At 69.9% G+C, this 56,682-nt stretch carries 57 protein-coding genes, 1 tRNA gene and 2 pseudogenes (2 of these 60 cut by a window edge); 38 read left to right on the plus strand and 22 right to left on the minus strand.

The genetic code is table 11. The annotated features are described in order from the left end of the window. The 3 genes from QQG74_RS03020 to QQG74_RS03030 all read left to right on the plus strand — a co-directional run. Nucleotides 1-1,005: the 3' portion of a beta-ketoacyl-ACP synthase II gene (locus QQG74_RS03020; RefSeq protein WP_341718765.1), read on the plus strand. 216 nt of this gene lie to the left of the window's left edge; only the last 1,005 of its 1,221 coding nucleotides appear in the window; the start codon falls outside the window, past its left edge; the stop codon is at nt 1,003-1,005. Nucleotides 1,006-1,032: 27 nt separating this feature from the next. Beyond that, nucleotides 1,033-1,476, plus strand: a complete 444-nt coding sequence (locus QQG74_RS03025; protein WP_341718766.1) for a hypothetical protein — start codon at nt 1,033-1,035, stop codon at nt 1,474-1,476. A 158-nt stretch (nt 1,477-1,634) separates the two neighbouring features. Next, a complete protein-coding gene (locus tag QQG74_RS03030) occupies nt 1,635-2,369 on the plus strand; it encodes a serine/threonine protein kinase (RefSeq protein WP_341718767.1) in 735 nt (244 codons plus the stop codon). A gap of 84 nt (nt 2,370-2,453) precedes the next feature. On the opposite strand, the gene QQG74_RS03035 is transcribed toward QQG74_RS03030, so the two are convergent. Next, nucleotides 2,454-3,122, minus strand: coding sequence for a response regulator transcription factor (locus QQG74_RS03035; RefSeq protein ID WP_341718768.1), 669 nt, complete (start codon nt 3,120-3,122; stop codon nt 2,454-2,456). Beyond that, entirely contained in the window at nt 3,119-4,276 is a 1,158-nt protein-coding gene (locus QQG74_RS03040; RefSeq protein WP_341718769.1) for a sensor histidine kinase, read from the minus strand. Before QQG74_RS03040 ends, QQG74_RS03035 begins: the two co-directional genes overlap by 4 nt. Nucleotides 4,277-4,444: 168 nt before the next feature. On the opposite strand from QQG74_RS03040, the gene QQG74_RS03045 reads away from it, so the two are divergent. Next, nucleotides 4,445-5,209, plus strand: coding sequence for an ABC transporter ATP-binding protein (locus tag QQG74_RS03045; RefSeq protein WP_341718770.1), 765 nt, complete (start codon nt 4,445-4,447; stop codon nt 5,207-5,209). Next, nucleotides 5,203-7,620, plus strand: coding sequence for an FtsX-like permease family protein (locus tag QQG74_RS03050; protein ID WP_341718771.1), 2,418 nt, complete (start codon nt 5,203-5,205; stop codon nt 7,618-7,620). Before QQG74_RS03045 ends, QQG74_RS03050 begins: the two co-directional genes overlap by 7 nt. 88 nt (nt 7,621-7,708) lie before the next feature. Here the strand turns inward: QQG74_RS03050 and QQG74_RS03055 are convergent, their stop codons facing one another. Next, entirely contained in the window at nt 7,709-8,119 is a 411-nt protein-coding gene (locus QQG74_RS03055) for an ATP-binding protein (RefSeq protein ID WP_341718772.1), read from the minus strand. A gap of 229 nt (nt 8,120-8,348) precedes the next feature. Here QQG74_RS03055 and QQG74_RS03060 point away from each other — a divergent pair, with 229 nt between their 5' ends. Continuing rightward, entirely contained in the window at nt 8,349-8,711 is a 363-nt protein-coding gene (locus QQG74_RS03060) for an STAS domain-containing protein (RefSeq protein ID WP_341718773.1), read from the plus strand. Here QQG74_RS03060 and QQG74_RS03065 read toward each other — a convergent pair whose 3' ends face one another. After that, nucleotides 8,712-9,968 (minus strand): PP2C family protein-serine/threonine phosphatase, encoded by a 1,257-nt coding sequence (locus QQG74_RS03065; protein WP_341718774.1) that lies wholly within the window; start codon nt 9,966-9,968, stop codon nt 8,712-8,714. It lies immediately after the preceding gene. Between the two features lie 652 nt (nt 9,969-10,620). Between QQG74_RS03065 and QQG74_RS03070 the strand changes: the two genes are divergently transcribed. The 4 genes and pseudogenes from QQG74_RS03070 (at nt 10,621) to QQG74_RS03085 (ending at nt 12,654) form a co-directional block, all read left to right on the plus strand. Continuing rightward, nucleotides 10,621-10,917 carry a helix-turn-helix domain-containing protein gene (locus QQG74_RS03070; protein WP_341718775.1) on the plus strand — a complete coding sequence of 99 codons (297 nt, stop codon included), beginning with the start codon at nt 10,621-10,623 and terminating at the stop codon, nt 10,915-10,917. Nucleotides 10,918-11,240: 323 nt separating this feature from the next. Beyond that, nucleotides 11,241-11,444 carry a cold-shock protein gene (locus QQG74_RS03075; RefSeq protein ID WP_013283833.1) on the plus strand — a complete coding sequence of 68 codons (204 nt, stop codon included), beginning with the start codon at nt 11,241-11,243 and terminating at the stop codon, nt 11,442-11,444. A 494-nt stretch (nt 11,445-11,938) separates the two neighbouring features. After that, nucleotides 11,939-12,388 (plus strand): annotated as a pseudogene (locus tag QQG74_RS03080) (Fe-Mn family superoxide dismutase). 5 nt (nt 12,389-12,393) lie between these two features. Beyond that, on the plus strand, nt 12,394-12,654 hold the full coding sequence (locus tag QQG74_RS03085) for a superoxide dismutase (RefSeq protein WP_341718777.1): 261 nt from the start codon (nt 12,394-12,396) through the stop codon (nt 12,652-12,654). A 47-nt stretch (nt 12,655-12,701) separates the two neighbouring features. Here QQG74_RS03085 and QQG74_RS03090 read toward each other — a convergent pair whose 3' ends face one another. From QQG74_RS03090 to QQG74_RS03100, 3 genes are read right to left on the minus strand one after another with little or no spacing between them, the layout of a single operon-like run. Further along, the gene (locus tag QQG74_RS03090) at nt 12,702-13,964 is read right to left on the minus strand and encodes an ATP-binding protein (RefSeq protein ID WP_341718778.1); all 1,263 of its coding nucleotides are present in this window, start codon (nt 13,962-13,964) and stop codon (nt 12,702-12,704) included. Nucleotides 13,965-13,971: 7 nt separating this feature from the next. Beyond that, nucleotides 13,972-14,616, minus strand: coding sequence for a hypothetical protein (locus QQG74_RS03095; protein WP_341718779.1), 645 nt, complete (start codon nt 14,614-14,616; stop codon nt 13,972-13,974). After that, nucleotides 14,546-15,154 carry a hypothetical protein gene (locus tag QQG74_RS03100; protein ID WP_341718780.1) on the minus strand — a complete coding sequence of 203 codons (609 nt, stop codon included), beginning with the start codon at nt 15,152-15,154 and terminating at the stop codon, nt 14,546-14,548. Before QQG74_RS03100 ends, QQG74_RS03095 begins: the two co-directional genes overlap by 71 nt. Before the next feature lie 60 nt (nt 15,155-15,214). Here QQG74_RS03100 and QQG74_RS03105 point away from each other — a divergent pair, with 60 nt between their 5' ends. The 5 genes from QQG74_RS03105 to QQG74_RS03125 all read left to right on the plus strand — a co-directional run bounded on the left by QQG74_RS03105 (nt 15,215) and on the right by QQG74_RS03125 (nt 18,426). Then, nucleotides 15,215-15,526, plus strand: a complete 312-nt coding sequence (locus QQG74_RS03105) for a hypothetical protein (RefSeq protein WP_341718781.1) — start codon at nt 15,215-15,217, stop codon at nt 15,524-15,526. A gap of 6 nt (nt 15,527-15,532) precedes the next feature. Then, on the plus strand, nt 15,533-16,684 hold the full coding sequence (locus QQG74_RS03110) for a hypothetical protein (RefSeq protein ID WP_341718782.1): 1,152 nt from the start codon (nt 15,533-15,535) through the stop codon (nt 16,682-16,684). 356 nt (nt 16,685-17,040) lie between these two features. Beyond that, nucleotides 17,041-17,613, plus strand: a complete 573-nt coding sequence (locus QQG74_RS03115; protein ID WP_341718783.1) for an IS110 family transposase — start codon at nt 17,041-17,043, stop codon at nt 17,611-17,613. After that, the gene (locus QQG74_RS03120; protein ID WP_341718784.1) at nt 17,510-18,247 is read left to right on the plus strand and encodes a transposase; all 738 of its coding nucleotides are present in this window, start codon (nt 17,510-17,512) and stop codon (nt 18,245-18,247) included. The genes QQG74_RS03115 and QQG74_RS03120 overlap by 104 nt, the downstream gene beginning before the upstream one ends. Before the next feature lie 103 nt (nt 18,248-18,350). Beyond that, nucleotides 18,351-18,426: transfer RNA gene (locus tag QQG74_RS03125), tRNA-Arg, on the plus strand. Between the two features lie 877 nt (nt 18,427-19,303). On the opposite strand, the gene QQG74_RS03130 is transcribed toward QQG74_RS03125, so the two are convergent. Further along, on the minus strand, nt 19,304-19,660 hold the full coding sequence (locus QQG74_RS03130) for a hypothetical protein (RefSeq protein WP_341718785.1): 357 nt from the start codon (nt 19,658-19,660) through the stop codon (nt 19,304-19,306). A 140-nt stretch (nt 19,661-19,800) separates the two neighbouring features. Between QQG74_RS03130 and QQG74_RS03135 the strand changes: the two genes are divergently transcribed. Next, on the plus strand, nt 19,801-20,541 hold the full coding sequence (locus QQG74_RS03135; RefSeq protein ID WP_341718786.1) for a hypothetical protein: 741 nt from the start codon (nt 19,801-19,803) through the stop codon (nt 20,539-20,541). Beyond that, a complete protein-coding gene (locus QQG74_RS03140; protein WP_341718787.1) occupies nt 20,538-21,080 on the plus strand; it encodes a hypothetical protein in 543 nt (180 codons plus the stop codon). The genes QQG74_RS03135 and QQG74_RS03140 overlap by 4 nt, the downstream gene beginning before the upstream one ends. Nucleotides 21,081-21,179: 99 nt before the next feature. Here the strand turns inward: QQG74_RS03140 and QQG74_RS03145 are convergent, their stop codons facing one another. The 5 genes from QQG74_RS03145 to QQG74_RS03165 form a co-directional block, all read right to left on the minus strand. Next, on the minus strand, nt 21,180-21,941 hold the full coding sequence (locus QQG74_RS03145; protein ID WP_341718788.1) for a hypothetical protein: 762 nt from the start codon (nt 21,939-21,941) through the stop codon (nt 21,180-21,182). Between the two features lie 341 nt (nt 21,942-22,282). Further along, entirely contained in the window at nt 22,283-23,503 is a 1,221-nt protein-coding gene (locus QQG74_RS03150; protein WP_341718789.1) for a site-specific integrase, read from the minus strand. 3 nt (nt 23,504-23,506) lie between these two features. After that, a complete protein-coding gene (locus QQG74_RS03155) occupies nt 23,507-23,716 on the minus strand; it encodes a helix-turn-helix domain-containing protein (RefSeq protein ID WP_341718790.1) in 210 nt (69 codons plus the stop codon). Beyond that, nucleotides 23,713-24,930: a DNA methyltransferase gene (locus QQG74_RS03160; RefSeq protein ID WP_341721115.1), complete on the minus strand. Its 1,218-nt coding sequence runs from the start codon at nt 24,928-24,930 to the stop codon at nt 23,713-23,715. Before QQG74_RS03160 ends, QQG74_RS03155 begins: the two co-directional genes overlap by 4 nt. Nucleotides 24,931-24,949: 19 nt before the next feature. Continuing rightward, on the minus strand, nt 24,950-25,672 hold the full coding sequence (locus QQG74_RS03165) for a hypothetical protein (RefSeq protein WP_341718791.1): 723 nt from the start codon (nt 25,670-25,672) through the stop codon (nt 24,950-24,952). 64 nt (nt 25,673-25,736) lie between these two features. Here QQG74_RS03165 and QQG74_RS03170 point away from each other — a divergent pair, with 64 nt between their 5' ends. The 6 genes from QQG74_RS03170 (at nt 25,737) to QQG74_RS03195 (ending at nt 32,571) form a co-directional block, all read left to right on the plus strand. After that, nucleotides 25,737-25,859, plus strand: coding sequence for a hypothetical protein (locus QQG74_RS03170; protein ID WP_341718792.1), 123 nt, complete (start codon nt 25,737-25,739; stop codon nt 25,857-25,859). A gap of 440 nt (nt 25,860-26,299) precedes the next feature. Then, nucleotides 26,300-27,121, plus strand: a complete 822-nt coding sequence (locus QQG74_RS03175) for a hypothetical protein (protein WP_341718793.1) — start codon at nt 26,300-26,302, stop codon at nt 27,119-27,121. A gap of 287 nt (nt 27,122-27,408) precedes the next feature. After that, the gene (locus tag QQG74_RS03180; protein ID WP_341718794.1) at nt 27,409-27,855 is read left to right on the plus strand and encodes a pilin; all 447 of its coding nucleotides are present in this window, start codon (nt 27,409-27,411) and stop codon (nt 27,853-27,855) included. Beyond that, nucleotides 27,855-29,861, plus strand: coding sequence for a conjugal transfer protein TrbL family protein (locus QQG74_RS03185; RefSeq protein WP_341718795.1), 2,007 nt, complete (start codon nt 27,855-27,857; stop codon nt 29,859-29,861). The genes QQG74_RS03180 and QQG74_RS03185 overlap by 1 nt, the downstream gene beginning before the upstream one ends. Then, nucleotides 29,858-30,781, plus strand: coding sequence for a PrgI family protein (locus QQG74_RS03190; protein ID WP_341718796.1), 924 nt, complete (start codon nt 29,858-29,860; stop codon nt 30,779-30,781). Before QQG74_RS03185 ends, QQG74_RS03190 begins: the two co-directional genes overlap by 4 nt. Continuing rightward, nucleotides 30,778-32,571, plus strand: coding sequence for a DUF87 domain-containing protein (locus tag QQG74_RS03195; RefSeq protein WP_341718797.1), 1,794 nt, complete (start codon nt 30,778-30,780; stop codon nt 32,569-32,571). The genes QQG74_RS03190 and QQG74_RS03195 overlap by 4 nt, the downstream gene beginning before the upstream one ends. 42 nt (nt 32,572-32,613) lie before the next feature. Here QQG74_RS03195 and QQG74_RS03200 read toward each other — a convergent pair whose 3' ends face one another. From QQG74_RS03200 to QQG74_RS03210, 3 genes and pseudogenes are all read right to left on the minus strand, one after another. After that, nucleotides 32,614-34,152, minus strand: coding sequence for a hypothetical protein (locus QQG74_RS03200; RefSeq protein ID WP_341718798.1), 1,539 nt, complete (start codon nt 34,150-34,152; stop codon nt 32,614-32,616). A 229-nt stretch (nt 34,153-34,381) separates the two neighbouring features. After that, nucleotides 34,382-34,698: pseudogene (locus QQG74_RS03205) on the minus strand (helix-turn-helix transcriptional regulator). A 4-nt stretch (nt 34,699-34,702) separates the two neighbouring features. Next, the gene (locus QQG74_RS03210; RefSeq protein WP_341721116.1) at nt 34,703-35,788 is read right to left on the minus strand and encodes a tyrosine-type recombinase/integrase; all 1,086 of its coding nucleotides are present in this window, start codon (nt 35,786-35,788) and stop codon (nt 34,703-34,705) included. Nucleotides 35,789-36,106: 318 nt separating this feature from the next. Here QQG74_RS03210 and QQG74_RS03215 point away from each other — a divergent pair, with 318 nt between their 5' ends. From QQG74_RS03215 to QQG74_RS03285, 15 genes are all read left to right on the plus strand, one after another. After that, a complete protein-coding gene (locus QQG74_RS03215; protein WP_341718799.1) occupies nt 36,107-37,387 on the plus strand; it encodes a hypothetical protein in 1,281 nt (426 codons plus the stop codon). Next, nucleotides 37,384-38,982, plus strand: a complete 1,599-nt coding sequence (locus QQG74_RS03220; protein WP_341718800.1) for a type IV secretory system conjugative DNA transfer family protein — start codon at nt 37,384-37,386, stop codon at nt 38,980-38,982. Before QQG74_RS03215 ends, QQG74_RS03220 begins: the two co-directional genes overlap by 4 nt. A 62-nt stretch (nt 38,983-39,044) precedes the next feature. After that, the gene (locus tag QQG74_RS03225; RefSeq protein ID WP_341718801.1) at nt 39,045-39,860 is read left to right on the plus strand and encodes a replication-relaxation family protein; all 816 of its coding nucleotides are present in this window, start codon (nt 39,045-39,047) and stop codon (nt 39,858-39,860) included. Continuing rightward, a complete protein-coding gene (locus QQG74_RS03230) occupies nt 39,848-40,888 on the plus strand; it encodes a M23 family metallopeptidase (RefSeq protein WP_341718802.1) in 1,041 nt (346 codons plus the stop codon). Before QQG74_RS03225 ends, QQG74_RS03230 begins: the two co-directional genes overlap by 13 nt. A 431-nt stretch (nt 40,889-41,319) precedes the next feature. After that, the gene (locus QQG74_RS03235) at nt 41,320-42,459 is read left to right on the plus strand and encodes a hypothetical protein (RefSeq protein ID WP_341718803.1); all 1,140 of its coding nucleotides are present in this window, start codon (nt 41,320-41,322) and stop codon (nt 42,457-42,459) included. 85 nt (nt 42,460-42,544) lie between these two features. After that, a complete protein-coding gene (locus QQG74_RS03240) occupies nt 42,545-43,186 on the plus strand; it encodes a hypothetical protein (protein WP_341718804.1) in 642 nt (213 codons plus the stop codon). Continuing rightward, nucleotides 43,183-43,755 (plus strand): hypothetical protein, encoded by a 573-nt coding sequence (locus tag QQG74_RS03245; RefSeq protein ID WP_341718805.1) that lies wholly within the window; start codon nt 43,183-43,185, stop codon nt 43,753-43,755. The genes QQG74_RS03240 and QQG74_RS03245 overlap by 4 nt, the downstream gene beginning before the upstream one ends. Nucleotides 43,756-43,926: 171 nt before the next feature. Continuing rightward, nucleotides 43,927-44,913: a DUF932 domain-containing protein gene (locus QQG74_RS03250; RefSeq protein WP_341718806.1), complete on the plus strand. Its 987-nt coding sequence runs from the start codon at nt 43,927-43,929 to the stop codon at nt 44,911-44,913. Between the two features lie 160 nt (nt 44,914-45,073). Next, on the plus strand, nt 45,074-45,556 hold the full coding sequence (locus QQG74_RS03255; protein ID WP_341718807.1) for a hypothetical protein: 483 nt from the start codon (nt 45,074-45,076) through the stop codon (nt 45,554-45,556). A 95-nt stretch (nt 45,557-45,651) separates the two neighbouring features. Then, a complete protein-coding gene (locus QQG74_RS03260; protein WP_341718808.1) occupies nt 45,652-46,131 on the plus strand; it encodes a hypothetical protein in 480 nt (159 codons plus the stop codon). Then, nucleotides 46,128-46,460 carry a hypothetical protein gene (locus QQG74_RS03265; protein ID WP_341718809.1) on the plus strand — a complete coding sequence of 111 codons (333 nt, stop codon included), beginning with the start codon at nt 46,128-46,130 and terminating at the stop codon, nt 46,458-46,460. The genes QQG74_RS03260 and QQG74_RS03265 overlap by 4 nt, the downstream gene beginning before the upstream one ends. Before the next feature lie 24 nt (nt 46,461-46,484). Beyond that, the gene (locus tag QQG74_RS03270) at nt 46,485-46,904 is read left to right on the plus strand and encodes a hypothetical protein (RefSeq protein WP_341718810.1); all 420 of its coding nucleotides are present in this window, start codon (nt 46,485-46,487) and stop codon (nt 46,902-46,904) included. Beyond that, entirely contained in the window at nt 46,904-47,569 is a 666-nt protein-coding gene (locus tag QQG74_RS03275) for a hypothetical protein (RefSeq protein ID WP_341718811.1), read from the plus strand. The genes QQG74_RS03270 and QQG74_RS03275 overlap by 1 nt, the downstream gene beginning before the upstream one ends. Next, nucleotides 47,566-47,961, plus strand: coding sequence for a hypothetical protein (locus tag QQG74_RS03280; RefSeq protein ID WP_341718812.1), 396 nt, complete (start codon nt 47,566-47,568; stop codon nt 47,959-47,961). Before QQG74_RS03275 ends, QQG74_RS03280 begins: the two co-directional genes overlap by 4 nt. 192 nt (nt 47,962-48,153) lie before the next feature. After that, nucleotides 48,154-48,810 carry a hypothetical protein gene (locus QQG74_RS03285; protein ID WP_341718813.1) on the plus strand — a complete coding sequence of 219 codons (657 nt, stop codon included), beginning with the start codon at nt 48,154-48,156 and terminating at the stop codon, nt 48,808-48,810. A gap of 62 nt (nt 48,811-48,872) precedes the next feature. Here QQG74_RS03285 and QQG74_RS03290 read toward each other — a convergent pair whose 3' ends face one another. The 6 genes from QQG74_RS03290 to QQG74_RS03315 all read right to left on the minus strand — a co-directional run. Beyond that, a complete protein-coding gene (locus tag QQG74_RS03290; protein WP_341718814.1) occupies nt 48,873-49,040 on the minus strand; it encodes a hypothetical protein in 168 nt (55 codons plus the stop codon). Nucleotides 49,041-49,205: 165 nt separating this feature from the next. Then, on the minus strand, nt 49,206-49,595 hold the full coding sequence (locus QQG74_RS03295; RefSeq protein ID WP_341718815.1) for a hypothetical protein: 390 nt from the start codon (nt 49,593-49,595) through the stop codon (nt 49,206-49,208). 51 nt (nt 49,596-49,646) lie between these two features. Beyond that, entirely contained in the window at nt 49,647-50,570 is a 924-nt protein-coding gene (locus tag QQG74_RS03300) for a DUF2637 domain-containing protein (protein WP_341718816.1), read from the minus strand. After that, nucleotides 50,567-53,359 carry a BTAD domain-containing putative transcriptional regulator gene (locus tag QQG74_RS03305; protein WP_341718817.1) on the minus strand — a complete coding sequence of 931 codons (2,793 nt, stop codon included), beginning with the start codon at nt 53,357-53,359 and terminating at the stop codon, nt 50,567-50,569. Before QQG74_RS03305 ends, QQG74_RS03300 begins: the two co-directional genes overlap by 4 nt. Nucleotides 53,360-53,651: 292 nt before the next feature. Beyond that, nucleotides 53,652-55,700 carry a hypothetical protein gene (locus QQG74_RS03310; protein ID WP_341718818.1) on the minus strand — a complete coding sequence of 683 codons (2,049 nt, stop codon included), beginning with the start codon at nt 55,698-55,700 and terminating at the stop codon, nt 53,652-53,654. A gap of 1 nt (nt 55,701) precedes the next feature. Further along, a protein-coding gene (locus tag QQG74_RS03315; RefSeq protein ID WP_341718819.1) for an Hsp70 family protein crosses the window boundary here: on the minus strand, nt 55,702-56,682 show its 3' portion. Its footprint extends 906 nt past the window's final position; the window shows 981 of its 1,887 coding nt (coding positions 907-1,887); its start codon lies off the right edge, out of view — the gene reads right to left on this strand; it ends in the stop codon at nt 55,702-55,704.

Here is a 56,682-nt window from a genome sequence, read left to right on the forward strand (position 1 = left end):
CTGCTCGCCCACGAGGCGGCCCGGTTGGCGCTCGCCGACGCCCGGCTCGCCCCGGCCGACGTGGACGGCGACCGCGCCGCCGTCGTCCTCGGTAGCGCGTACGGAGGTCTGAGCCGGGTAGAGACCGATGCGGTGGCCCTGCGGACCCGTGGCGCCGGTGCCGTACTGCCCCACCTGAGCAGCTCCGGTTCCCTCAGCGCCGCCGCTGCCCTGGTGTCGATGGCGTTCGGTTTCACCGGCCCGGTCGAGTGCCCGGCCGGTGCCTGCGCCACTGGTGCCCAGGCGGTGGCACGCGGTCTCGACCTGATCCGGCTCGATGCAGCCGACGTCGTGGTGGCCGGCGGCACCGACGCCGCCCTGTCCCCGTTGTTCATGGCGTCGTTCTGCGCCGCCCGGGCGCTCTCCCGCCGCAACGACGACCCGGCGGCGGCGTCCCGGCCGTTCGACCGTGACCGGGATGGTTTCGTCTTCAGCGAAGGGGCGGTGGTCCTGGTGCTTGAGGAGTACGAGTTCGCGCGGGCCCGTGGTGCACCGGTGCTTGCCGAGGTCCTCGGCCACGGGGAGGCCGGGGACGCCTACAGCCCGGTGGCGCCCCACCCGCAGGGAGCGGGGATTCTGCGGGCCATGCAACGGGCGGTGCGGGCCGCCGGAGTCACCCCGGCCGAGATCGGCTACGTCAACGCGCACGCCGCCTCGACCCCGGTCGGGGACGTGGCCGAGGTCCACGCGATCCGGACGTTGTTCGGCGGCGCTCCGCCACCTGTCTCGTCGACCAAGTCCATGACCGGGCACCTGTTGGGGGCCGCCGGTGCGCTGGCGGCTGCGGTGGCGGTGCTCACCGTCGCCACCGGCTGGATCACCCCGACGATCAACCTTGAATCGCCCGATCCGCGCTGCGACATCGACGGTGTTCCACACCGGGCGCGTGAAAAGAAGACCGAGGTCGCGATGTCGAACGCGATCGGACTCGGCGGCATCAACTGCGCCCTGGTGTTCGGCCGGTAGGACGACAACTTTTTCCGGAGGAGAGACATGACGAAGAACCAACGCCGCTTCGGCCCCAGCGCACTCGTGGTGGAACTGAACGATCTCGCTGTTCAGGCCGCCCATCCGGAGCGCGGTGACCTGCTCGACGGTGACCTGACCTCGCTTATCGAACGGAACTTCACCCTGACCTCGGATCAGCAAGCCGGGGTCGAGCGGCTCCGCGCCGACGAGGACGGGGTGGAGCTGCTCCGACGACTGATCCTCGAGGCGGCCCAGGACGGCGCGAACGGGCAGTTCGTGGTGGTCCACCAACCAGCGCCGAACAGTCGGCTCGGCTACGTCCACACCCTGCGCTACGAGCGGACGAACGCCGCTGCACCCGACGCCGACCGCCCGAGTCGCGAGCTGTCGGCGACCGAGGTCTCCACGATCGGCATCGCCCACTGCGACGCCGACTGCCGCAACTGGGGGTGGGGTCTACAGCGCTGACGGCGTACCTGGGCCGGTCAACCGGCGGAAAGCGTTGCGGCCCTGACCACCGCCATCGCCTGCGCGGCCACCGGCGCTGCCGGTTATGCGTTGCGCGGCACCCGCCGGAACAGCTGACCCGACGCCCCTGCCGTGCCTTCGCGGCCTACTCTGCCCGGGTGGAACTACGCCTGGAATCCGCGTTCGTGGTCTTCGACGCCCAGGACTCCGGATGCGTCTCATACGGCGTCGAGGCGGCCGGGCGTCGCTGGTTCGTCAAGACAGCAACCACCGAGCCCGGCCGCCGTTCATTGCTGCGGGCCGCGACGTTCCACGCCGTGGTCCGGCATCCGGCCATCGTGCGCCCCGAGCACGTCCTCGACGGGCCGACGCTCGTCTACCCGTGGCATGCCGGCAAGGTGTTGAACCACGCCACCGTCCACGGCTCGGACCGCAGCGCACTGGCTCGGTTTCAGCAACTGCCGTTGCCTGAGGTCGACCTGGCCATCGACACCATCCTCGACGCTCACCTGACTGTCACCGCTGCCGGCTACGTGGCGGTCGACCTCTACGACGGCTGCTTCCTCTACGACTTCCGGGCCCGCCAGCTGCGCCTGATCGACCTCGACGAGTACCGTCCCGGCCCGTTCACCCTCGACACCGACCGCCTCCCCGGATCCCGCCGCTACATGGCCCCCGAGGAGTTCGTCCGCGGCGCGGTCATCGACAAGCGCACCACCGTCTACACCCTCGGCCGCATCATTCACCACCTTTTGGACTCCCCACTCGGCTGGCGCGGCTCCCGCCACCAACACCAGGTCGCCGTACGCGCCACCGCCACGACACCCGCCGACCGATACCCCGACGTGGCGGCACTCACCGCCGCCTGGCGTACCACCCGGCCGAACCCGTAAGGCGCCAGAACCCGCCGCGCACCTCGACCATCCGCGCCTGACGCCGGTCGGTACCGACCCGGGTGTTCGGTCTGCGGCGGCGGCTCAGCCCAGGCTGCCCGGCCCGACCAGGCCGGTTTCGTAGGCGACGATCACCAGCTGCGCCCGATCCCGTACCGCCAGCTTGGTCAGCAACCGCCCGACGTGCGTCTTCACGGTGGCAAGGCTGAGACCGAGGTGCTCGGCCAGTTCCGCGTTGGACAGGCCGCGGCCGATGAGCGTGAGCACCTCCCGTTCCCGCTCGGTCACCCCCGCCAGCCGTCGCGGCAGCGGCCGGGCCGGCGCGGGCCGACGCGCGAACTCGTCGATCAGCCGGCGGGTCACCGTCGGCGCGAGCAACCCCTCTCCGGCGGCCACCACCCGGATGCCGGTCAGCAGGTCCGCTGGCGGGGTGTCCTTGAGCAGGAATCCGCTGGCTCCGGCGCGCAGTGCCCCGTAAACGTATTCGTCCAGGTCGAACGTGGTCAGGATGACGACCCGGGTGCGGGTTGTGGCCGGGGCGGCGCAAATCTGTCGGGTCGCCTCGATGCCGTCCATCTCCGGCATCCGCACGTCCATCAGCACCACGTCCGGCCGGTGCTGCGCGGTAAGCGCGACGGCCTGCACGCCGGTGCCCGCCTCACCGACCGTGGTGAGATCTTCGGCCGAATCGACAAGCAGCCGGAAACTGCCGCGCAGCAGCGCCTGGTCGTCAGCGATCAACACCCGGATCACGCGGCCACCCGGTAGGGCAGGCTGGCGGTCACCGCGAAGCCGCCACCGGAGCGTGGCCCGGCGTGGAACTCGCCCCCGTGCAACGCCACCCGCTCCCGCATGCCGATCAGCCCATGCCCCTGCCCGCCGGTCAGGACCGGACGGCGGCCATCGTCGGTCACCTCGACCCTGACCTCGTACGGCGTGACGGTCACCGTCGTCTCGCAGGCGGCCGGCGCCGCGTGCTTCACCACGTTCGTCACCGCTTCCTGCACGATCCGGTAGACCGCCTGGCCCACCGACTCCGGCACCGCTGCGGCCGGTTCCTCCCGCCGCACGTCCAACCGGATGTCGACACCGCCGATCGCCGCCTGTCGGGCGAGCACGGGCAGCTCGTCCAGCCCGGGCGTCGGGGCGTACGGAGTGTCCTCGCGCAGTGCGCCGAGCACCCGGCGGATGTCGGTGAGCGCGGTGCGGCCAGTCCGCTCGATCACCCGTAGGGCGTCCCCCGCCTGACGCGGGTCGGCCTCGGCGACGTGGTTGGCGACGGCCGCTTTGACCACGATGAGGCTCAGCGTGTGCGCGACGACGTCGTGCAGTTCCCGCGCCACCCGTAACCGCTCCTCGGCGGCGGCCTGGTGGACCAGGTGCTCGCTCTGACGGGCGGCGAGGGCGCGGCGCTCGCGGACCAACCAGCCGATCATCCAGGCCGGCGCGATCATGACGGCGGCGTAGCCGACCGCGCCGGTCCCCGACCAGAGATCACTCTCGGTGAACACCAGGGCGACGCTCACCAGAGCGAGACAACCGGCGCCGCAGAGCAGTGACCGGCGCATCGCCGTCGACACCGCCACCGTGTAGACGGACAGGCCGATGGCGAGCCCGGGCGCGGCGGCGGCATAGTTGGGAATCACGCCGGTGATCAGGGCGACGGTGGCGACGCAGCTGATCACGACCGCGACGGTGATCGGCCACCGCCGCCGGACAGCCAACGGCAGCCCGAGGGCCATCCCGACGAGCACCGACACCCAGAGCGGCTCGCGTACGCCACCATGCAGCGGCGATTCCAGTGCCGCGTACGGGCCGAGCAGCCCGCCGACCGCCACCGAGAGCACGGCGTCCACGATGGCCAGCTCCGCTGGCCGCAGCCGCCGAGTCAGCAGAAGGGCGGTCACCTGTCGAAGCGTATCGGCCGGCCGGGCCGACCGCGTCCACCTGCGGGCGGTCATCCTCGGGCATGACGTCCGCAGCGATCCGGCCCCGGGATCCGCCCAGAGTCGGGCCGGCAAATGTCCACACCGGCACGACGCGCCGCACCTGCCGGAACCGGCACCCTGGCGGTCATGACTACCCAGACGGTGGCCCTGACCGGGCTGCGGGCGGTGTACGGCACCGGAGCACGGCAGTTGACGGCGCTCGACGGCGTGACGACCAGCTTCGCGAGCGGCACGTTCACGGCGGTGATGGGCCCGTCGGGCTCGGGAAAGTCCACCCTGCTGCACTGCGCGGCCGGGCTGGACCGGCCGGTCGAGGGGACCGTCACGATCGACGGCAGACGCCTCGACGACCTGAACGAGGACCAGCTGACCCGGCTGCGCCGCGAGCGGATCGGCTTCGTCTTCCAGGCGTTCAACCTGGTGTCCACGCTGACCGCGGCGCAGAACGTCGAGTTGCCGCTGCGCCTGGCAGGGCGTCGTCCCCCGGCCCGGGACGTCGCCGCCGCGCTCGACGCGGTGGGACTGGCAGACCGGGCCGGGCACCGACCGAGCGAACTGTCCGGCGGTGAGCAGCAACGCGTCGCCGTGGCCCGAGCGTTGATCACCCGCCCGGCGGTGGTCTTCGCCGACGAACCGACCGGGGCCTTGGACAGCGCGGCATCCCGGCAGGTCCTCCGGCTGCTCCGGGCACTCGTCGACGACCACCGGCAGACGGTCGTGATGGTGACCCACGATCCGGCCGCCGCCGCGTACGCCGATCGGGTCCTGCTGCTCGCCGACGGTCGCGTGGTGGACGAGCTGACCGGTGGGATCACCGCCGCGGTCGTCGCCGCGCGGATCGCCGACCGGGAGACGGTCCCGGCGGGAAGCGCCGTGGAGCCGTCGTGCTGAGCCTCCGGCGGTCGGCCGGCGCGTTCGTGGCCGTCGCCGTCGGCGTCACGCTTGTCACGGCGGCTACCCTGCTGCTCGCCTCCGGCCGTCCGCAGGTGCCCAACCGGCTGGCGTACGCGGCAGTCGTGGTGCAGAGCCCCGAGGCCGGTGCGCCGGCCGACACGTTCGCGCCGACCCGGCCCTGGTCCGCCGCCAGGACTGCGGAACTCACCAGCAGGCTGGCCGAGCTGCCGGGTGTCACGGCGGCGGTGCCGGACCGCACCTTCTACGCCCAGGCGCTCGTCAACGGCCGCCCTGCGGGCACCGGTGCGCAGCGGGAGGAGGCCCAGCAGGGACACGGCTGGTCCAGCGCCCGGTTGGGTGGATTCCGTCTCACGGCCGGAGAGCCGCCCCGGCAGGCCGGCGAGGTGGTCGTCGACCGTACGCTCGGGCTGCGTCCCGGCGGGGTGGTCACCCTGCTCACGGCGGCGGGCCCGCAGCCGTACCTTGTCACCGGTCTGGTCGACGCGCCCGGCGTCTACGTCGCGGACGAGGTTGCCGCCGCGCTCGCACCCGGCGTCCGGGCCATCGGTCTGCTTCTCGCGTCGGGCGCTGACGTCGAGGAAGTCGCCGAGACAGCTCGCGGTGTCGTCGGCGGCGACGGACAGACGCTTACCGGTGACGGCCGCGGCGCGTTGGAGCCTCGGGGTGACGCCCGAACCCGCTGGATCGGCATGCAGGTACTCACCGCCACGGCGGCTCTCGCCGGCTTCGTCACGGTCTTCGTGGTCGCCTCCACCTTCGCGTTCACCGTCGCGCAGCGCCGTCGCGAGCTGGGACTGCTGCGCGCTGTCGGCGCCACCGGCCGTCAGGTCCGCCGCATGGTCCACGCCGAGGCGCTCGTCGTCGGCGCCACGGCCGGGCTGGTCGGCGTCCTGGCCGGCGCGGCGCTCGCCCCGGGCCTGGGTCGGCTGCTTGTCGACGTCGGCTTTGAGCCGGCGACCTTCCACGTCCGGTACGAACCCTGGCCGGTCGCGGTCTCCTTCATCACCGGCCCGGTGATCGCGCTGCTGGCCGTCTGGTCGGCGTCGCGCCGGGCGGCACGCGTCCGCCCGCTTGAGGCGTTGCGCGAGGCGGCGGTGGAGCAGCGGCCGATCGGACGGCTGAGGATCGCCACCGGGGTGCTCCTCGTCGCGGCTGGGGTCGCTCTCAGCCTCGGCACCGCGACGTCCGACGAGGCCCGCGACGCCGCCACGTTCGCCCTCTACGCGGTGATGGCGCTGGTGGCCGGTGCCACCGTGCTGGCTCCGACGGCCATCGGCCCGCTGCTGCGGCTGCTGCGGTGGCCGGTGCGTCGAAAGGGCGGCGCGATCGGGATGCTGGTCCGGGCCGGGGCGTCGACCGCGACCCGGCGGACGGCTTCGATCGCCGCACCGGTGCTGCTCACTGTCGCGTTCGCGGTGCTGATCTCCGGGATGGTACGCACGACCACGGCTGCCTACGCGGCGGCCCGGGCCGACAACGTAAACGCCGGCTGGGTCGTCGTACCCGACCGCGCACCGGGCCTGTCGGACCAGGCCGTCGCGGCGACCGGGGGCACCGCCCTGCTGCCGACGACGGTCTTCGAAGGCGACCCGGACTCCTCGCCGGAGAACCGGCCACTCACCGCGCTCGGCGTGGATCCGGCGGGCTTCGCCGCCGCGAACCGGGCGCTCACCGTCGTCGCCGGCTCGCTCGACGAGTTGCGCGGCGACGACACGGTGGTCCTGCCCGCCTCGGCGAACAGACAACCGACCGAACCGTACGCGCTTGTCTTCGCTGACGGTGAGGTGGTGTCGCTGCGCGTCGTCGCGGTCGTCACCGACGACTCGATCCCCGGCGACCTGCTCCTGCCCCGATCGGTGGTGCGGGCGCACGACCCCTCGGCGCTCACCTCCGCGGTGTACGTCTCCGACCGGATCGATCCGCCAACCGGAGCGCGGATCGTTGACGTATCCGGGTGGGCGGCCGAGGCGGACCGCGCCGAGGATCGCCTTGTCTGGCTCACCACGCTGCTGCTGATCGGAGTCTCGGCCGGCTACGGGGCTGTCGCGGTGGCGAACACGTTGCTGATGGCCGCCGCCGGCCGGGTGGCCGACCTGCGGCTGATCCGGCTGGCCGGTGCGACCCGCAGGCAGGTCATCTGGCTGGTCACGGCCGAGTCCGCCCTGGTCGTGCTGATCGGCGCACTGCTCGGAGGGGCTGTCGCGTTCGTCGGTCTGCTGAGTATCCGTGCCGGCCTCGCCGAGCAGGCTGGCGTACCGGTCGACCTGGTGCTGCCATGGTCCGTGGTCGGCGGGGTCGTGGGGCTCTGCCTGCTGCTGGCGGTGCTGGCCAGCGCGCTGCCCACCTGGCGGTCCCTACGCCACCGTCCCGCGCGGTCTGCGGGGTGAACCCGTGCCACCGCACGGCGGCAGCGTGGAGTGGCCCCGCTTACCTCGCCGTGGTGCGGATGACTGGAAGCCGGCGTGGCATGTCCGGTCAGCGGGTCGGTGGTGTTCGTTCGTCGGCGAGGTGTTTGGTGATGCGTAGCAGCACCTGGCCCGGTGGCCCGGTGACGAAGGTGGCCGTGTCGGCGAGTGCGGTGATCAAGGGCAGTCCACGACCACCGATGGTGAGCGGGGCGGGCAGGTCGGCGTCGAGGCCAGCGCCGTCGGGGGTGCGGCCGTGGTTGCCGACCTCGAGCAGGCAGACGTCGTCGTCGATGCTGATGGTGATGTCGACGTCGCTGTCGGCGTCGGCGTGTATCACCGCGTTGGCGCAGGCCTCGCTCATCAGCACGGCGAGGTGGCCCCCGATGTCCTCGTGGGCGTCGGTGAGGCTCAGCAGGGTGGCCAGGACATGGCGGGCACGGGTCACCGAGGACGGTTGGCGTGGGAGGGACAGCGTCATGCTCACCCGCACCGCGCGACTCCTCCCGACCCGTACCTGGCCCGCCGGACCACCGCTGACACCCTGAGGCGGGATGCTCCGGTTCTGATTAGCGCTACCCGCGGTCGCTGAGGTGAAACGGTTTGGGAGCGGCTGGGCGGGCACCGGCCGGCGGTGGTTTGCCGGCCGGCGGTGGTTCGCTGGCCGGCAAAATAGGATAAGCGGGGATCATCGGCGTCGGGAGGTTGTGGTGGATCTGCAGTTGTCGGTCCGGCCGGGCCGTGGTTGCACCGTTCTCGAGGTGCACGGTGAGCTGGACATGGCGACGTCCCCGCAGTTGCGCGAGGGTCTGCAACGGGTGGCCGACGCCGGTGACCGCCGGGTGGTGGTGGATCTGGCCGGGGTGGGATTCATGGACTCCAGCGGGCTGGGCGCGCTGGTGGTGATGTTCAAGGCGTTGCGCGAGGCCGGGGGGCGGTTGTGCCTGGCCGCGGTGCAGCCTGCCGTGCACAGCGTCCTGATGGTCACGTCGGTGGACCAGGTGATTGACGTCTATGGCAGCGTGCAGGCGGCCGAAGCGGACATGTCGTCGAGGGACGCGACAGCCAGCTAGTCAGCCGGGCAGCGCGGCGCTGGCGCGCGTCTGGTCTGCGCCGGCGCTGGTACTCCGGTCCTCGCTGTGCCTGCCGTGCCAGTCGACGATGAACAGGGTGGCGTCGTCGGCCAGTGTCGGTCCGCTGACCTCGAGCACGGCGTCGGCCAGCGCCCGGACCGCCTCGCGCGGGTGCAGGCCAGCGATCGACCGCAGCATGGCCGGCAGATCCAGACTGGCGGCGTTGCGTTCCCGCACGCCGTCGGTGACGACCACCAGGCGGTCGCCGGGTCGCAGCGTGACCTCACCGGCGCGGAAACCGGACTCGGCGAACATGCCCAGGGGGAGATTGCCCGGCAGGGGCAGCGCCCGGGTGTCCCCGTCGCGTACCAGCATCGGCGGCACGTGCCCGGCGTTGAGCAGCGCGCACACCCCGCTACGCAGATCGAGCCGGCCCAGCACCGCGGTGATGAAACTGCCACGCACCGTGCTGTGTGCGGCCACGTCGGCGTTCGCGGCCTCGGCCTGCGCCACCAGGCCCACCGCGCGGCGGCGGTTGTTGCGCAAGCTGCCCACACCCAGGGTGGCCGTCAGCGCGCTGGCCACCCCGTGGCCCATCGCGTCGGTGACGCTGAAGTGCAGCACGTCCCGGGCGAGGCTGTAGTCGAAGGTGTCCCCGCCGACGCTCGCGGCGGGCTCCAACCAGCCGGACAGCGTGAACGCGCTCGCCTCACACGTGAACGAACCCGGCAGCAGGCGCCGCTGGATTTCCCCGGACAGGGTGAACGGGGTCGTGCGCTGCCCCCACTCGAACAGGTCGGTGTGCCGCCGGTTGGCGATCACCACGAACGCCAACACGTGCGCCGTGCGGGAAATCTCCTCCAGATCACGGGCATCCGGCTCGCCCGGCAGGACCATCTCCAACAGGCCGATCGCCTCATCGCGGCCGGTCACCGGCGCCCACACCGTCCACCCGTCGGGCTGCGCGACGACCTGCACCGTCTGGGTGCGCAGCGCCTGTTCGGCGGGGCCGCCGTCGAACGGCAGCACCGTGGCGACCTCGTCACCGTTCCGGCGTCCCTCATCGGCACCGTGGAGCGGCAGGTGGGCCAACCGGACCAGCGCCCGGCCGCTGAGGTCCGCGATCAGGAACGCGACGGCACGTGCCCTCAGCGCCGCACCGAGTTCCCGGGTGACCGCCTCGACCGCCTCGACCGGCGAGGCGTTCTCCGCCGCACCCAACATGTCAGCCATTGTCTGGCCCCGACTGCTCTCCACTGTCGGAGCCTACGAGACCCGGCCGGTCACCGCCGAGCACCACCACCGTCACCGCAGCGTCGACAACCCCGATGACCGGCGGCCAGGAAATCTAGGTTGGAACGGCTAGACATCTTCTGCGGCATGGCATAGTCTTCTTCGAGTCGAGAGGAAAGGACCGTCAAGACGCAGACGGGCCGTCCGGCCGTGAGGACATGACGGGCGGCGAGGAGAGGAACATGCTTCACCGTTCCTCCCGAGAGGCAGTAAGAGCACGTCAGTTCCGGCGTGACACACGCCGGGTGCAGGTGGGGCCAAGGCTCTTTCAGGGCTCCAGCTGATGTTCGCCGCACGTGTCGGGGCTGTGAAGTCGCGTGGGTTCCGGCACCGGCGGACCGTACGACCGCAAGGGAAAGAAGTAGCAGAGGGAAAGGGAGGGCCGTACACCGTTGGATCGCCCGCCGTCGGCCGTCATGTCAGGCCGGGCGGACACCGCAGTTTCCATCGAACGAGAGGTGGTCTCCGGTCACGCATATGCGATCCTCGCACCCGAAGCCGTCAATGACGGCTGGTGCGGATACGACAAGCCGACGTTCCTGTCGGTAGATGGTGTTCTGACCCGTAACCCTGGGCCCCGGCGCTTACGCGCCGGGGCCCTCGACGTGGAGGTGACATGGGGCAAAACCCCGACGACATGTTCGGCGATGAGAACTACCCGGCCTACACCATTGGCCAGGCCGCGGAGATGCTCAACACCACGCAGGACTTCCTGCGCCGCCTGGACGAGGCGAAATTGATCAACCCGCACCGCTCCAGCGGCGGGCACCGCCGCTACTCCCGCTACCAGCTGCGCCTGGCCGCCCGGGCCCGCCAAATGGTCGACGACGGCACCGCCCTGGAGGCCGCCTGCCGGATCATCGTGCTGGAAGACCAACTCGAGGAAGCCCTCCGGCAGAACGAGAAGCAGTAGCGAGGGCCGCGGCGACAGGACCGACCAGCCCCACCCCTCGCACCTCTTCCCATCCCGACCGACGACCGGGACGCTGTGCGTGGCTGCCGGTCCGCGGCGTCGCGGTCTTACGCCGGCCGGCGTGCCCAGGACCGACGACGGATCATGTGCTACGGTAGCCGGGTTGCAGTTTTGATTTCCGTAGACGTCTTCCGGCGCCTGATGGGGCATCTGAAACCCATTCAGGCGCTTTTCGTTTTTCGTGTCGTTTCGACGCGGGTAATCAACGCGGCGGCGTAAGGGTCCGCACAGTGCGGTCTCTAACAGCCTGCGAAGGAGCAGACATGACTACAGGTACCGTGAAGTGGTTCAACGCCGACAAGGGCTTCGGCTTCATCAGCCCGGACGACGGCGGCGCCGACGTCTTCGCCCACTTCTCCGCGATCTCGGCGAGCGGCTTCCGCAGCCTCGACGAGAACCAGAAGGTGGAGTTCGACATCACCCAGGGCCAGAAGGGCCCGCAGGCGGAGAACATCCGCCCGCTCTGATCCACATGCTGTGAACGGCGGCCCGACTGGTTCAGCGGGCCGCCCTTCGGCGTCTCATGCGCTCACCACGACATCGCAAACTCGTCCGATCGGCAGAAGGCCAGCCATCTCGGTGTGGAGCCAGCCCAGCATTGCCCCCGTGTCCTCCTCCTGGATCGATTCGGGCCTCGGCCGCCCCGGCCGGCCGGGACGGCGCAGGCCAACGCGGGCCACTCCCTGCCACCCCGGGCAACGCACAGGTCGCTAGACTGGGCCCTCGCGCCCTCGTAGCTCAGGGGATAGAGCATCGGTTTCCTAACCCGCCGCTCCATTTGTGTCCGCAGGCTGATGACCTGCGGCTTTTCTCTTTCCAGGGGTTCTGCGCCGGTCGCACGCGCGCCGCTGTGATCGCCTGCGGAAGCTCAGCGAAGTGCGTAAGTGCTGGTCAGCTCTACTTTTCCATCGACCGCTGTGGCGGTCTCCTGCGACGTGCTGCCCCGAGGCCCGGGACAAGGGTGACTTCGCGGGGCTGGTCGGGTTGGAGAAGACGTTCGCGTTCAACCTCTCCGGGCACGTGCTGCACTCGATGGAACAACCTGTCCCCGCACGGCGGCGACCGCCCCGACGGTGAGCTGGCTGCCGCGATCGACGAGCACTTCGGTTCCTTCGACGGCTTCGCCGGGCAGCTGTCGGTGGCGACGAAGAGCGTGCAGGGCTCCGGCTGGGGCGGCCTCGGCTGGGAGCCGCTGGGGCAGCGGCTGATCGTGGAGCAGGTCTACGACCACCACGGCAACGTCGGGCAGGGCTCCACCCCGCTGCTGGTCTTCGACGCCTGGGAGCACGCCTACTAACTGCAGTACCGCAACGTACGCCCGGACTACGTCGACTGGTTGTGGAATCTCGTCGACTGGGCCGACGTGACCGCCCGCTTCGACGCCGCCCGCGCCGCCGCGCCGAAGCTCTGACCGGCGTGACCGGCCCGGTTCCGGTCGCCGCCGACCTCGTGCAGCGCGCGGCCGGGGTCATCGCAGCCTGCCACCGCGGTGACCTCGCCGGTGCGGAGGCGCTGCTGGCCTCGTTCGACACCGACCAGGCCCGCACGCTCGGCTTCTACCTTCTCGCCGACCTCGCCCTCGGACTGGTCCGCGCGCAGACCGGTCAGTCCCTGGACGACCTGGTGCGGGAACTCGCCCTGCTCGTGGCCGCCACACCACCGCCCCCGCCCGGCTGAGGGCATGCCCACTCTCATGGCGGCTGGGGAGCGGCTTGCGAGCGAGGTCAGTCTGCTGTCGAGGCGGAAACCTGCCATAGGGCGCTGACCGGCATGGCGCGGAGTCTGTCGCCGAACGGCAGCGTGGAGGTTCCGGTATAGAGGACGATGCCGACGATGAAGTCGTCGCCGAGGCGGTCGGCGAGTCGGCGTAGGCCGCGGAAGTCGTCGGGTCCGACGGTGCTGGCTGCTTTGACCTCGATCCCGACCACCTGACCAGCTCGGTTCTCGAGCACCGCGTCGACTTCGTACCTGCTCTGGTCGCGGTAGTGAGACAGGTCGACGAACTGCTCGGACCAGGTGAGCTGCCGGGACAGCTCGGACAGCACAAATGACTCGAGCAGCGGCCCGAACGGTGCGCCCGGCCGGAGCAGTGCCCGGGCGTCGGTCGCGATTTCGTTGGCGGCGATGCCCGAGTCGACGAAGATCAGCTTTGGCGCGGCGGTGGCACGGGTGCCGAGGTTGCGGGACCAGCCGGGAATCCGTTTGATCAGGAAGATCTCTTCCAGGGCTTGGAGGTAGCGGACGATCGTCGGCCGGCTCAGTCCGAGGGCGGATTCGAGGGAGTTCGCGGCGATGATGGTCGCGGACCTGGCCGCGAGGAGGCGTACCAGCCTGCGTAGCTCGCCCTTGTGCTGGATGTCGGACAGCTGCCGGACGTCGCGGTCGATGAGCGCCTGGACATAGGCGTCGAGGAACCGTTGGCGGCGGCGCGGGTCGGTGCGGGCGGTGGCCTCGGGTAGGCCGCCTCGCACGATCCTGGCCGCGTAGTCGGCGCGGGTCACGTCCGACTCGTGTCGCAGGTTCGGGCCGAGCGCGAAGACGGCGTCGATGAATCCGTCCAGGGCTCCGTCGAGTTCGCCTTGGGAAAATGGCCAGAGCTCGACGGTTTCCATCCGACCGGGCAGCGCGTCCGGCGCAGCCACCATGCCGAACAGCCGAGACGATCCGGTGAGCAGGTACCGGCCAGGACGGGGATCCTCGTCGACGGCAGCCTTGATGGCCAACAGGAGCTCCGGAGCGCGCTGGATCTCGTCGATGACCAGGAGTTCGGAGGAGTCCACGAACCCGACCGGATCGGCGATCGCCGCTGCCCGGTCCTGAGCCCGATCAAGATCGCGGCGCTCGGCCAGACGATCGCCGGCAACGAGGCGGACCAGGGTGCTCTTGCCCGCCTGGCGTGCCCCGCTGATCAAGACGACGCGGGTGTCCGCCAGAGCAGCGTTGACCTGCGCGGCAGCGTGGCGGGGGACTAGATGCGGTGTGGGCACGGCGTCATCATAACCGCCGCATTTCCGATCTGCGAGGCCCCTTGCTTTCGATTTGCGGCACCCGAATCGTTCGATACGCGGTCATTTGATGTTCGATCTGCGGGCCAGGCGAACGGGGCGGTTCGTGGAAGGGGCCCACCGCTACGTCGCGTTGCTGCGGGTCGCGGCGAGTTCGGGGAAGGCGTCCTCCCAGTGCGGCGGGGGTGAGTTGTCTGGCGTCGATGCTCAGCCCGGCACCGGCCTGCGCGTGGACCACCGGAGGGAGCGGAGGATGGACCTGGGTCGCGGCGGACCGGTTCATCGTGGCGATGTCGGCACCGGTGACTGCTTGTTTGGCCTGCCGGGCGACGTGATCGGCGTCGCCGGGGCTGAGGCGGTCCAGCGTCGACAGGAATGCCCACTGGTCGGCGTACGGCTCGAGGGTGCCGAGGTCGAGGAAGGTGGTCAGTCCGTCCTTGCGGCGGCGTCCCTGCAGGGGTGCGGCGATGAGGTTGCCGAAGCCGCCCTCGGGCAGCACGTCCTGGTTGGGGAACAATCGGTCGTACGAGCGCAGGTCCATCGATCCGCGTAGCACCATCGCCTCACGCAGCAGGACCGTGCCCACGGCCCGCGCGGTGGCTGCGAAAACGGCGCCGGTGAAGAAGATCCACACGTGGGCGCCGCGGCCTGACTGGGAGATCTCCAACGCGGCCGGCACCGCGTTGACTCGTGCCCTTCACGTACGCGAGGGCGTCGAGCATCGCCGTCGGCCCGTCGAAGTCGGCCACGAGGAAGTGGCAGGTGTTGCCGGGCATCAGCGGGTACAGGCCCATGAACACGTCGCCGACCAGATGCGCCGCGACGACCTCCGCCGTGCGTGGCAGGTGGGTGGCACCCCGCCGGTCCATACCCTTACGCCAACCCCCGGCGACCGCGGGCATCCACCCGGCAGCGCCGGTACGGGCGTTCTCCCACCGCACGGCGTACACGTCAGCCCGGGCCCGGAACCGGTCGGCGAACAACGCCAGCTTGTCCCGGGTCGGCGAGGCCATGGTGACCAGCCCCGGCGGCTCCACCGGCGCGGACAACTGCTCCGGCGCCGCAGACGTGTCCGCACCGCGCAGCTGCAGCAGACGCGCCAGCCGGGCGTTCTCCGCCCGTAACCGCTCCACCTCCCGCCGAAGATCGACGAACTCCGCCACCGAACCCATGCGACCATCCTCGCGCATCGGGCTTCAAAGGCCGCGACACCGGTCCGCTATCCTCCGCCGATGGCATCGAAGGGGACCGCCGCGCTGGAGGCGATGATCGAGGAAGCCACCGTCGACGCGTACGGCGACGACGAACAGCTCACCGGCCTGTTCACCATGATCGAGGAACATCTCGCGGTGCCGTTCACCACCACCGTCCTCGGCGTCGAGGTCACCGTGCGGACGATCGACCTGACCGCGAACACCATCGTCGCGCTCTGCGCCCGAGGCCACCACCGGCAGCGGATCGGCCTACTCGACCTGCCGCTCCCCACCCCGCCACCCGACGGCGCCGGATGGATCGACGCTTACCGGCACTGGGCCGGAAGGTAGGCCACGATGAGCGAGTACCAGCACTACGAGTTCACCGCCGTCGACCGGCCTCTCACCGGCCGGGAGCGGGCCGAGTTGCGGTCGCTGTCGACCCGGGCCGACATCACCGCCACCAGCTTCGTCAACACCTACGAGTGGGGCGACTTCAAGGGCGACCCGCGAAAGCTGATGGAACGGTACTTCGACGCGCACCTGTACCTGGCGAACTGGGGCACCCGCCAGCTCATGCTGCGGCTACCGAAACACGTGCTCGACCCCGCCACGGTGGCCCGGTACTGCCAGGGTGACAGCGCGGCCATGTGGACCGCTGGCACGCACGTCATCATCGACCTGCATGACGAGGACGAGGACGGCTTCGACGAGTGGGAGCTCGACGGCCACGGTCTGCTCACCTCCATCATCCCGGTCCGGGCCAGCCTCGCCGCGGGCGACCTGCGCCTGCTCTACCTGGCCTGGCTGCGCTGCGTACAGTCCGAGGACATCGCCGACGACGAGCCCGAACCACCCGTCCCGGCCGGACTGGGCGCCCTCGACGCGCCGCTCACCGCCGCCGCCGAATTCCTGCGCATCGACCCCGACCTGATCGCGGCCGCAGCGGCCGGGTCGACGCCGGACGCCTCCGGCGAACCGACCGCCGCGCAACTACGCACCTGGGTCATCGGACTGCCCGCAAGGGACAAGGACACCATCCTGACCGACCTGATCACCAGCGGAGACAGCCACCTACGCAACCGACTGCTGCGCCGCTACCGCGACGCACACCTCACCGATACCCCGGCACCGGCAGCCCTCCGCACCGCCGGGAACCTGCTCGCCACCGCTGCGGACCTGCGCGCCGAAAGGGAACGACGGGACGCCGAGCAGCGCGAACGCGACCGGATTCGCCGGGAACGGTCCGCCGCAACCGCCCGGCAACGGCACCTCGACACCCTCGCAGTCGACCAACCCGCCGCCTGGCAGCGGGTCGACGAACTCATCGCCACGAAGAGACCCCGCGAGTACGACAGCGCCGTTCAACTCCTCGTCGACCTGCGCGACCTCGCCGAACGCGACGGAGACAGCGGGCTGTTCCAACAGCGGCTGACCGAGCTACGGGCAGTGCACGCCCGCAAGCCCAGCCTGCTCGAACGCCTCAACCTCGCAGGCCTCGACACCTGACGCATGGTTCGCCACCCGGTGACCATCACCGAGGCGCGCAAGATCGTAGGCCGCTCGGCGTCCCCGGCGCGACGTCCCTGACAGGGGCGGCTTGGGCTCCGGGTGTCCGTCGGGACCTGCAACCGGACATAGAACCGTGTCGTTTGGCGGGGTGGACCCGGAGGGTCGGGTGACTGTCTGGGTGTGTGCTGCCGATGTCATGGCCAGCTAGGAGTAGGACGCCCCGACCCTCGCTGACGACCGCTGTATCAGCACTGGATGGAGACTTGCGACCGATCGCCCTTTCCGAAGTTGTGGCTACTGAACCGCGGCGGGTCCACGCCCCTTGACCAGACAACCGAAGAGGGTGATGCCCGATGGGCAGCCTGTGGGCCGGCGTCGACGTCGGCAAGACCCACCACCACGTGTGCGTCATTGACGACGACGGCACCGTGGTGGTGTCCGAGAAGATTCCGAACGACCAGCAGGCCATCTCCGGCATCGCCGGGCGGCTCGGCAAACGCCGCAAGCCGATCCGCTGGGCCGTCGACCTGCGCGGCGGACCAGCGGCGCTGCTGTTGGCGGTCCTGTTCGACCGGAATGCGGACGTGCGCTACGTCAGCGGCACGGTCACCTCACGGATGGCGGAGGCGTTCCACGGCGAACGCAAGACCGACGCCCACGACGCCTACGTCATCGCCCAGACCCTGCGCATGCGCGGCGACCTACCGACCCTCACCCTCGCCGACGGGGTTGCAGCAGCAGTTGAAGCTGCTCGTCTCCCGCCGCCTCGACCTGGTCGCCGACCGGGTCCGCCTTACCGCCCGCATCCAGGACCTGCTGGCCATGATCAGCCCAGCGCTCGAGAAGACGCTGAACCTGCGCAGCAAGGGCGCGCTGCGGCTCCTCGCGCAGTGGCAGACACCCGCCGGACTGCGCCGCGCCGGTGAAGCCCGCATCCTGGACTACCTGCGCCAGCACGGCGTCCGGGCCGCCAGGGCACTCACCGCCAAGGTTCTCACCGCCGCACGGACGCAGACCATCGCCGTCGCCGGAGAGGCCACCGTGGCCGGGATCGTGGCGCAGATGGCCACCGACCTGGAAGCGGTCAACGACCGCATCACCGCCATCGAAGAAACCATCGCCGTGATTGTCGCCGAGCACGAGCTGGGAGAGATCGTCACCAGCCTGCCCGGCATCGGCACCACCCTCGCCGCCGAGTTCCTCGCCCACGCAGGCACCCTCACCACCTACCCGAGCGCCGCCGCACTCGCCGCGCACGCCGGGCTCGCGCCGATCTCCCGCGACTCCGGCCGCAGGCAGGGTCACCAGGTCCGGCCCCACCGCTACCACCGCGGGCTACGCCGGGTGTTCAGCATGTCCAGCTTCACCGCCCTGACCCACTGCCCACGATCCCGCGCCTACTACGACAAGAAGAGAGCTGAGGGTAAGACCCACCGCCAAGCCACCGCCGCCCTGTCCAGACAACGCCTCAACGTCCTCTGGGCCTGCATCCGCGACAAGACCCCCTACCAGCCCAAACAACCAAGATCAGCAGAGGTGGCGCTGCGCGAACTCGCGTAGAGACTCCCTGGGCTGCGACAACAGCGGTCCGGGGAACGTGGGTGAACGTGGGCCACTCCCTGCCACCCCAGAGGAACCCCAGGTCGCTAGACTGGGCCCTCGCGCCCTCGTAGCTCAGGGGATAGAGCATCGGTTTCCTAAACCGTGTGTCGCAGGTTCGAATCCTGCCGGGGGCACCAACGTTATGCTTTGAGCAGCCAAAACACGGCAAGTTCATTGATGCCCATCGGTGTTATTTTGAATCGTCCCCCGAAAACCCCTCGGTAACGCGTGTGGGCGATCAGGTTGCGGCAGGTGTCGTTGCAGGACATCAGTGGCTGCGTCATCACGACACGGCGCGCACAGCCGTGGAGGCTTATCGAGCTGTTGCATGGGCGATTCGGCCACGGGCTATACCGCCGTGCCTGACTGACTGTGTCTGCCAGGGGGCCCTGCTCGTGCTGCAACAAGTCTCGGCTGGCAAGATAGAAATCCTGCGATGGCTCGGGCCGGGGCGGGTGTGGCCCGCCCAGGTCGCATTCTCCCATTCAAGTGCTGACCTAAATCAGCCCAGGCGACTGCTCTCGGCCGTCGCGCTTGAGGGTGAGTAGTGGATAATTCGGTAAATATGCGCGAACCACTAGAACTCGACCGCTACGGCAAAGAGGCACCACGAAGGCCAGCCGCAAAACTTTGGCGAGTCGTGCCCGTATGGCAAAATCACCTAGGGTGGCGGCTCTGTAACGGCACGGTTCTTTGGGCCCGCAAGGGGGACGCATGGCAGGAAGCGGGCCGAACTGGTATGCACCTACCGACAACTGGCCTCAGCACCCTTACCCATGGTTCCGCAGCGCCCTCAACAAGGCCCGCACGGCTGGGTGGTGGTACCGGAAGGGAGCCAACGCCAGTCACATCCACGGCACTGCCTACTGTCAGGGGCCTGAGAAACGAGTGGGAGCCTGCAAGTTCCCGATCTACTCGACGGGCAAGGCCGGCGAGACGGCCGCGATGGAGTTTGAGCGGCTAATACGCCGCTGCCCCCACGAGAAGGCTGAGGCCGGCCCTCTGGCCGCGGCGTCAGTCCACATGGACAAGGTCGACCTGCTTTGCAGCGGTGCCGAAGCCCTCCTTGATCAGCACGACTACGACCAGGGCTCCGCGAGCTTCTTCGACCAAGCAGAGCAACTGCTCGACGAGGCTGGAGAGGGTACTGGTGTGGTCGACGACCTGCTGCAGTCGGCCATAGATCGAGAGATGGAGGCCCGAGCTGCCGGCGATGAGGCCGAACGGGCGCTGGCTCTGGCAGGTACCGATCTTCGTGATCCAGGGCAGGTCTTGGACGTCGCGGAAGAGGCCAGCAGTCAGGTCAGGGCTGTCCTCATCGAAGAGGAGCCATCCCCGGATGTTCGAAACCTCAAAGCTCGGGTACGTCACGCACGTATAAAGATTAAGTCGCTTCGGTCCCGTTTGCCCCAAAGGTGACACACCGGAGCGGTTGGTTGACCTAGAGTGTTGGCAAGTGCCAACACTACCACTATGCTGGAGTCTCAGATGACGTATGGCGGGAGAGGCCGATGATCCGCATCCCCCTTCGTGTCAGCGGTGTGGACCTTGACGACGACGTCACCCTTGAGGTGCTGGGTGAGCATCTCTCCGACTTGGCATGGTCCGAATTTGACGGTGCTGTTATAGCAACGCTATACACAGCGGCCAAAGATCCTGTAGCCACAGCTCTAGAGGCCGCTCGGCGAATTTGCCACGTTCTCCCGGACGCCAAAGTTATTGAGGTTGACCCAGAAGTAGTTTCCATTTCGGACATCGCCTTCCGCCTTGGCGTCTCTCGTGAGGCCGTCAGGCTTTGGGTGGAGGGCCGGCGCGGGCCAGGGAACTTTCCGCTCCCAATGGGCACGGTTGGCGGCGGGAAGTCAAAGATCTGGCAATGGGCGCAGGTTCACCGCTGGGTTCGGCAGCACTACGGCATCGGCGAAAAAGAACGTCACCTGACCCCCGAGCAGGTCGCCGAGTTGAACGGGTGTTTGTTGCGTATCAAACATCCAATTGACAATGCGTGGGAGACGGTTTCCTCATTCGAACGGCGGGTTCGACCGCCAGCCGAAAATAGGGACGACCTGCATGAACTACTGGCGGAACTCACAGGGAAGATCCTCACCGCTAGCGCTAAACGACACATGGCTTTAGCGCTATACATGGTCGAGGGATCATCGTCCTGGGTTGCGCGTTATGGTCACCAGCAAGCCCCAGATGGATACATCGAGGTATCTCCGGAAGCTGCCCAGGTTGAGGAACTAGCGTGAGCGATACGGTTGAGGCTGGTAGGGGGGCCAAGAGCGGTGGCCAGGCAGGCGACCGGGATGATGCCCTCAAAGCCTTGGTCGCTCAAGCTGATCTTACTGACATTCGCGTGACGAAGTGGCATGCAGAGCTTCTGTCTGATACTCCCGCAGAAGTCGGCGAACTTGATCTGAAGGTTGCGAGTGCCTTCAGATTGAGTGATGAGGGCTTCGACACCCGGTTCAGTGTAGACGCGCCATTGGTTTCCCGGGGCGGTGGCGAGAGGGTTGCGAGTGTGCAGGTGGTGATCGTCGCGTCGTTCACGCTTGCGAATCAAGAGAAACCCGACAAGGAGCTTTTAAGTGCCTTTATGGATCAAGTGGCCTTCTTCGTGGTAATGCCGTTCATTCGGGAGGGCTTACACTCGCTTTCTATGCGAATCGGCCTTGAGCCCATCACGATCGGCCTCCTGCACCAGGGGAAGGCTACGCCCACGACAGCTTGGACGAGCACTCGCCAGTTTCATGGCGTGTCGGCGCGGGACGAGCCAGCCGGAAGATGACAGCTGTTAGTAACCAAAGGGGCTGGTCAATCAGTAATTAATCGGGGCGTGGCCTAGTGCCACGCCCCGTTTCGATCGGGAGAAACTGCAGCCCGCTTCCTATCCTCGCCGCTCAATAACCTGCCAGCTCCGGTTGACGTATCCTTTGCTTTCGATCGGCTGCCGACGGTTGGAGGCGCCTCCGTCGAAGTCTATGCATAAGGCGTGAGATGCGACTCTCTTGAACGGGGCTCGATAGAAGTCCGCTGCGAAGCGGTTCAGGGCCTCATCCTTGGAAAAAAGGCTTGCCCGCCCTTCTAGTGCTGTCGAGAGAACCAGCATGTCGTTAATCGTGTTGCGGAAATTCTTCTTCGGATTGTTGGTCCGCGAGAACTCGTTTAGCAGCGGAAACATGCTCTCAACTGTCTTAGGGGTGAGCGCCACGCATTTCACGCGGTTATGCACCAGGAACGTGAAGCGACCAAGCAAATCCCGCCGAAGTTGCCTGTCGAGATCGCGTATACAAGTTTCGTAGTATTGGATCTCTCCACCGTTGATCGCGCCGGCTAGCCTATTGTGACCATATTCGAAGATTGTTGGGTGGTCGCTGGCGAAATCGATGAACAACCGGTCGGTGTACTTCCTTCGGCGGGCGTGCTGCTGCGGACCGGACAAGCCCTTCTCGCCGACCCTCAGCAGGCTGGGCCCCTGAGACCTCAAGTGAGGGGGCCGTGGCATGTAATAACGAGGCGTCTTAAGGTCCTTGGTATGAACTAGGAGGAACTCCTGTGCCGCAACGGAGCTTAAAGTCCTGCCGTCGATCGCGTACCCGGATACACCCTTCCAGGCGTAGGACACGATCATGGTGTCGACATGTTCCACAGCAGCTCCTCTCCCAGCCCGCTTACCATCCTGGACGGTTGAGGCGGAAACTCATACTGGCCCCCCAGCTTCCTTCATCCGTCTCAGGGAATCCAGATCGCGGACTCTTCGCAGGGAGGCGCCCGCTAGCTAGGCGGTCATGTCGCTGACGATGGCGTTGAGTCGGCCTGGGAAACGAGCCTAAGTGGTCAGCCGCTAGACCGCGTGACCGCAACCCTCTGGGCCGGTCGGCGGATGCCGACCGGCCCAGAAGGCCGTTCCTGACCGGCGAGCAGGGAGCGAAGCGTGTCCTGCGCCGCCGGCAGTGATCAGTCGGGCTTGGCGTTGGATGGCGCTGGAAACTACGACCCGCCCGTTCGAGGTGGATTGTGGCCGCGCTCGGAACTGGTCACTGCCCGGCCAACGCCGAGTTGTTCGAGGATGTCGGAGCTGTCTGGGGCGAGGGCGGGTTTGACGATGTAGTGCTTGTTGGTGACCTGTTCGGTGGCGTGTCCGAGCTGGGCTGCGGCGTGCTTGGCATCGGCCTCCTTGTCGATCAGGGTGGCGACCGTTTTGCGGAAGGTGTGTGGCGTGACCCATTCGAGGCCAGCGTCGGCGCGGGCTTGACGCCACTGGCGGCGCACGTTCTGCGGAGACAGCCAGGTGCCGCGCCGGGAGGCGAAGATCGCATCGTGGGGGTTGTCGGCGGCGTTGAGCTTTCGGGCCATCAGCATTCCGACTGCGAAGCGAGGAAGGACAACGGTTCGGAAGCCGGCGTCGGATTTCGTCCAGTCCTGCCGGAAGAAGCCCTTGCCCTTGAGGTAGACGATCGTGCCGCAGATAGTCAGTGTCGGGCGTTCGGCGGCAAGGTCGAGGTCTTCCCAACGGGTTGCCAGGATCTCGCCGATGCGGGCGCCGGTGGCGAGCATGAGGTCGACGATGTCGCCCAGATCGCCGGTGTGCCGAGGCCCGGGTTTACCGGGGGTGGCCTGCTGCCACCGCTGGATCGCCGCACGGACGCCCTCCAACTGCTCCGTCTCCAAGGCGACTACCTTGCGGCGCGGGTTGCGTAGTCGGCCGGTGTCGCGGACGGGGTTGGTCGTTAGTGCGCCACGGCGTACGGCCAGGGCGAGCATCTGCGTGAGGACGACCTTCGCGAGCCTGGCGGCTGTCGGGCGGTCCTCGGCGACCTTGCGTAGGAACTTGTCGATGCGGCCGACGGTGGCCTCCCGGATACGAAGGTTGCCCAGGGCGGGCACGACCGAGACGCGCACGCTGACTTCGTACTGGCTGATGGTTTGCGGCGCGAGACGCTCCTCTGCGGTGATCTCGTCGAGCCACAGGCTGGCGAGTTTGCTGATGTGGGTCTCCCGGGTGATCTCGTCGTCGTTGGGAGCGGCGCGGTCGCGAAGTTTGACCTTGAGTGCCCGGATGGCGGCGGGGCCGGTGGTGTCGGTGGCCTCGACGTCGCGGGTGCTGCCGTCGTAGTCGCGGAATCGGGCTCGGGCGCAGTACCGGTTGGGGCCGAGCTTTTCGGTGCGGATGTTGCCCCAGGTGCCGATGGGTAGTGGAGGTCGGGCCATGGCTCAGCGCTCCGGGTCGGTGTGGGCGTCGAGCCAGTGTTCGACCTCGCTGCGCCGGTAGCGCAGGGTGTTGCCGACCCGGATGGCGCGTGGTCCCTTGCCTCGGCTGTGCCAGGCGTAGAGGGTGTTTTTCGGCTTGCCCAGCCAGGTCGCTACGTCATCGATGGTCAGGAGGGGGTCGGGTCGCCACTCGGCTGCCGTCGGGGTGCTCATTGCCGGCCCCGAGTAGTAGGTGGACCGAGTTGTGGGCGTGGCCCGTGGGGGTCGCCGGACCGCCGGTGGGCGGTGGGGTCGGGCCGTACGTCCCCTGGCGTGGGGTGCGGATAGGGCGGGCACGGATCGGATGTCCTTTCACCGTCCCGGTCCGGGTGGGACCGGGGATCGATGGCGCTGCCGCCGGTATTGGCGTTTCCGGGGGGCATCGCCTGTGCACGTCGATCCACGCGGTGGGGGGTGAAGGCATCAAGCCGGTCGGCGTTCGCTGTGGTGCGCGCTGACCGGCTCTCGGCGTCGTGTGGGACGGAACTCGTCGGGGCTCTCAGGACCACCACATCTTCATGCTGGACGAGCCATTGCGGGTCGCCGGTGGCGATGGCGTCTCGGGTGTTCTTCTGCTGGAAGAACGAGGCGCGGGGGATGGTCACGCCGTCGCGGACGCCGCAGATGAGGGCGATGCACTCCTCGACCAGTTCGAGGCCGGCGTTGATGCCGGCGGCGACGACCATGCCGGGGATGTCGATGAGTTCGCCATGGCGGCGATAGGGCCGCGCGGTGACCACGACGTGCCCGCCGGGACGCAGCAGAGCCCGGCAGCCGGCGAGGATCGCGGTGAACCCGTCAGCCAGCTCGCCGTGACTGCGGTACGCGAGGTTGTCCCCATCGCCGTACTTGTGGTTGATCTTGCGGACCTTGCCGCGTATCGGGCCGGGCGTGCGGACATGGCCGTGGGTGGACGGCCCGTACGGCGGTGAGGTGATGACCAGCGAGACCTGCCCGTGCAGAGTTGCCGGCAGCAGGGACGGCAGCGTGGTCGAGTCGCCGTGGTAGATCTCGCCCCGGCCCGTTGCACCAGCTTGGACGGTGTGGCGGATGTTGTCGGCTGCTTTGGCGACCCATTCGGCTTCGTACTCGACCCCGACGCCGTGACGGCCGAGGTGCATGGCCTCGATGACGGTCGTGCCGATGCCGGCCATCGGGTCGAGCACCACGTCGCCGGGGTTGGTGTAGGTGCGGATGGCGTACCGGGGAATGGTCGGCAGCATCTTGCCGGGATGCGTCAACGACTCCGGGGTGTACCGGCCGCGCCGCAGGTCGCGCGATGCGGTTTGACCGGTAAGCCAGACCGCACCGAGGTAGCCCTCGGCGAGCACGGCGGCCAAGCCGGACGCGTCGGGGTGCGGCGATTCGAGGCCGTGGGAGTCGCCGATGTAAAGCGGAGGACGGGGCTCAGGCACGGGCGTTCTCCTCACCGGTGGCGGTGGTGCCGAACGCGAGCAGGTCCCGGAACGTCGGCAGGTGACGGCCGGCGAGCAGGCGGCGGTCGTCGTCGGCCTCGTCGGGGTGTTCCGGGGCGGTGCGCGGTTCGTGTTCGGGCAGCGGGACGAGGACGGCGGGGATGTGCTGGTGGTAGAAGAATCCGGCGGTGCGGGCGGCGGCGATGACCGTGGCGCGCTGGCTGACCTCGCCCGGCTGAGACTGTCGGCTGGTGAGTCCGATAAGCAGGAAGCCGCCGGGGCGTAGCAGAGGCCGCCAGGTGCTCATCGCCGTGGCCGCGTCGTCCCGGCCGAGGCCCTGTGCGCCCTTCGGCACGGTCGCCAGCATCAGGTCGACACGTGGACCGGGATGGCGCATGGCGCGGCGCTTCCGGCGGTCGGGAGTGGGCGGCAGGAGTCGCACGTGCAGACCGTGGCGACCGGTGAACAGCCGGGCCGGTACCCGGTCCAGGTAGGCGCTCGCGGCGATGGCGGCGGGGTGCGCGTCGAGGTCGAGTACCACGTCACCGACGTGGGTGTAGCGGCGGATGAGGTAGGCGAGGTGGTTCGGGGACAGTCCGTGCCAGTCCGGCACACCCCGGCGGGGCGTGCGTGGGACGCGGGTACGGGCGAGGAGCAGGCCGACCGGTGCCGGCTGAGGCCGGTCACCGGGGGCGGTGGAACTGGGCTTCGGCATGGGCGTGTGGGCCACGTCCGCCGACGAGCGCTGACACTAGGGGATTACAAATCCGAGCCCCGGATTGGAAGCCCCGCCGCGCGCCGACCTCGACACGCTGCCCGACACCGAGGGCTTGAGCAAGATCATCGACAGGTTGAACACGCAGGTCAAGGCCGCCGAGAAGCCCACCGTTCACATCACCTGACCGGTAGGGGGCCGGCGACGGAGCCGTGACCGGTTGAACAAGATCCTCGTCTGCTTGAACGCGACCTGGCTCACCGCCTTAAGGCTTGAACACGCCCGCGCCGGGTGCGTTCCGTGGCCTCTCCTGGCCCTCCGGCTACATCGGTACGGGTGGATCTGCTGCGGGCGTGTTCAAACCGGCTGCCTCGAAGCGGCTACGGCCGGCGCGGAGGGCATTGAACAGCCTGACCACGGGTTGGACACCCCGACTCGGAGCGTCGGCTGGTTGCCGCCGAGGCGAATCGACGGACATCGGCAACGGCCGGGTTGAACACGCGTCGAGACGCCTTGAACAAGATCAGCAGTGTTCATGATCTGTTCAAAGGCTCTGGTGGCGTGGTGGCACAGCGCCGACCGGCACTCCCGCCGGACGGCTCACGGTCATCACGAGGGAGCACCACCATGGACTGTCGTACCCCTACCGCCGAGCCGGCCGCCGCACGGCGGGGTGAGACGCTGCTCAATGACATCGAGTACCGGTTCCGGCTGATGGGGCAGGGACCGAGCCCGTTGTCGGTGGACGGCCGCAGCCTCGGTCACGGCCTGCCCCGCCGGGCCATCGCCCTGCCCGAGCTGTCGGCGATCCTGATGCACCCGTCCTGCGGCTACACGGCCCGGGATGCGGCGTGGCGACTGCTCGTGCAGCACGCCCGTAGCGGCGACCCGGCATGGCGTGCCGGTGCCGTTGGTGTCGCGTTGCCGGGTCTGCGGTTCAAGGCGTACCTGCTGGCCAAGCTGTTCACCGGTGACGTGCAGGCCGCCATCGTCGAGCACTTCCTTCGGGCACTCGGCACGGTCGACGTGGCCAAGCCGGGCGTGGTGGGAAACCTGCTGTCCGCCGCGTTCTCCAAAGCCCGTACGGAGCTGCGGGATCTGGAGCCGGCGTCGGCCGGGGCACCGAACCACGCTCCGGGTGCGGTGTTGCCGCCGGCCCCGTACGGCCATCCGGATCTCGTCCTGGCCCGCGCGGTGACCGCCGGGGCCATCACCGTCGAGGAGGCTGAGTTGATCGGCGCGACGTACCTGGAAGAGGTCAGCCTCATCGCCTACGCCGAACGTACCGGCCAGGCCCGCTGGAACCTCTACAAGCGGCGCACCGCCGCTATCGCCCGGTTGAAGGCTGCGATCGAGTCCGGTGTCCTGTCCGACCCGTACGCCGATGTGGTCACCGAGGCCACCTCGACCCTGGTCCTCGACGCCCCGACCGCCCGCAAGCGTCCGTGAGCAGCCTGCCTGAGCTGCGGCTTTCCAATCCGAGGCCCGGATTTGTAATCCCCTAGTGCGGGACTCTTCCGCGCAGGTGACCCTCCCCGACCGGACCCGCTGACGGCGCTGACACCCCGCACGGTCCCCGGCCCACCCGCCGCTTCTGGTGAGGAGGACGGCCGCGCCGGTCGGCATTCGAGGTCACCTCATCAAGCGCATCGTCCGGTCCCGCCTTCGCCAGCCACTCGCGCACCCACGCCCCGCTGCGGGCTGCCTGGGCGTGCGCACCGGAGGTGCCCCATCCCATGAATCCCAACCTCTCTGCGCGTCCCGAGGCGGCGGCTCGCCGTCGCCTCGGGATCGCCGGGCGGCGACGGCAGTTCGTCCGCCGTCCCCGCCGAGACCTTTCTCGTACGGCCCCCGCTTCGCTGAGGCTGCTCGGTGTCGCCGCGGTGACGGTCGCCCTCGTCGTCGCGCCGCATGCGGCCTACGCGGCCGGGCCCGCTTCGGTGGTGCTGGCCGTCGAGTCTATTGAGGAGGTCGCCAACAACATCCGTGCCTGGCTCGTCGGCATCCTCGTCGCCGTCGCCACGCTGTTCCTGACCGTCGGCGGCCTGCGGTATTTGGCCGCCAACGGTGACCCCGGCGAGGTGGAGAAGGCCAAGCTCGCGTTGCGGTCCGCCGCGATCGGCTACGCCCTCGCGCTGCTCGCGCCGCTGTTCGTGACCATCGTCGACGCATGGGTGGCCTGATGTCCATCTTCGCGATCCGACCCCGCCGTGTGATGCGGCTGGTGGCATGGCTGCTGCTCGGCATGGTGATCTTCGCTGGTCTGACCTTCGCCTGGGCCGGGCCAGTGCACGCCCAGCCGGGTCCCGCACCTGGGCCGCCCGCCACCGCGCCTGGCGTGCCTGACCCGGGCGTCCGCCCGCCCGGCGCGGAACCATCTCCCTCCACCCCGGCGCCCGCGCCCGGCCCGACCCCGGCTCCCGGACAGCCGTCACAGGGAGTCGATAACGATCCAGCCTGGTACGACATCGGGGGCCAGATCCGCAAGGCCGTGGTGGACCTGGTCGTGTGGGCCGCTGAGCAGGCTCTCCAGCCGGTGATGGAAGCCCTTGGCGCGTCGTGGCTGTCCACGCCGGACCTCACCAACAACGAGCACGTGAAGGCGATCTGGACGACCAGCCTGATCGTCGCCAACGGCATCATTGTGCTGTTCATCGTGGCCGGAGGGTTCCTGGTCACCGCGAGGGAGACCCTGCAAACCTCCTACGGCCTCAAGCAGGTGCTACCCCGCATCGCCGTGGGCGTGGTCCTGGCCAATTGCAGCCTGATCATCGGGCAGAAGGCCGTCGAGCTGACCAATGCGCTGACCGTGGCCATCGCCGGCAACACGATCGACGGCCCGAGTGCCGCGACCGCGATCCGGCAGGTCGTGGACGACGCCCTGCGAGGCGGCGGGTTCTTGATGGCGTTGCTGGCCATCGCGGTGATCGTGATGTGCCTGGTCCTGGAGTTCACGTTCGTCCTGCGTCTGGCGGCGCTGGTCATCCTGCTCGGGGTCGCCCCGGCGGCGCTGATCTGCCACGCCAGCCCGCTCACCGAGGGAGTAGCCCACCTGTGGTGGCGCTGCTTCCTGGCCTGCCTCGGCCTGCAACTCGGCCAGGCCATCGTCGTCATGGCCGCCGTCAAGGTGTTCCTCACCCCCGCCGGACCGACCGTCATGGGCATACCCGCGACCGGGCACGGGCTCCTCGGCATCGTGGTCTGCCTGACAATGCTGTGGCTGCTGATCAAACTGCCGGGCTGGATGCGACAGTTCGTCCTCGGACCGCTCGGGCAGCGCAACGGCCGAGGACTGATCGGTCAACTCGTCCACGCCTTCATCATGATCAAAACGCTTGGTGCGGCGGCCGGAGTCCTGGGCGGCGCGAGCGCGGCGCGGACGGCTGGACGGACGGCTCCTCGTCCGCCCGGTCGCCGTCCGCCCGGTCCCCGTCCGTCACCGGGTGGACCCCGTCCGCCCCGTCCACCGCGCCCGCCCCGTCCGGGGACGGCTCCCGTCCCGCCGTCCCCGCCGGGACCGGTGGCCTTCAGCCACGCCCCGGCCAGCCACACGCCGCTGCCCGCGCCGTCCGGGACGAACGCCGCCCCGACCTTCAGCCACCGGGCGGCCCCGTCCACGCCGCCGCCTGCGCCGTCCCGTAGTGCCCCGGCCGTGCAGTTCTCTTACCCGGACCCGGCCCAGCCGAGTCCGCCCTCCCCGGCCGCACCACCGGCGCGAGTCGCCTTCAGCGACGCCACCACCACGACGCCGAAAACCGCACCCCGTGGCGCGGCACGGGCGGTGACATTCTCGGCGGCACCAGCGCGGCAGAGCGCGCCGCGTCGGCCACCTGCGCCGGTCACGCCGGTGTTCTCCGCAGCTCCGGTGGCATCAACGGCCGGCGGGCCACGACGTGCCTCGACCCCGGCGACGCGGCCCACAGCGGCGCGGCGCGCCACCCCGAGTGGGCACGCCGCCGCGAACGCGCGAGCCCCGTCCGTACCGCCGTCCCCGGAAGGGCGGCGGTCGGCAACTCCGTCGCCACGCCCGTCCCCGTCCCCGGCGGCGAGGCCGTCCCCGGTGGCCGGTGCGACCTCGGTGGGTCCGACCGCCGTCCGTCCCGGAGGGTTCCCGTCGTCCCCGCCGCCGGCTCGGTCGTCCGCTCCGGTGCGGCGCCCGTCCCCGAAACCGAGGGGTGATCAGCGATGAGCCGCAGCGAAGAGGCCCCGATGCGGGCTCGGGTGCCCGCCGACATCGAGCGCTCTGATCGGATCGCGTTCGGCATGTCGGGACGGCAGTTGGTGATCCTCGCCGTGGCGGGTCTGCTGCTGTACGCGGCGTGGACGGCGGTGGCGACTCTCGTGCATCCGTTGGTGTTCCTCGCGGGGGCGATGCCGCCCGCCGCTGGGGCGTTCCTGCTCGCGGTCGGCCGCAGGGACGGCATCAGTCTCGACGCCTGGGTCCTCGCGGCACTGCGGCACCGCCGCAGTCCGCGTCGGCTCGTGCCGGCCGACGGGCCGGTCATCCCGGCTCCGGCGTGGGTTTCCACTACCGCTGGGCTGGGTGACCGGCTCCCGCTGCCCGGGCCGCTGCGGCTGCCCGCGAAGGGCATCACGCCGGAGGGTCTGATCGATCTCGGGGCGGACGGCACCACCGGCCTGGTCGCCGCCTCGACGGTGGCGTTCGGATTGCGCACCCCCGGGGAGCAGAACGGCCTGGTGGCCGGGTTCGCGCGGTGGCTACACAGCCTCGACGGGCCGGCGCAGATCGTGGTGCGGGCGCAGCGGGTCGACCTGACCTACCTCGCCGATCGGTTTCTCGCCGCCGCCCCCGGGCTGCCGCATCCCGCGTTGGAAGAGGCCGCCCGCGCTCACGTGGCGTTCCTCGATGACCTGGCCGCGCGGCGGGAGCTGCTGCACCGGCAGGTCACCGTCGCCGTGCGGAGCCGACGCGGCGCGCACCACACCGCCCACACAGCGGCCGATGCGGTGCGTGCCCTCGCCGGCTGCGAGGTGCCCGCCCGGGTCCTCGATGGACCGGACGCGGCGGTGCGGCTCGCGGCCAGCCTCGACCCCACCGCCCCACCTCTCGTGTCCTACACCCCATCTGTCGGAGGTGACGACCGGTGAGCCTGTTCTCCGCACTGCTGCCGAGGCGGCGGCGTGCCGTGCCCGAGGCGACGGCGATCCTGCCCGGCTCCCCGGATGCCGTTGAGGTCGACGGCCGATTCGTGCGGGTCGGGAACGGCTACACCGCCACCCTGGCCGTCGTCGGCTACCCGGCCGAGGTCGGCCCGGGATGGGCCGAGCCGCTCTTGTCCTACCCGGGCCTGGTCGACGCCGCCTTCCACATCGAGCCCGTCGCGCCGGCGGTGGCCGCTGAGCGGCTGCGCAAGCAGCGCGGCCGGTTCGAGTCCTCCCGTCGGCAGGACGCGGCCAAGGGCCGCCTCGACGATCCAGAACTCGACGCCGCCGCAGGCGACGCCGCCGAGCTGGCCGCCCGTGTCGCCCGAGGCGAAGCCCGACTCTTCCGCCTCGGCCTGTACCTGACCATCCACGGCACCGACCCGGATGACCTCGCCGATCGGGTGGCCGAGGTGCGGTCCCTGGCCTCCTCGTTGCTGCTGGACACCGCGCCGGTGACGTGGCGGCAGTTGCAGGGCTGGATCAGCGGCCTACCCCTCACCTTCGACGCGCTCGGGATGAAACGGGTCTTCGACACCGACGCCCTCGCCGCAGCCTTTCCGTTCACCAGCCCCGACCTTCCCGACACCGCAGGCGACAGCGGCATGGGCGTGCTGTTCGGGCTCAACCTGCACTCGGCCGGAGTCGTCGTCTGGGACAGGTGGGCGCAGTCCAACTACAACGCCGTCATCCTCGCCCGCTCCGGGGAAGGCAAGTCATACCTGGCCAAGCTCGACCTGCTGCGCAACCTGTGCCTCGGGGTGGAGGCGTTCGTCATCGACCCCGAGGACGAATACCTGCGGCTGGCCGACGCGGTCGGCGGCACCGTCATCCGTCCCGGCGCGCCAGGGGTGAAGATCAACCCTCTCGACCTGCCGTCCGGTGACGATGACGCCCTCAACGACCGGGCACGGTTCCTGCACACCCTTGTCACAGTCATGGGCAGCGGAGACACCGCCGTCAGCGCCCCGCTGCCCGGCGACGAAGCCCGCTCCCTCGACGTGGCGGTACTGGCCGCCTACAGGCGCAAGGGCATCACCACCGACCCGCGCACCTGGAGGAGGCCGGCACCGCTCCTCGGTGACGTGATGGCCGCGCTGGAGGACACCGACGACGCCGGCCGCCGAGTCGCCGCCCGCCTGCACCCCTACGTGGCCGGGAGCATGAAGGGCCTGTTCGACGGGCCAACCACCACCGCCCCGCAGGGGCACCTCGTGGTGTTCGCCATCAAGGACCTTCCCGAACAGCTTCACCCGGTCGGGACGCTGCTCACCCTGGACACGATCTGGCGCACCGTACGCGGCGCAACAGCCTCGGGCGCTCGTCCCGAGGTGCTGCGGATGGTGCTGGTGGACGAGGCGTGGAAGCTGCTCTCCGGCGGGCGCGGCGGCGTGTTCCTGGAGACCCTGGCCAAGTCCGCCCGCAAGTACGGCGTGGGCCTGACCGTCGTGACTCAGGACGCCGCTGACGTGCTCGCCACCAAGACCGGCCGCGCCGTCGTTTCCAACGCCGCCACGCAGGTGTTGCTGCGGCAGGCACCGCAAGCGATCGACGCCGTGGCCGAGGCGTTCGGACTCACCGACGGCGAGCGGGCATTCCTGCTGTCCTGCCAACGCGGAGACGCCCTGCTCGCGGCGGGGTCGGCGCGGGTGGCCTTCCACAGCCACGCCTCGGCCACCGAGCACGAGTTGATCGTCACTGGCCTGGAGTTCGCCGATTCTCAAGGAAATTTGTGAGGGAACTCCGGGATGTTCGAGTGGTGGTTGGGTCGTGGAGGGTCAGTTCGAGGAAGTCAAGGGTGCGTCGTGATCGGTGACCTGGTTGACGGTGCTGGCGTAGCGGGCAGCGCTGGCGATCGACAGGCCGAATAGGTCGCAGAGGGCGCGCATGTCGCCGCCGTTGGCGTGGGCTTCGTCGAGGATGCGGTCTTGGCGGATGCGGTCACCGGAGGTGCCGAGTTGTTTGCGGATCCACCAGTTGGTGCAGGGCCGGGCGTTGGTCCAGTTGCGGGCGTGGATGAACATGTGCGGGTTGACGCTGGTCGGCCAGGTGTTGTGTCGGTGCTCGAGGTAGGTGTTGAGGCGTTCTCGGGCGGGTTCGGCGAGCAGGATGACGCGGTCGTTGATGTGCAGCCGGCCGTCGTGCAGGTCGGTGAGTTTCAGCTCGGCGAGCTGGTAGATGCGAACGGCATGGAAGGCGAGCAAGGCGGTGAGGGCTTCGGTCGCGGGACGCCCGTCGACGAGGTTCGCGCGGACCTGGGCGAGGTCGATGGCGATCGGCGCGGTCCTGATGTTGGACGGGTTCCGGATCCGGGCGGTGGGGTTGACGAAGACGGCCTTGCGGGCCTTGAGGATCCGGAAGATCGACCGGAGGCCTTGCAGCATGGTGGCGCGTGGTGTGCCGCCGGTGGGCAGGACCGCGTGGACGTGCTTGGCGTCAATCTCGCGCAGGGACTGGTGGTCGGTGGCCCAGTGGCGGATGGCGGGCAACGCCCACCGCAGCTGGGTGCCGGTGGTGCCGTCGTGCCGAGGGCGCCGTCGCGGGGCGGTGACCGAGCCGTGCCGCATGACGTCGAACCAGATGCCGAGTTCATCGCGCATGGGTGCAGGCAGGTCGCCGGTGGCGGCCAGGAACCATCGCTCGATCGCGGGGGTGCGGTCTTCCTCGAGCATGCCTGCCTCGTGCAGGACGTCCGCGACGACCTGGGCGGAGTGTTTGATCCGGCTCAGCAGTGCGACGTCGCTGCGAAGGATCGGCGCGCCGGGGGTGTCCTGGATCGCGAGCATGATCCGCACGGCGCGGCGGGTGCGGTCGGCCTTGGTGCGGGGCCAGCCGTGGCGGTGGGCGTGATCACCGACGAACTGCATCAGGGCCGCTTCCAAACCAGGGAGCGGCGGTGGTAGCAGCTGCAGGCCGGGATGGGCGGCGAGATCACGGTGGGCGTCGAAGAAGACCAGCTGGCGATGCCCGACCGGACGCAGCAGGCTCATGTCGGCCGCGACGGTCGTCTTGACGTAGGGCTTGCGGGGCCCGGAACCGGTCCACATGCCGGCGAAGAACAGTTGCTGGCCGTGGCGGTTGGCGTCGGCCATGCTCACCCGGTCGGGACGCTCGCCGTGCAGACGGGCGATCATGCTGCGTTGCCGGAAGCAGAGCCGGCAGTGTCCGGCTTCGCCCAGGTGGGCGCGCCGCCGGCAGGTCGGGCAGTCCCCGAGTTGCGGGAACTTCTCCGCCCAACTGCGGCAGGCCGCGCACTGCCAGCCGTAGGTTCGAGTGACACCCCACCCGAAGCAGTATGGGCAGGAGTCAATGATCACCGGAGTGCTGGCCAGCGGGCCGGCTTCTCGCCAGACTGGCGACCGCTGGCCGGGGCGTGCCGATGGCAGCGGGCGCACAACCCGCTGGTGTAGTAGTCCTCGGCCGAGCCACATCTGCGGCAGGGCGGCGGACAGACCGGGCCGCCGGGCCAGCACTGGAAGCAGAACGGCACCTCTCGCATCGCCGGCGGCCGGACCCGGCAGACCGTGCACGGCTTCGGACGTCGCGTCATGCCGGCGGTGTGCTGCGTTGCCGGCCCAGCCGCACCACCGGGGCGGGTGCCTGGTCACCGACCGCCTGCTCGCGGCGCGGCCGTCGCGCCGCGACCTTATCCGGCTCGCGGATCAGCAACTCGGCCGGGCTGCAGTCGAGGACCGCGCAAATCACGTCAAGGTCATCGAGCCGGATGGTTGTCGGCGTTCCGGTCCAGAGCCCGGACATCTTTCCCGAGCTGATCTCCAGACCGGCTTCGGCCAGGAGCCGACGCATCTCGGTGGACTTCCAAATGCCCTTTCGGCGGCGCGCAGCCGCAGATTCCACCGCATCGTTTCAGCCTCCCAACCCCGCGAGCCGCGCTGCGGTCCGCTCGTTCGCCGCGACCCACGCCCGTTCCACGTGTTGCGCGGGCACATGCACATAATGCGTCGTCGTCGACAGCCAGGAATGGCCCAACAGTTCCTGGATCGCTTTCAGATCGACGCCCTGGCGATACAACGACGACGCGCAGAAATGCCGTAACACGTGCGGTGTCAGCCGGCCCTTCCATTGCGGCAGCCATCGCGCCACCGCCTCGGCAAGCCCGTCACGCAACACCTGATCCCCAGCCCGGCGGCACAGCCCGGTCACAGGGTCCGGCTGACGCTCGGTCGGCAGCAGCGGCGCATCAAGGCGCTGGTAGTCATCACCAAATTGATGCCGGACATCGGCTACCCACCAATCCAGCAGCGCCCCGGCTGAGTTGATCGCCGGTATCAACCGCGTCTTCGGGCCCCGACCACGGCTGCCCTTACCGAACCGCACATGCACAGACCCGAACTCACCCAGATCTCTACGCCAGTCCCGAAGGTCGAGCATCCGCGTTTCCTGGATCCGTAAACCCACCCGCCGCCACAACGACGCCGCCAGATAACACCGCGCCGCCGGCAAATACTTGCGGGCGCTCGGCAACCAATCGCGCCACGCACCGAAAAGCTCATCGATTTCGTCTTCGCTGGGCGGCACCCGGGCAGCGCCGTAGTCCGAGCGGCCCGGCCTGTTGAACTCATCGATCACCTGCGCCACGACCACGCCGGTCAACGCCACGATGTCGCCCTGATACCGCTCGATGACGAAGTCGAAGAACCTGCCGATCGAGCTGGCCTTGTGCTCCACCGTCAGCCGGGCCCGCCCCAGCGACCGCTGCTGCGCCAGGAACCTGTCGGCATCACTCGCCTGCGCCGTCCACACCGGACGACCCAGGAAACGGATGAACTCGAACAACGCATACCGGTCCGCCGACACCGTGCTGTCGCACGAACCGGCAGCGACGCCGCACAGCAGGAACTGATCCACCAACTCCTGCTCGAAGTCTTCCGCGTCCTGCTCCGTCGCAAGGCGCCGCGGCCCATGCAACGACCGCACTGCCGCGAGCCCCATGAGCACCTCGGATCCGAGAACTCGACCAACCACCACGAACATCGGAGATCGTTCATGAATCCCGACGCCAAGTCAACAAGACCCCGGCAACCAAACCCCCACCCACGAGCTCACCAAAGGCCCCAACACCACACCGCGCGACCCAAGGAACTTCAGACAAGTCCGGTAACTGGCCCGGTCACCGGCGCACCGGCCCGCCGCCGCTGAGCCTCTTCCGTCCGCTGATCGGAGTCCCCGATGGTTCCCATCCCTGTCCTGTCTCCATCCCCGCCCTCGCCGCCTCTGGAGCCTGCCGGGTGTGTGCCTGGTCAGGGCGGCGTGCCCGACTCCGTTGCGGGCGAGCTGCTGTGCGGCTCCTGGGGCGACGACGCCACCGACGCCGTGTGGCATCTCGTCCGTGACCGGTGGCCGCTGCTCCTCGCCGCCCTGGCGGCGCTCATCACCATCCGAGTCCTCTGGGCGCTGTGGCGGCGGCGCGTCTGGCGGCGGCACGCCACCGGAGCGCGATGGCTGCAGATCACCCCGCCGGTGACCGCCACGCCGGCCGCGACGATCGGCCTGTGGCGGCTGCTCGCCACCGCGCTGCCCGCGCCGCGCCGGTGGGCGCTGCGCCCAGCCCGCCTCGTCTGGGAGGTCACCGCCGACCCCGACGGGATGCACTGCGGACTGTGGCTGCCACCCGGGGTCAACCCCACCGCCGTGGTGCGGCTGCTGCAACGCGGCTGGCCCGGCGTCCGCGCCGAACAGACCTGCCCACCGGCCGTCCCGACGACCGGGGCCGTGGCTGCCCTCGCCGTCTGGCCCACCCGGCCGGACTGGCTGCCCCTGGTCGAGAACACCACACCGGCCCCGCGCCGAGGCATGGACGCGGGCGCCCCCGAAGAGGACCGGCTTCGCGCGGTCTACGGCGGGCTCGCCTCAGCCGGGCGCACCGGCGGTGGGCTCCTGCAAGTCCACCTCGGCCGGGCACCCGCCCACCGCCTGCGGCTGCTGCGCCGCGCGATGACCAACCCGCCACGCGCCCGCTGCCCCCGAGGGACTGCCCGCGCCGCCGGGCTGCTCGCCGATGGGCTCCGAGCGCTGTTCCTCGGCGTTCTGAACATCGTCACCCCCGGACCGTCGAGCACGAGGCGGCGCGTCAGCCCGACCGACCCGTACACCGCCGAGCTGGCCCGGCAGGCGCGGGCGAAGCACGCCGACGCACCCCACCTGCTCGTCGCCGTGCACACCGTCGCCACCGGCCCGACCAAGGCCGCCGCCGTCGCGGCTGTGGCTGATGTCAGCTCCGGGTTCGGGCTGCTGTCGGCGCACTTCACCCGCCGCCGGCTCCGCCGTGGCGCGGTCGCGGCGGCCGACCGGTGGGTGCCGCAGGCCCGGATGAGCCTCGTCTCCGTCGCGGAAGCCGCCGCCTTCGCAGGGCTGCCCGCCGAACCGGCCGCCTACGGCCTACCCGGTGCGGCGTCCCGGCGTCGGCCTGCCACCCGCGACATCTTCCGCGCCGTCCCTGCCCCGCGCCAGCGCCCGCTCGCCGACCCACCAGCGCCGTCGCATCGGCGCGACGAGCACGGCGAGCCGCCGACCGTCTGGAGCACACCTTGAACAAGATCGAAGCCAGGGCTGCCGTGTCGAAGTCCCGTCCGGAGAGCCGCAGGCTGAACCTGGTGCCGCTCGACCAGCGGCACGGCCTGGGCGGCAAGGTTATCGGTGTTGCCAACGCCGGGCCGCCGATGCGGGTCGGGATCTCCTTGACCGATTGCCGGTACCACGTCCACGCTCTCGGGCCGACCGGCACGGGCAAGACGACCTTGCTGATGCGGATGATCCTGGACGACGTGGAGGCCGGGCGCGGCGTGGCCGCGTTCGATCCGGCCAAGGGTGACCTGATCCGTGACCTGCTGGCCCGGCTGCCCACGTCGTGCGGTGACCGGCTGGTCCTGATCGATCCGGACGAGCGGACCGCGCCCCCGGCGATCAACCTGCTTGACCCGGCCGTGCACGGCGGCAGCGCGCACGACGTGGCCGCGAACCTCACGGCGGTGATGGCGAAGGTGTGGTCGCGGTGGTGGGGTCACCGGACCGCCGACATCTGCTACCACGGCCTGCTCACCCTCGCCCACGTCGAAGGCGCCACCCTCGCCCAACTACCGCGGCTGCTGTCCGACTCCAAATGGCGAGCCGAACGGATCGCTACCGCCACCAGCAAGCTGAACGCCTGGGAAGGCAACACCCTCGGCGAATTCTGGGAAGGGTTCAACGAGCTGCCCACCGCGCAGCGCTCCGGCCTCGTGGCCCCGCTGTTGTCCCGGCTGCGCCTGGTGCTGGCGCACCCGATGGCGAACAGTCTGTTTGGGGTGCCGGCCACCACGTTCTCCTTCGCGGACATCCTCGACGGCGGCGTCCTGCTCGCGCGGCTGCCTAAGGGTGTGCTCGGTGAGGACGGCACCCGCCTGGTCGGCTCCCTGCTGCTGGCGGGGTTGTGGCAGGCCACCACCGCCCGCGCCCGCATCCCCGAAGATGAGCGTCCCGACGCGATGATCGTGTTGGACGAGTGCCACAACTTCCTGCACCTGCCGATCGGGATCGATGACGCTCTCGCCGAGGCCCGCGGCTTGCACACCTCGTTCGTCCTCGCCCATCAGTACCTTGGTCAGTTGTCCGGGGACATGGTGGAGGCGATCGACGCCAACGCCCGCAACAAGGTGTACTTCGCCCTCGCCCCCCGCGATGCCATCGACCAAGCCCGGCATCTGCGGCCGTATCTCGATGACGGGGACCTGATCCGTCTCGGCGGCTACGAAGTCGTCCTCCGCCCTGTTGCCGGTGGCCGGGTCGTCCTACCGGTCACCGCCGACACCGAGCCGCCACCGCCGGCCGTCGCGGGGCGTGCCGGCGAGCTGCGCCGCGCGGCCCGAGAGCACACCGGCCTGCCAGTGAAGCAGCGCCGGCGGCTGCTCAGCGAAGCCGCTACCGCCACGGCCACCGCCGACTCTTCCGTCCCTGTCGACGCTGCGGTCAGTGACCTGGTGGGTCGCAACACTTTCGCTGTTCAGGGCGAGGGCTCTAACGAGAGTTCTAACGAGCGATCCAACGAGGAACGCAACGACCACGAACAGCCGGGTGAACACGCCCCCTTGAACACGCCATACGCGCACGTGGACGGCGGTGAGGAGGACCCGTGGACCGGAACCGACTGATAAGAGATATCCCTCCTACCCGCACACCTGCCACCGGCAGTCTCCGCCTGACGGCGTCCGTCGTGGCCGCCGAACTCGGCCGACTCACGCCCCGAGACCGGCTCCTGCTGGACCTGCTCGACCAGCACCGAACCTTTACCACCGATCAGCTCGTCGACCTGGCCTTCGGGTCGGTCGGTCGTGCCCGCAACCGCCTCAACACCCTTTACAGCAGGGACATCCTCGACCGGTTCCGGCACTACCAGCGGCCCGGGTCGCAAGCGTGGAGGTGGACCCTCGGACCGGTCGGCGCGGCACTGCTGGCGGCCGGACGAGGCGAGACGCTGCCCCGTCCGGCGGCCGTACGTGACGCTACGGCCCGGCTCGCCATGTCCCCGACCCTTTCCCACCTGCTCACGGTGAACGGGTTCTTCGTCGCACTCACCGGCCACGCCCGCACGCACCCTGGTGCGCGGTTGGTGCGGTGGTGGAACGAGGCACGCTGCCGGGAGGCGTGCGGCAACCTGGTCCGCCCGGACGGACACGGCGTGTGGGCCGACAACGGCCCGGCGGTGCCGTTCTGGGTCGAGGCCGACCTCGGCACCGAAACCCTGGGCCGGGTGGTGGGCAAGCTGACCGGCTACGCCGCGCTACCGCCCCGCCGGGCGTATCCGGTGCTGTTCTGGTTGCCTACGGTCGCCCGTGAGGCCAACCTGCACAACCACCTCCGGCGGGCCGGGGTGCCGGACGGGCTGACCGTGGCCACCGCCGCCGCCGACCACGCCGCCGCGTCTGGCGGCCCGGCGGGGCCGGTCTGGCGCATTCTGGGGCACCCCGACCGGGTGCGTCTGGCTGACCTATCTACGCCGACCGGGGGCGGTGCGTCGTGGGACGGGTAGCCCTGTGGGTCGCGACCGGGGTAGCCGTGGGGCTGCTGCTGCTCACCTCGGCTACCGCCGGTGTCGTCTCGTCCGTTTTCGGTGGCGGCGGAGGTGGGGGTAGCTGCGTCGGGGCGGTCACCGCGCCGGGCGCGATCCCGGCGGGGTTGTCGGCTGAGCAGGCCCGTAACGCCTCGGTGATCGTGACCGTGGGTGAGCGGACGCGGGTACCGGTGCGCGGGTGGGTGATCGCCGTTGCGACCGCCTTCCAGGAATCCTCGTTGATCAACCACGGTGACCTCGGCCCGGCCAACGATCATGACTCGTTGGGGCTGTTCCAACAGCGACCGTCGCAAGGATGGGGCACCCCGCAACAGATCATGAACCCCGAGTACGCCGCCGCGACGTTCTACGAGGCGTTGTTGCGGGTGCCCGGGTGGGAACGGCTACCGCTCACCGATGCGGCACAGAAGGTGCAACGGTCGGCGTACCCGGACGCCTACGCCAAACACGAGACGCGGGCAACCGAGATCGTGACGGCGTACACCGGCGGGACGCTGCCGGTCTGCGACGGTGCGCCGATCAGTGCCGCCGGGTGGACCCGCCCGGTGGTGGGCACGGCGGGCTCCGGTTTCCGTACCAGCGACCGGCCCGGCCACGACGGAGTCGACATCATGGCTCCGAAAGGCACTGTCATCCGTGCCGCGTCCGGTGGCGTGGTGGTGCGCGTACGGTGCAACGTCGGCGGTGAGTCGTGGGAACCCACCGGCGCGCCGTTGCCGTGCGACAGCGACGGATACCCCGGCCTCGGCGGGTGCGGCTGGTACGCCGACATCCGGCACTCCGGCGACACCATTTCGCGCTACTGCCACATGGTCCGGCAACCGACCGTAACGGTCGGGCAAACCGTGATCGCCGGACAACCGATAAGCCACGTCGGAAGCTCCGGAAACTCCTCCGGCCCCCATTTGCACTACGAGATCCACGAAGGCGGCAACAATGCGGTCGACCCGGTGCCGTTCATGCGCCAAAGAGGCGTAGCGCTGTAAAGTCGTGAAGTGATTTCCCGCACAATATGAACGAGCTTTCCGTGGAGTGCGGTGACCGCCGCGCGTCTGGCCTACCGGACGCACGGCGTCATCGTTGACATCCCGAAAACCGGCACCCCGTAAGGCGGCGCATACGGGTCGCACCCTGCCGGCCCTATGCAGGGTAGGGAGGTGCGCCGAACGTGGCGCACCGTCGAATAGGGGCCGTTTAATGACGCGTCGTGCGGCGATAGGGGTTCCCCGATGGGAGGATAAAAGCGGCGCGGTGTCGCCCCCGTTAAAGAGTCTTGGACGGCGGGGTTGACAACCATCGGGCATCGAGCGTCCATGGACGTGGGCAACAAAAACCGCCCCGGCGAAACCGCAAACAATACGCATTGCGCGTACGCGGAATCGCTATTTGTCCATCCCTTCTTCGGAGGTGTATTGCCATGACCGCGAACATCGTTCTGACCCCCGGCACCGACGAGGCCCGGTCCGCCGTCGCCGAGGCGCTGCGCGACCACCCCGGCGTCACCGCCCGCAAGCTGGCCGGAACGGCGAACCTGCCGCTACCGGTCGTCACCGAGGCGCTCACTGCCATGGAAACCGCCGGGACCGCCACCCGCACCCCCGACCCGACCAAGGGCAACCGCAAGAGCGCCGACACGTTCGAACTCGCCACCACGACCGACGCGACGCCGGACCCGGCCAGCGAGCCGACGCCCGCCGACGACGCCCCGGCCACCACTGACGCCACGCCGGACCCGGCCAGCGAGCCGACTTCCGCCGACGACGCGAACGGGGCCGATGAGGCGGACGAGTCGACGCTGCCGGAGGCCCCGGTGTCCGGTGCGCCTGTGTCCGGCGTGCCGGTGTCGGGGGCACCGGTCGGGCCGCGCCAGCCCGACCTGAAGGTGTTGATCATGGCTGGGGTGTTGGGTGGGCACCCGGACGGCATCACGGCCGACGCGGCGATCGGCGAGAGCGGCCTGTCGGTGGCGATGGGTGACACGATCCTCGCCGCGATGGAGGTTGCCGGTGCCGCCCGTCGCCTGCCGGTCACCGAGGATGGTGACGAACTGTGGGTCATCGGGGACGGTGACCTCGCCACGGTGGACCCGGCGAACGCGCCGACGCACTCGACGTGCCCGACGTGCGGTCACACCCGCAAGATCCGCCGTCCCTCGGCCCGCCGTACCAACGGCACCGGTCGCACCACGGGTGAGATCAACAGCGACGGTTCCGCCAAGTTGGGCAAGAACGAGTTGCGTAACCGGGTCGAGGCGTTCATGCGTGACCTCGGCCCCGGCCACGACGTGACCCCCGGCACCGTCGCCCGTGAGATCGGCGGACGTAGCCCCGGGGCGGTCCGCAACGGCATGGAGAAGCTGACCGGGTTCGGGGTGCTGGTCCTGACCCGTGAGGCCCCGGAAACCTACGCCCTCGCCGACAACCCGCCCGCCCCGACCGCCGAGGTTCGCGCGTTCATGGCCCCGCCGCAGACCGACACCACCCTGCCAGCCGGTGACGAGAGCAGCGCCGACGAGGCCGGCACCGACGAGGCCACCGCCGCGCCGGTCCCGGCCTGACCTACCGCCCCCGCCGGGGTCGGGCACCCATGCCCGGCCCCGGCACCCGCACGCCCACCCACAAGCGCCACGGAAGGAACGGACCATGACCACCCCCCACGACCATGACCATCACGCCCACGGCCCGGCGGTTGCGCCGGGGTCGCTGCGCTGCCCCGAATGCGGCGAACCCGCCCGGCCCGTGCCGCCGCGCCGCTGGCCCCTCGACGGATTCGCCTCGCGCCCGGCCACGTCCCACCACGACGGCACCCCGCTATGCCCGGTGCCCGGCCCCCACGGCTCACAACCGGCCGAACCGATCGGCCCACTGGCACGGCTGACCATGTGGCAGGCCGTCCGGCAGTCCTGGCTCATCCACCCCGATTGGACGGTCGCCGATCACCTCGCATGGCTCGATGACGAGGCGTACGACACCAGCACGCTGACCGGCGACCCGGCGGAGGTGGTCGGCCGATGGCTGGCCGAGCACCGCCGTACCGCCCCGCTGTCGCGGCCCGCCGACGAGGCGCGCGTGCACATGGTTGCCGGTGGCGACCGGGTGGCCGTGTGCGACTCGGCGGACGAGGCGGACGTCATGGCCGCGACGATGACCGGCGCGAACCTCGAACCGGTGACCCTGTGCCTGACCGAGGCGCAATGGGAACAGGCACACGCGGTATTACGGTCGGAATTTCCGTACGTCACCGTGATCGACGCCCGGACCGATCGTGCGGCCGGTGCGTCGTGACCGGCACCTCGCCCACCGGCCCGGCCACTGACCGGCCCGACCTCCCCGCGTCGCTGGCCGCGCGTCCCCACGACGCGCGGCGCGGCCTACCCATCCCGCCGGTCAACATCCACCCCGACTCGACCGGCGGCGGGTCGCATGTGGACTTCACCACGATCAATACCACCGTCTCGACCCGCCTCGCTGTCGAACGGCGGTGTTCGTTGTGTGGTGAGCCGATGGGGTATTGGGTGGCGTTCCTCGGCGGACCGCGCGCGGCTGAGTTGATGCGCTACTCGGACCCGCCGGGGCACCCCGAGTGCATGGCCGCCGCCGTGTCGCTGTGTCCGCATCTTGCGCTCGGTCGGCACCGCCGAGCCCGTGCCGACCGGCCCGGGGCGGGCATGATCCCGCCGGGGTCGCACGGCGACAAACCCGACCGGTACCTGTTGGGCATCACCCGCGACTATCGGACCCGGTTCATCCCCGAACACGGATTCACCATCTATCTGCCAGCCCCGTTCAAAACCGTCCGCGCGTACGTGTACGGCCCGGACGGGCGGCTACGCCCGGCGACCGATACCCGGTAGGCCACGCCGCACGGCGGGCGTCAGATTCGCCGCAGAAACCTCCATCGACTCCACCCGATCGCCTTGATCGACGCGTAGAGGTAGGAAACATTGTTGTTGGCGGCGCGGCCCGGGGTCGCAACCCCCGGCCCGCCGCCCACCTGAACACCACAACTGGGAAGGGGTGCCACCGTGGCACACGAACTCGAAACCCTGGCGAACGGTCAGACGGCGTTCGCCTCCGCGCGGCTGACCGCCTGGCATCAGCTCGGCACGGTCACCGACTCGTGCATGACCGCGCAGGAGGTCATGAGCAAGGCGTGGCTCGGCGGCTGGGAGGTCCGCAAGATCGCCCTTCAGGGCATCGAGGTCACCGAGCGGGGGGTGACGAAGGTCGACTGCCCCGACAAGTACATGACCGTGCGGACCAACCCCGTCACGGGTGAGACCGAGTACCTCGGCGTGGTCGGCGAGGACTACTCGGTGGTGCAGAACGAGCAGGTCGCCGAGACTCTCAACCTCCTGGTCGACGCGTCCGGCGCGCACTTCGAGACCGCCGGCTCGATGCGCAAGGGCCGGTCGGTGTTCGTGACCATGAAGCTGCCGCAGGCTATGCGGATCGCCGGGGTGGACGACATGGACCTGTACCTCGCGGCCACCACCAGCCACGACGGCACGGCAGCTCTTCGCCTCGACGCGACCCCGGTGCGGATCGTGTGCGCGAACACGCAGGCCCTCGCCTACCAGCGGTCGCGTAGCTCGTACACGTTCCGGCACACCTCGAACGTGACCAGCAAGATCGCCGAGGCGCGGCAGGCCCTCGGCCTGATGTGGAAGGCGTTCGCCGACTTCGAGGCCGACGCCGAGAAGATGATCAACGAGTCGTTGACCATGGGTGAGTTCGAGAAGATCGTCGCCCAGGTGTGGCCGCTCGCCGACGACGCCTCCGACGTCGCGAAGAACAACGCGAAGCAGCGCACGAACACGTTGCGGTATCTCATCCGGGACGCGGACACGCAGAAGGCGATCAAGGGCACCCGGTGGGCCGGCTACCAGGCCATCACCGAGTACGTCGACCACTTCGCCCCCGCCAAGACCGACCGAGTGCGGGCGACGCGGGCGCTGACCGGTGCCGGTGCGGACCTGAAGGCCCGCGCGTTCGAGTTGCTGGCGGTCTGAGGTGGGCCGGCATTGGGGCCGGGCCACCGCGCCCGACTCCGGTACCGGCGGAAACCCCGCCACCGGTACCGCATCTGTCCCTACCGAGCCCGCCGCTCCGGTTCCACCGGAACCGGAGCCCGCTACGCCTCTGCACGCTCCGGCGCCGACGGCCACCTCGATGATCGCGCTGGCCAACCGAGTGTGTGCTCACTTCGCGGCGGCCGAGGTCGCCCGCGCGATGGCCGAACACTCCGCGACCCACGCCGAACACGCCGCCCACACGACTCGCGCCGAGCAGTGGGAAGCCCTCGTCAATGAGCAGTGGAACGAACTCTCCTCGGCGATCTGGGCGACGGCACCCGAAGGCGCGCAGGTCGAGCGGTTCCTGCCGGTGCGGCCACTGAACAACGGCCACGTCGAGCTGCACGTCCACGACAGGCAGGCCCGTCGCCTCGTCGTGCTGCTCACCGGCGCGCAGGCCCTCGCCGTGGGCGCGCACCTGACCGCGTACGGGGCGATCAGCCTCGACCGCAGCGGCCAGAAACTCGACCCCGGCCTGCCCCACGTGAAGGCCGCCCCACCGTTCCCCACTGACGGGGGAACGGCATGGCCACCGGCCACCCCTGACGGTGCCGCCGGGCCACCGGCCGACCATCCCTGACCGCCGCAACGGGTACCGCGCGGCCCCACGGTCCTACCCCGGGCCGCGCGGCACCCGCAGGCGACAACCCCTCGACTCGCTGACGGAGTACCCGCATGAATCCAGACCGACTGTTCGACCTTGCCGCCGAGTTCGCTCACGCCACCGGCAACGCCGAGCGTTTCCACGCCCGCGCGGCGGTCGCGACCGGCGATACCCGCGCGGCCCACGAGAACGCGGCGTCGAAGTGGGAGGCCACCGCCGCCCGCCGCCGCGAGCACCTGCGCGTCGCACTCCGCGAGGCGCTGCGCGGCACCGTCAACGCGGTGCCGGACGAGCGGCTGCCGGTCGCGACCTGGCAGGGAGGCCGCGTCGAGGTCCGCGCCACCACCTCGGACGGCACCCGCACCGTGCGCGTGCGGTACACCCCGGCGCAAGCCGCCGCTGCCGGAGTCGCGCTCATCGCCTGCGCCGCCATCACCGACGACCCGAGTGGCAGCACCCTCGCCAGCATCCTCCCCGCCTTCCCACCCACCCCGCCCGGCGACGAGCCCGCAACCGACGAGCCCGCGACCGACGAGGGGAGGCCGGCATGACGCCCGGGGTCGCCCCATCGGAGAACATCGACGGACTCGGCGACGGACAACGCATCCTCAGCGGCCCGCAACTCGCGGACGCGCTGGCCCTGCTCGGCTCGGTCGACCCCGTCTGCGCCGAGGTGATCGGCCGGCTCAACCTGCGTGTCTACCCCGGCGAGCCCGGGGACCGCACCGCGTACGTGGTGCTCGACGTGCACGGCGTCTCCATCGGTGTGAAACGCCGCGCCGGTGACCTCTACCTGCACGCCGACACCACCGAGACCGACGACCGCCTCATCGCCTTCGAGGTCAACGGCGGCGGCGAGATCGACCACCGCACCAGCTAGCCCTCACCCTTGAACGGAGTTGTGATGTACCGATCCCTGGAGTACGGCGACACCGCCCGGGTGATCAAGCCGACCGACCCGGTCGAGTACCGCCTCGGCACCGTCACCGACGTCGACTATTCCACCCCGCACACCACCTATGCCCGCAGCTACACCCTCCGGTTCCCCAACGGGGCCGAGCGCACCTACCCGGCCGCGAAGGTCAAGCGAGTCACCCGGGCCGACGACCGCGCCGCGATGGAGGCCGCGCTCACCGCCGCGTGCGTGGCGTTGCGCTTCGCCTGCCGCATCGCCCACGACTACGACGCCGACCTCAGCAGCGGAACCGCGAGCCTGCTGCGGCGGCTGGTCGACCTCGCGAGTCTGCGCCTCGGGCTGACCCTCGACCCCGCCAACCCCGCCTGGCCGCAGCGCACCCGCAACCAGAACGGAGGCGACAAGTAATGCCACCGCACTTCCCGCGCCCCGAGGACTCCGCCCAACCCACCGAGGCGGCAGCCCTGGACGCGAGCAGGGCGCCGGTCCCGGAGCCGTTCTACTGCCGCCGCTGCCGTCGAGCACTCAACATCCGCCTCAACGACCTGGGCATGATCGTCGAGTACCTGCACGCGGCCGAGCAGCGCGGCCAGCGCAGCGACCACCGCCCCGAGCCCGCACCGGTCACCGAGATCCCGGACCCGATCATCGAGTGCGACTTCTGCTCCGCACCCGACGCCGCCTGGATCTACCGGTGCGCTAACCAGGTCACCGACGCGCGTCGCGTCACCGCACGGGTGGTCGCCGTGGGCGACTACCAGGCGCGGTACCACGCGGCACGGGTACGCCGCACCGACACCGAGCACGCCTTCACCCAGGCATGGGGCGAACGGTGGTCGGCCTGCGAGGGCTGCGCTCACCTCATCGAGGACCGGGACCTGTATGGGCTGATCGGCCGGGTAGCCGACGCCATGCCCGCGAAGCTCACCCGAGGCAAACACCTGATGCGCACCCGGGGCCAACTCCACGAACGGTACTCCGACGTGTTCGACACCCTCGCCCCCGGCCGAGGCCGCATCGCCCCCGGCCACCCACTCGGCATCTGGACCCACCCGACGGGAGAAGCGCCATGACCGACAACACGGGGCGGCACGGGTGGCCCGCCTTCACTCACGTGAAGGCCCGCCGCCGGATGGGGCCGGTGTGCGGCACAGATGGCGTGCCGTTGAGCCGTGTCACCGAGGACCCGCACCTCGTGACCTGCCCCGACTGCGAAGGGCTGGCCGACATCGACGCGCTTCCCGACGACGCGACAGCGGGTGACCCACGGGTGATCGAGTTGCTGCGGGAGGCGAAGCGTGGCAACTGCCGCAAGATCGACGGGGTGCTGGTGGACGCGACCACCGCCGCCGCGATCCTGACCGTGTACGACGCGCTGAAACCCGCCACCCGCGCGAAACTGGCCGCGCTGCGCATCGACCACATGGCGCAAGTGGCATGGAAGGTACTGCGCCCACAGGAGTAACGAGGTGGGCGGTGGCCGGCGGGCACACCCGAGGGTGCGCGCAACCCCGACCGGCCACCTCGCCCACCCGGGTCACCTGCGGACCACACGGCCGCTCCTACCCGAGCCAGGCGTAGGGCGATCCTACGGCCCGAGTCACACTCACCTCGACCACGCGGACCTGACCAGCTATCCGGAGGGGAGGATGAACACGTGGCACGACAGGTCATCAACGGGCGGACCGCACTCGACCGGGCCGGAGTCGCCGCGCACACCGGCGCGGCCTACACCACCGTCAACCACTGGCACCGCCACCGCGCCCGCTTCGGCTTCCCACACGGCTTCGCGCACGACGGCAAGGAGTGGTTCTGGCTCGACGACATCGAGGCGTTCCACCTCGCGCACCAGGCCGCAAAGCGCGCCGAGCTGACCAAGGTCGACCGCCGCGGCGACCCCGAAGACCTCATCGGCTCAGGCGCGGCGGCGAGAGTCCTCGGTTACGGCTCGTACCGCAACCTGCCCGACACCCTGTACGACCACCCCGACCGAGTCGAGATGCTGCCGGACGGGCGGCTGCGCCGCCTGTGGTTCCGGCGCACCGTGTGGGCCGTCGCCGACGCCCGCACGGGCCGCCAGTCCACCGGCCGCACCCCCGGCACCACCGGTGCCCGCAAACCGCACCCCTACGCCGACGACCCTCGGCTTCCCGCCGCCATCGCGCTCCTGGCCGGGGCCGACCGCACCGGACGCGACCGGCGCGGCCTCGGCGTCGCGCTCGCTCAGCAGCTCGGCATCACTCAACGCACGGCGCAACGACTGCTTGCCGCCGCAGGCACGGAGAGCGGTACCTCTGCCGGGCAAACGGCCTGAGTACGACAGGTGCCGCCGAGTCGGATCAGCCCGACCTCGGCGGCACCTGTCTTGCAAGCTGGTCAGTCTTCGTCGTCGTCCTCAGCAGCAGTCCGAGGCGTCGGAACCTCGATCAGATAGCGCAGCGCGCCGTTGATGTCCGTACCTCGGCTGTCGGCGGTGCGCTTCAGCACCTCGTACACGTCGTCAGCGACCTCGATCGTGTGGAGGCCGGGCATGGTGTCGGTCATGTGTGGTCCCTTCTGGCAGCGTTCGGCGTGGTGGCCCGTTTCGGGCAGCCGTGCCTATCCACGCTGACCTCGACGGCGCGATCAAGACCGCCGCTGGCCCCAGACCGGGTTACGGCTGACGCCTCTGTTCGAGGGCGGAGCGTCGTCGTTCGCGTTCGGTGTGCGTCATCGAGGGGCGCCACCTCGAATGGCCGCGTCGGCGGTGTCGGCGGCGCGGAGCAGGGCGGCGGCGAGGCCGCGAGCGTGCTCCGGGTTGAGGCTTAGTTGTAGGCCGTCCTCGGTTGGGACGCTGAACTCGACGGAGGGGTGTTTCAGGTCGGCGGGGTCGCTGCCGATCCAGCTCGGGGCCTTGTCCCAGAACGCGACCCGCACGTGTGCCTCAACCAGGAGGCACGCCTGGTTGTTGAGGTGCACGGTGTCCGTCACACCTTGGTGCAGGAGCGCCCGGGGTGAGAAGGGATCGGCGTCGTCGTGGCGGCAGTCGATACACCAGGGTGGGCAGTGCTGCGGGTGGGGTGGGCGGGTGGCGCTGGCCGCTCGGGCGGGCTCGCTCACGTGCGGCCTCCTCACGCGTCTGATCGTGTGTGGTGAGCGGTCGAATGCACGTTATACCGATGTGGTGGGGCGAGAGCCGTCGAGCGAACGCCCCTCCTGGCGCAGCGTGGCGAGTAGTTTCGACACGGCACTGTTGCGGATCGAGTGGCCGTTCTGGCGTATGCGGCGTGCGAGGGCGTCTCGGCTGACGGTCTGGCCTTCGCGGATTAGCTCGTCACGGGCGGCGCGGGCGGCGGGTAGCAGCGGTACGAGGTCTGGGGCGAGGTTCACATCGGCCTCGTCTGTGTCGTCGGACGAGTCGTCATTGTGAGATTCCGTGTCGAGGTCATGTCCAGCCTCATCGGCGTCTGATTCGTGGTCGCCCTCCGGGCGTTCAGCGGTGTCAGCAGCCTCATCAAGGCCCGACTTGCCGACATCCACATCGACGTCGATGTTGACGGGAGGGCGCTCGGTTAGCGGTCTCCGATCGGGTGGCGGAAATCTGCCGGTGCCGGGCGACGGCTTGGCAGGTGCCGCAGCGGCCCGCTCGGCCGGTGACGGTGCCGGTGGTGCCTCGGCCGGCGCGGCGCGCGGTTCGCGTTCGGCTTCGCGGCGGCGGGCGGCGAGTTCCACGAGCGATACCGACGCGACGATGATCAACCCGTCCACCGAGAGCGGCAGAAGGTAGGGCACGGTGCCGGTCTCGCCGTATCGGGCGACGACGCCGACCATGTGGTGATAGCTGATCCACGCCGCGATGGCGGCGATGGCCGAAGCGGCGACGACTCGGATGACGCCGAGTGCACGCCGGTGAACGGGTACGCGGGTGACCAGCTCGACGGTGATCAGCAACGCGAGGGGTGGCCATGCCGCGATGGCTTGGGAGATCGGGTTCGGTTGGGCGTGCAGGATGTTCGCGGTGACCGAGGCGGCCACGCCGAGGGCCAGGGTTGCCCGCACGGCCCACTGCATCCGCCGGAGCCGCTTGTCGGTCATGGCCGTCCTCCGGGAGCGGTGCCGGCGGGTCGGAGTTGGCGTTCGGCGACGCGGCGGGTGGCCTGGGACGGTTCGGCGTCGCCGAGGTCCGCGAGACGTTCCTCCAGCCGGCGCAGGGTGCGTCGCACGGCGTCGGGGCGTTGCTGTCGGCCGTGGATGCGCATGATTCGCTGGTACAGCTCTTCGTTGACGGGGTCGAGGTCGGCGGCGTGTTCGAGGGCGGCAACCGCTTGGTCGGGGTGGTCGGGTTCGAGGATCTCGGCGATGCGGGCGTAGGTGGTGAGGATCTGGTGGCGGTAGCTGGTGGCGTAGTCGGTGGCCCAGGGGTGGTCGTGGCCTTCGGCGAAGTCACCTGCGTACAGCTCCGTGGCCCGGCGTAGCGCGGCGAGGATCGTTGTCTCGTCGTTGGTGCGGGTGGCTTGGTCGATGGCGGTGTGCATCTGCCAGAGGTCCACGGTGACGGTATGGGGGTCCAACTGGTATCGGCCGGTGGCGGGGTCGTAGACGATGAACATGGGCTCCTCGTGGCCGGTGGCGGCGCGTAGCACCCGCCGGGCGGAGGTGATGTCGGTGCGCACGCGTTTGACGGCGGCGGCCGGGTCGGCGTTGGGGTGCAGGTCGGCGGCGAGTTGGTCGAGGGTGCGGCCGGCGGGGTGAGCGGCGAGGACGGCGAGCGCGGTGTAGGAGCCGCTGCGCATTCCGGTGGCGATCGGACCGGCGTCGGTGGCGACGGTGACCGGGCCGAGGACCCGGAGGCGGACCAGGGCCGCCGCATCGTCGGCCTGCACCGGCACGGCCTCGTTCGGCTCGACGGTCACCGCGGCCGGCGCGATCTCGGCGGGCGGGTCGTCAACGTCGATACCGGCCTCGGGACGGGCTATCGCGTCGGTGAGCATGGAGAGAATGGCGGCGAGGTCATCCGCGCCGAGGGCGGACAGCCGTCCCACCGAATGCGGTTGATTGCCGGTTACGGTGCCCTCGGCGCTGATCTCGATGGTGGGGATGCCGTCGTGCGGGCCGAGGATGACGGGGTGCAGGTTCAGGGCGGCGCGGTGGGTGGCGACGGCTCGGAGGCGGGCGGCGTGCCGTGGGCTGGAGTCGATGAGCAGGACGTACGGGGGCTGGGTTTCGGCGTGGTCGGTGCGGGCGTTGAGGTCGGTGATCGTCTCGGCGTCGAAGGTGTCCAGCAGCCGGCGGCGGCTGATCATTTCCTCCTCGGCGTGGGTGATGGCGGCGGCGGTGTCGGCGAGCACGACGAGTCGTTCTCCGTCGTAGGCGGTGCCGTCGGGGTCCAGTCCAACCGCCGGGGCATCCTCGGGCAGAAGCTGGGCGAGTAGGTCGGCGGTGGTGACGACCACGGGCCGCAGGACGGCGGTCTCGGTCGCGTTGGTGGTGAGGACGGCGGCGAGGATGGCGCGGGCTGCCGGGATGGCTCCGGGACCGTGCAGGGCGATACCGGGGCCGGGCAGGTGGAACAGGCTCACCTCGGTCGCGTCGGCGTCGACACCAACTGGTGCGGGCACCGGCGGTGTGGCGGGCCGGTGCTCGCGGCTGGCGGTTCCGATGATGTCGACTCCGGCCAGGGTCGGCGACATCGGGGAGGAGCGTGGCGCGATGCCGGGGGACGCCGGGACGGTGAGTCGGGCATGGCGGCGTCGTTGCAGGCGTAGCAGTGCGGCGACGGCGGCGATGGCGGTGGCCAAGCCGAGGCTGATCCAGCCCTGCGCAGGCAGAGCGATCCCGGCTTCTTTATCAGTCTCGTCCGGGGACGTATCGGTGTCCGGAACGGGCGTGGGCTCATCGGATTGGTCGTCGGGCGCGCTCGGCACGGTGGTGCTCGACGGTAGCGGGCTCGGTTCTGCACTGCTGGGGGCCTGCGTGGCGCTGGGCGGCATTGTCGGTGGGGCAGACTCGGTGGCCTCCGGTGAGCTGGCGTCGGGGCTGCCGGCGGCAGGGGCTTCGGAGTCGGGCGTCGGGGTGGCCTGGCGGGCGGGCAGAGCAAGGACCCAGCCGACGTGGATCTCGTCGGGGTCGGTGAGGGCATAGCCGTTGGCCTGAGGGCGTCCCTCGTTGAGGGTGTATATCTCCCGCCACCGGGGCGCGTCATCGAGGTGGGTGGCCGCGAGGTCCCACAGGGTGTCTCCGGCGACGACCCGAATGGTCTCCCCGGGGTCCCAGGCCGCGTCACGAGCGTCGGCGCGGTCACGGACGAGGGCGGGCGGTGAGGCAGGGCGGACGGAGCGCGTCTCGCTGTCCAGGGTTTCTGGAATCAGTACGCCGGTGGTTGTCGTGGGCGAGGTGACGGTGAGTCCTGGTCGGGAGGGTGCGGAGCAGGTCGGCGGTGTGTGAGGTGGGGCATCGTGGATCGGGGTGCCGTCGACTGGTGGTGGTGTCACGGCAGGGGATTCGGTATCGGTTGTGGTGTGGCCGTGCGCGGCGGCGGGAAGGGCGGCGGTGGTGACGGCCGTGGTGCCGAGCAGCGTCGCCGCGAGCGCTTGCAGCGGGCCGGGTAGGCGCAGGGTGAGACGCCACCGCAGGCGGGCGGCGAGGTACCGGTGGGCATGATCGGTGACGGCGGTCATGAGCAGTACCCACAGCAGCCATGCACCGGTGCACGCCAGCAGGGTGACGAAGCCGGCCGTTAGTGGCTGGCGCACCCACGCCTGGAGTTGGTCTGTGGATAGGTCGGTGGTGGTGAGCCAGCCGGCCTGGTAGAGCAGCGCTGGTGGTGCCAGCGCGAGGACAGCGGTGGCGGTGTGTACGACTGCTGTCGAGGCGCGTTTCGCCATGGCCTGTCTCCCTCCGGTGTCGCGGCGGTTGGTGAGTCAGACCGTAGGAGCGTTATGCGCCGTCTCGGTGGGTGAAGGACCTGACAGCACCTCACACTTCCTCACACGACCTCACAACCGCAGGTCACAGCGTTGCGAGGCACGCGGGGCAACTTCAGCGGAGCGGGTATCGGGGAGGCCGACATGAGATTCGGTCGTGCGCGGGAGCGAGCCGCGCGTTGCTCGGTGATCCCGCGTTTCTCGGTCCCGGGTGGCAGGGAAGTCCGCGAGCGTCACGGCGGGAGCGGACGGGCTACTGCCGGATGGTGGTGGACGAGAGATGGCGGGAGGCGGTGTCATTGATGCCCGCGCGCATGAGGGTTTGCCGGTAGCGGTCATGTAGTTCGGTGGCGGCCTCGTGGTCGCCGAGGGCGGTGAGGGCGCGGCTGGCGTGCTTGTGCAGATCGGCGTTGTAGGGGTCGATACGGATTCCGGCCTGCAGCAGTTGGAAGGCGTGGCGAGACTCAGGTGCCGCGGTGGCGAGGGAGACGCAGAGGTCGATGATCTGCCGGCGGGTTGCTTCGCGGATGGGGTCGAGCCACGGCCAGGTCCGCGCTTCGGCGAGGTCGGCGGGGTACGCGTCGAGGACGGCCTGCCAAGCAGGGTGGGTGTTGGTGAGCGTGCTGGTGGCAGCGTGGTGAATGGCGGCGTTCAGGTGCCATAGGTCGACGTCGACGTGGGCGGCATTGAGGCGGTAGCGATTATCGACGTGGTCGATGGCGTGCAGGCCGGAGGCTGCCCGGATGGTGCCGCGTAGGTCGCTGAGGGCGGTGTAGAGCCGTCCGGTGAGGGATCGGCGGGGCAGACCTGGCCAGATGGCATCGGTGAGTTGTGCGGTGTCGGCACCGGCGGGGTGGGTGGCGAGGTAGACGAGGATTTGGAGGGCGGCGGTGCGGCGGATGGCGAGGGGTTCACCGTCGACGAGCAGTTGGGGATCGCCGAGGACGCGCAGGTGTAGCCGCTGGCGGGACGTGGGGCACTGGAGGCGGGGTTCGTGTCCGGTGGCCTGTCGTGGCAGCCGCAGGTCCGGTGACCCTGCATGGGGCAGGAGAGAGCCCGAAATGGCCGGGTCGGGTGGTGCCGGGTCGGGCAGGGCGATGATGGCGAGCAGGTCGGTGGCCGCAACCTGGTCCAAGACGCACAGCCGTGGTCCGGTCACCTCGGGGTGATGTGGGTCGTGCAGGTGGCCCGCCGAGTCGGCATGCCAGGTCGCGCCGGCCCGCCACTGCCCCAACGCAACCACCACGGTAGCGGTGGCGACGCTCGCTTCGACAAGACGCTTCAACTGAGGTTCGTCGCCGTCGTGTTCACCGAGGAGCACGATCCGCCGCTGGCCTGCCGCACTGGACGGGGCGTCTGGACGCTGCTTGCTGGCGTGCGCATCAGCTTCGTAGACGAGCTGCGCTGCTTCGTCGATGTTGTCGACGATCGTCAGCGGTAGACGCGGGCCGAGTGCTTCTGCGGCTGGTCCGAGGAGACTGGCGAGGGCTGCCTTGGTGGTGATCAGGGATCTCGCGGATTGATGATGCCCGGCGAGGAGGGCGGTGACCAGCAGTCCTCGACCGACGGGCAGCGCACCTGGTCCGGTGAAGCCCACGCCACTGGCCGGCAGGACTTCGACGAGGGCAGACATCCCGCTCGACGGCATGGGTGCGGCCGGTGGGGTGGGGACGTCAGCGAGTGCGGCCTGCACGGCGGCGACGGTGGGAGGCAGCGGGGCGAGGTCTGCATCGTCGCGGCTGGCGGAACTGGGTTGGTAGTCGCGGCGGCGGCGTAGCCAAACCAGGGCTGCGGCGGCAACGACCTGCTCGGCGACATCACGGGGCAGCCAGCCACCGGACACAACGATCCCGTCATCGTGTATGGCATCGCCGTGCTCGTCAGGACTGGCCCCGTCCTGAAGCGCGACCGCGCCCGACGCCAGGTGTGGTGGTTGCGGTGGGGTGGTGGGGAGGGCGTTGGTGGTGACGCCGAAGACAGCCGCGCCGGCCATTCCGCTGGCCGTCGCCTGCAACGGCGTCGGCAGTGGCAGCCGCCGCAGCCATGCCGAGGTCTCGCGAAGGCGGATCAGTATCCGGACGGCGACGGTGTAGGCGAGCATCAACCAGACCAGCCATGCCGCGATCGTCAGCGCGGCGGTGAGTGTCTGCTCGGTCAACGGCTGCTGCACCCATGCCCGCACCTGCGCCGTGCTGGGCAAGCCGCTGATGGGTGGCCCGACCAGGGTCAGCAACAGCAGCGGCGGGCCAGCCAACAGCACGAGTACGAACAGCAGCGCCATCAGCTGCCGTGGCCAGCGCACCTTATCCACCTCCCGCCGGAGGGAGGGCGGATGCCGCGGTGGCGGTCGTGGGGTGGACGATGCGTGTCCACACTCGGGCCGCCCACCACACCGCGACGGCCACGGCGTAGCAGACGGCGAGGATGCCGGTGGACTGCGAGTTGACGATCGCGGCGCTGATCACGGCGATCGGTGCGGCCAGGATGATGCGGAACATCAGCGGCGTGACGAGTGCCATGACGATCCCGGCACCTAGGAGCAGCCCGCCGACCCGACCGGCGAGGTCGACCCACATCATCACGTGCGGCCATCGGGGAGCCGTCAGCGAATATTGGATCAACACCATGCCCAGGGCAGCAGCGACCACGGAGCCGGTCGGTGCCGACAACAGCGCCGACCAGCCGCCGTGCGGCGTACGCCACTGCCGGGCGGCAACTACCGCCATTCCCATCGCCAACACCGCGATGGGGACGATCGGCCACAACGCCCAACGCAGGAAGCCACCCACCGGCAGGGTGAAGTATTGGCTGGTGACCACCGCGTACAGGCCCGCGATGGCGGCCCCGAGGGAGACGGCCGCGAGAATGCCGATACTGACCTTCCCGCCCTCGGTTCGCACGTCCGGTGTCGGACTGCGCGCAGCAATCAGGGAGCCGAGGACGGTTCCCGCAGCGAGGCATGCCAGCAGGGCGAACACGGCCGCCATCGCCAGCCCACCCCAGTTGAAATCGACCCAGTAGTGCACGCTCAAGGCACCGTTGCGCTCGGCGGTCACGATGCACTGCCAGAACAGCGCCAGAGACGCAAAACCTGGCACCGCGATCCCAACAGCTCTGCGCACCGGCGGCACCGGCACGTCCACCGCAGCCGCCGCGCCGACGTTCGCGGAGCCAACCTCCGCAGCGCCGAGCGCCGCGACAAGCTGCGGCTCAACCACAACAGTCGGCGTGATCCCGGTGCGCTCGGCGATCGCCTCGCCCAGGTGCGGTAGACGAGCGCTGCC

The organism is Micromonospora sp. FIMYZ51, from assembly GCF_038246755.1.
Lineage (GTDB): Bacteria > Actinomycetota > Actinomycetes > Mycobacteriales > Micromonosporaceae > Micromonospora.

Excerpts from the sequence above, each read along its gene's own strand:
- QQG74_RS03255 (WP_341718807.1), top strand. The coding sequence starts at position 45,074 with ATGATCGCGCTGGCCAACCGAGTGTGTGCTCACTTCGCGGCGGCCGAG.
- QQG74_RS03275 (WP_341718811.1), top strand. The coding sequence starts at position 46,904 with ATGCCACCGCACTTCCCGCGCCCCGAGGACTCCGCCCAACCCACCGAG.
- QQG74_RS03210 (WP_341721116.1), bottom strand. The coding sequence starts at position 35,788 with ATGGGGCTCGCGGCAGTGCGGTCGTTGCATGGGCCGCGGCGCCTTGCG.
- QQG74_RS03075 (WP_013283833.1), top strand. The coding sequence starts at position 11,241 with ATGACTACAGGTACCGTGAAGTGGTTCAACGCCGACAAGGGCTTCGGC.
- QQG74_RS03260 (WP_341718808.1), top strand. The coding sequence starts at position 45,652 with ATGAATCCAGACCGACTGTTCGACCTTGCCGCCGAGTTCGCTCACGCC.
- QQG74_RS03105 (WP_341718781.1), top strand. The coding sequence starts at position 15,215 with ATGGCATCGAAGGGGACCGCCGCGCTGGAGGCGATGATCGAGGAAGCC.
- QQG74_RS03115 (WP_341718783.1), top strand. The coding sequence starts at position 17,041 with ATGGGCAGCCTGTGGGCCGGCGTCGACGTCGGCAAGACCCACCACCAC.
- QQG74_RS03180 (WP_341718794.1), top strand. The coding sequence starts at position 27,409 with ATGAATCCCAACCTCTCTGCGCGTCCCGAGGCGGCGGCTCGCCGTCGC.
- QQG74_RS03300 (WP_341718816.1), bottom strand. The coding sequence starts at position 50,570 with ATGACCGACAAGCGGCTCCGGCGGATGCAGTGGGCCGTGCGGGCAACC.
- QQG74_RS03190 (WP_341718796.1), top strand. The coding sequence starts at position 29,858 with ATGAGCCGCAGCGAAGAGGCCCCGATGCGGGCTCGGGTGCCCGCCGAC.
- QQG74_RS03055 (WP_341718772.1), bottom strand. The coding sequence starts at position 8,119 with ATGACGCTGTCCCTCCCACGCCAACCGTCCTCGGTGACCCGTGCCCGC.
- QQG74_RS03290 (WP_341718814.1), bottom strand. The coding sequence starts at position 49,040 with ATGACCGACACCATGCCCGGCCTCCACACGATCGAGGTCGCTGACGAC.
- QQG74_RS03165 (WP_341718791.1), bottom strand. The coding sequence starts at position 25,672 with ATGCCGAAGCCCAGTTCCACCGCCCCCGGTGACCGGCCTCAGCCGGCA.
- QQG74_RS03175 (WP_341718793.1), top strand. The coding sequence starts at position 26,300 with ATGGACTGTCGTACCCCTACCGCCGAGCCGGCCGCCGCACGGCGGGGT.
- QQG74_RS03150 (WP_341718789.1), bottom strand. The coding sequence starts at position 23,503 with ATGGCCCGACCTCCACTACCCATCGGCACCTGGGGCAACATCCGCACC.
- QQG74_RS03265 (WP_341718809.1), top strand. The coding sequence starts at position 46,128 with ATGACGCCCGGGGTCGCCCCATCGGAGAACATCGACGGACTCGGCGAC.
- QQG74_RS03110 (WP_341718782.1), top strand. The coding sequence starts at position 15,533 with ATGAGCGAGTACCAGCACTACGAGTTCACCGCCGTCGACCGGCCTCTC.
- QQG74_RS03155 (WP_341718790.1), bottom strand. The coding sequence starts at position 23,716 with ATGAGCACCCCGACGGCAGCCGAGTGGCGACCCGACCCCCTCCTGACC.
- QQG74_RS03135 (WP_341718786.1), top strand. The coding sequence starts at position 19,801 with ATGATCCGCATCCCCCTTCGTGTCAGCGGTGTGGACCTTGACGACGAC.
- QQG74_RS03270 (WP_341718810.1), top strand. The coding sequence starts at position 46,485 with ATGTACCGATCCCTGGAGTACGGCGACACCGCCCGGGTGATCAAGCCG.
- QQG74_RS03045 (WP_341718770.1), top strand. The coding sequence starts at position 4,445 with ATGACTACCCAGACGGTGGCCCTGACCGGGCTGCGGGCGGTGTACGGC.
- QQG74_RS03070 (WP_341718775.1), top strand. The coding sequence starts at position 10,621 with ATGGGGCAAAACCCCGACGACATGTTCGGCGATGAGAACTACCCGGCC.
- QQG74_RS03240 (WP_341718804.1), top strand. The coding sequence starts at position 42,545 with ATGACCACCCCCCACGACCATGACCATCACGCCCACGGCCCGGCGGTT.
- QQG74_RS03305 (WP_341718817.1), bottom strand. The coding sequence starts at position 53,359 with ATGGCGAAACGCGCCTCGACAGCAGTCGTACACACCGCCACCGCTGTC.
- QQG74_RS03120 (WP_341718784.1), top strand. The coding sequence starts at position 17,510 with ATGATCAGCCCAGCGCTCGAGAAGACGCTGAACCTGCGCAGCAAGGGC.
- QQG74_RS03280 (WP_341718812.1), top strand. The coding sequence starts at position 47,566 with ATGACCGACAACACGGGGCGGCACGGGTGGCCCGCCTTCACTCACGTG.
- QQG74_RS03100 (WP_341718780.1), bottom strand. The coding sequence starts at position 15,154 with ATGGGTTCGGTGGCGGAGTTCGTCGATCTTCGGCGGGAGGTGGAGCGG.
- QQG74_RS03025 (WP_341718766.1), top strand. The coding sequence starts at position 1,033 with ATGACGAAGAACCAACGCCGCTTCGGCCCCAGCGCACTCGTGGTGGAA.
- QQG74_RS03235 (WP_341718803.1), top strand. The coding sequence starts at position 41,320 with ATGACCGCGAACATCGTTCTGACCCCCGGCACCGACGAGGCCCGGTCC.
- QQG74_RS03185 (WP_341718795.1), top strand. The coding sequence starts at position 27,855 with ATGTCCATCTTCGCGATCCGACCCCGCCGTGTGATGCGGCTGGTGGCA.